General features: G+C 61.9%; 52 protein-coding genes, 1 other RNA gene, 1 pseudogene and 1 riboswitch (2 of these 55 only partly in view). Of the genes and pseudogenes, 36 read left to right on the plus strand and 18 right to left on the minus strand.

What is annotated here, in order from left to right:
- The 3 genes from recR to CLV89_RS00565 all read right to left on the minus strand — a co-directional run.
- Positions 1-97, minus strand: partial view of a recombination mediator RecR gene (gene recR, locus CLV89_RS00555; RefSeq protein ID WP_106161489.1) — the 5' portion only. The gene continues 503 nt to the left of window position 1, outside the view; only the first 97 of its 600 coding nucleotides appear in the window; its start codon is at positions 95-97; its stop codon lies off the left edge, out of view.
- 150 nt (positions 98-247) lie between these two features.
- Complete coding sequence (locus CLV89_RS00560) at positions 248-592, minus strand: YbaB/EbfC family nucleoid-associated protein (protein ID WP_106161491.1); 345 nt, start codon at positions 590-592, stop codon at positions 248-250.
- Positions 593-702: 110 nt separating this feature from the next.
- A complete protein-coding gene (locus CLV89_RS00565) occupies positions 703-1,626 on the minus strand; it encodes a GlxA family transcriptional regulator (protein WP_243394899.1) in 924 nt (307 codons plus the stop codon).
- An 82-nt stretch (positions 1,627-1,708) separates the two neighbouring features.
- Between CLV89_RS00565 and CLV89_RS00570 the strand changes: the two genes are divergently transcribed.
- On the plus strand, positions 1,709-2,254 hold the full coding sequence (locus tag CLV89_RS00570) for a cysteine hydrolase family protein (RefSeq protein ID WP_106162290.1): 546 nt from the start codon (positions 1,709-1,711) through the stop codon (positions 2,252-2,254).
- Between the two features lie 67 nt (positions 2,255-2,321).
- On the opposite strand, the gene CLV89_RS00575 is transcribed toward CLV89_RS00570, so the two are convergent.
- Positions 2,322-4,145, minus strand: coding sequence for a DNA polymerase III subunit gamma/tau (locus CLV89_RS00575; protein ID WP_106161495.1), 1,824 nt, complete (start codon positions 4,143-4,145; stop codon positions 2,322-2,324).
- A gap of 252 nt (positions 4,146-4,397) precedes the next feature.
- Between CLV89_RS00575 and CLV89_RS00580 the strand changes: the two genes are divergently transcribed.
- Positions 4,398-4,928, plus strand: coding sequence for a protein-tyrosine phosphatase family protein (locus CLV89_RS00580; RefSeq protein WP_106161497.1), 531 nt, complete (start codon positions 4,398-4,400; stop codon positions 4,926-4,928).
- 81 nt (positions 4,929-5,009) lie between these two features.
- Here the strand turns inward: CLV89_RS00580 and CLV89_RS00585 are convergent, their stop codons facing one another.
- From CLV89_RS00585 to CLV89_RS00595, 3 genes are all read right to left on the minus strand, one after another.
- The gene (locus CLV89_RS00585; protein WP_106161499.1) at positions 5,010-5,408 is read right to left on the minus strand and encodes a hypothetical protein; all 399 of its coding nucleotides are present in this window, start codon (positions 5,406-5,408) and stop codon (positions 5,010-5,012) included.
- A 122-nt stretch (positions 5,409-5,530) separates the two neighbouring features.
- Positions 5,531-5,771, minus strand: a riboswitch (cobalamin riboswitch).
- Between the two features lie 122 nt (positions 5,772-5,893).
- An RNA gene (gene ffs / locus CLV89_RS00590) (signal recognition particle sRNA small type) lies at positions 5,894-5,992 on the minus strand.
- Between the two features lie 75 nt (positions 5,993-6,067).
- Complete coding sequence (locus CLV89_RS00595; RefSeq protein WP_243394900.1) at positions 6,068-7,966, minus strand: 5'-nucleotidase C-terminal domain-containing protein; 1,899 nt, start codon at positions 7,964-7,966, stop codon at positions 6,068-6,070.
- A gap of 272 nt (positions 7,967-8,238) precedes the next feature.
- Here CLV89_RS00595 and nudC point away from each other — a divergent pair, with 272 nt between their 5' ends.
- The 3 genes from nudC to CLV89_RS00610 all read left to right on the plus strand — a co-directional run bounded on the left by nudC (position 8,239) and on the right by CLV89_RS00610 (position 12,044).
- A complete protein-coding gene (gene nudC, locus CLV89_RS00600) occupies positions 8,239-9,222 on the plus strand; it encodes an NAD(+) diphosphatase (protein ID WP_106161501.1) in 984 nt (327 codons plus the stop codon).
- 70 nt (positions 9,223-9,292) lie between these two features.
- Positions 9,293-9,760: an SRPBCC family protein gene (locus tag CLV89_RS00605; RefSeq protein WP_106161503.1), complete on the plus strand. Its 468-nt coding sequence runs from the start codon at positions 9,293-9,295 to the stop codon at positions 9,758-9,760.
- A 220-nt stretch (positions 9,761-9,980) separates the two neighbouring features.
- Positions 9,981-12,044, plus strand: coding sequence for a putative bifunctional diguanylate cyclase/phosphodiesterase (locus tag CLV89_RS00610; protein WP_106161505.1), 2,064 nt, complete (start codon positions 9,981-9,983; stop codon positions 12,042-12,044).
- Between the two features lie 191 nt (positions 12,045-12,235).
- Here the strand turns inward: CLV89_RS00610 and CLV89_RS00615 are convergent, their stop codons facing one another.
- Positions 12,236-12,919, minus strand: coding sequence for a pentapeptide repeat-containing protein (locus CLV89_RS00615; protein ID WP_106161507.1), 684 nt, complete (start codon positions 12,917-12,919; stop codon positions 12,236-12,238).
- Between the two features lie 63 nt (positions 12,920-12,982).
- The gene (locus CLV89_RS00620; RefSeq protein ID WP_106161508.1) at positions 12,983-13,813 is read right to left on the minus strand and encodes a prephenate dehydratase; all 831 of its coding nucleotides are present in this window, start codon (positions 13,811-13,813) and stop codon (positions 12,983-12,985) included.
- A gap of 120 nt (positions 13,814-13,933) precedes the next feature.
- On the opposite strand from CLV89_RS00620, the gene CLV89_RS00625 reads away from it, so the two are divergent.
- The 5 genes from CLV89_RS00625 to CLV89_RS00645 all read left to right on the plus strand — a co-directional run bounded on the left by CLV89_RS00625 (position 13,934) and on the right by CLV89_RS00645 (position 20,683).
- Positions 13,934-14,434 (plus strand): c-type cytochrome, encoded by a 501-nt coding sequence (locus tag CLV89_RS00625; protein ID WP_106161510.1) that lies wholly within the window; start codon positions 13,934-13,936, stop codon positions 14,432-14,434.
- A gap of 321 nt (positions 14,435-14,755) precedes the next feature.
- Positions 14,756-16,696 carry an extracellular solute-binding protein gene (locus CLV89_RS00630; RefSeq protein ID WP_106161512.1) on the plus strand — a complete coding sequence of 647 codons (1,941 nt, stop codon included), beginning with the start codon at positions 14,756-14,758 and terminating at the stop codon, positions 16,694-16,696.
- 7 nt (positions 16,697-16,703) lie between these two features.
- Entirely contained in the window at positions 16,704-17,792 is a 1,089-nt protein-coding gene (locus CLV89_RS00635; RefSeq protein WP_106161514.1) for a microcin C ABC transporter permease YejB, read from the plus strand.
- Between the two features lie 130 nt (positions 17,793-17,922).
- Positions 17,923-19,029 (plus strand): ABC transporter permease, encoded by a 1,107-nt coding sequence (locus CLV89_RS00640; RefSeq protein WP_106161515.1) that lies wholly within the window; start codon positions 17,923-17,925, stop codon positions 19,027-19,029.
- A gap of 58 nt (positions 19,030-19,087) precedes the next feature.
- Positions 19,088-20,683 carry an ABC transporter ATP-binding protein gene (locus CLV89_RS00645; RefSeq protein WP_106161517.1) on the plus strand — a complete coding sequence of 532 codons (1,596 nt, stop codon included), beginning with the start codon at positions 19,088-19,090 and terminating at the stop codon, positions 20,681-20,683.
- Between the two features lie 172 nt (positions 20,684-20,855).
- On the opposite strand, the gene hemN is transcribed toward CLV89_RS00645, so the two are convergent.
- Positions 20,856-22,211 (minus strand): oxygen-independent coproporphyrinogen III oxidase, encoded by a 1,356-nt coding sequence (gene hemN, locus CLV89_RS00650; protein ID WP_106162292.1) that lies wholly within the window; start codon positions 22,209-22,211, stop codon positions 20,856-20,858.
- 60 nt (positions 22,212-22,271) lie between these two features.
- Here hemN and fnrL point away from each other — a divergent pair, with 60 nt between their 5' ends.
- On the plus strand, positions 22,272-23,012 hold the full coding sequence (gene fnrL, locus CLV89_RS00655; RefSeq protein WP_106161519.1) for a transcriptional regulator FnrL: 741 nt from the start codon (positions 22,272-22,274) through the stop codon (positions 23,010-23,012).
- Positions 23,013-23,322: 310 nt separating this feature from the next.
- Here fnrL and CLV89_RS00660 read toward each other — a convergent pair whose 3' ends face one another.
- A complete protein-coding gene (locus tag CLV89_RS00660) occupies positions 23,323-24,162 on the minus strand; it encodes a universal stress protein (protein WP_106161521.1) in 840 nt (279 codons plus the stop codon).
- Positions 24,163-24,390: 228 nt separating this feature from the next.
- On the opposite strand from CLV89_RS00660, the gene ccoN reads away from it, so the two are divergent.
- From ccoN to ccoS, 9 genes are all read left to right on the plus strand, one after another.
- Positions 24,391-25,995, plus strand: a complete 1,605-nt coding sequence (gene ccoN / locus CLV89_RS00665; RefSeq protein ID WP_106161523.1) for a cytochrome-c oxidase, cbb3-type subunit I — start codon at positions 24,391-24,393, stop codon at positions 25,993-25,995.
- A 14-nt stretch (positions 25,996-26,009) separates the two neighbouring features.
- Positions 26,010-26,738, plus strand: a complete 729-nt coding sequence (ccoO, locus tag CLV89_RS00670) for a cytochrome-c oxidase, cbb3-type subunit II (protein ID WP_106161525.1) — start codon at positions 26,010-26,012, stop codon at positions 26,736-26,738.
- A gap of 15 nt (positions 26,739-26,753) precedes the next feature.
- Positions 26,754-26,951, plus strand: a complete 198-nt coding sequence (locus CLV89_RS00675) for a cbb3-type cytochrome c oxidase subunit 3 (RefSeq protein WP_106161527.1) — start codon at positions 26,754-26,756, stop codon at positions 26,949-26,951.
- Positions 26,948-27,832 (plus strand): cytochrome-c oxidase, cbb3-type subunit III, encoded by an 885-nt coding sequence (gene ccoP, locus CLV89_RS00680; protein ID WP_106161529.1) that lies wholly within the window; start codon positions 26,948-26,950, stop codon positions 27,830-27,832. The genes CLV89_RS00675 and ccoP overlap by 4 nt, the downstream gene beginning before the upstream one ends.
- Positions 27,833-28,459: 627 nt before the next feature.
- Entirely contained in the window at positions 28,460-29,344 is an 885-nt protein-coding gene (locus tag CLV89_RS00690; RefSeq protein WP_106161533.1) for a LysR substrate-binding domain-containing protein, read from the plus strand.
- A 147-nt stretch (positions 29,345-29,491) separates the two neighbouring features.
- Positions 29,492-30,922, plus strand: coding sequence for a cytochrome c oxidase accessory protein CcoG (ccoG, locus tag CLV89_RS00695; protein ID WP_106161535.1), 1,431 nt, complete (start codon positions 29,492-29,494; stop codon positions 30,920-30,922).
- 3 nt (positions 30,923-30,925) lie between these two features.
- Positions 30,926-31,402, plus strand: coding sequence for a FixH family protein (locus tag CLV89_RS00700; protein WP_106161537.1), 477 nt, complete (start codon positions 30,926-30,928; stop codon positions 31,400-31,402).
- A gap of 88 nt (positions 31,403-31,490) precedes the next feature.
- Positions 31,491-33,677, plus strand: coding sequence for a heavy metal translocating P-type ATPase (locus tag CLV89_RS00705; RefSeq protein WP_106161539.1), 2,187 nt, complete (start codon positions 31,491-31,493; stop codon positions 33,675-33,677).
- Positions 33,678-33,695: 18 nt separating this feature from the next.
- Positions 33,696-33,854, plus strand: coding sequence for a cbb3-type cytochrome oxidase assembly protein CcoS (ccoS, locus tag CLV89_RS00710; protein ID WP_106161540.1), 159 nt, complete (start codon positions 33,696-33,698; stop codon positions 33,852-33,854).
- A gap of 183 nt (positions 33,855-34,037) precedes the next feature.
- Here ccoS and CLV89_RS00715 read toward each other — a convergent pair whose 3' ends face one another.
- Both CLV89_RS00715 and CLV89_RS00720 read right to left on the minus strand, forming a co-directional pair.
- Positions 34,038-35,741 carry a D-alanyl-D-alanine carboxypeptidase family protein gene (locus CLV89_RS00715; RefSeq protein ID WP_106161542.1) on the minus strand — a complete coding sequence of 568 codons (1,704 nt, stop codon included), beginning with the start codon at positions 35,739-35,741 and terminating at the stop codon, positions 34,038-34,040.
- Between the two features lie 329 nt (positions 35,742-36,070).
- Positions 36,071-36,784, minus strand: a complete 714-nt coding sequence (locus CLV89_RS00720; RefSeq protein ID WP_106161544.1) for an HAD family hydrolase — start codon at positions 36,782-36,784, stop codon at positions 36,071-36,073.
- A 90-nt stretch (positions 36,785-36,874) separates the two neighbouring features.
- Here CLV89_RS00720 and clpS point away from each other — a divergent pair, with 90 nt between their 5' ends.
- The 5 genes from clpS (at position 36,875) to CLV89_RS00745 (ending at position 41,171) form a co-directional block, all read left to right on the plus strand.
- Complete coding sequence (clpS, locus tag CLV89_RS00725) at positions 36,875-37,216, plus strand: ATP-dependent Clp protease adapter ClpS (RefSeq protein WP_172599694.1); 342 nt, start codon at positions 36,875-36,877, stop codon at positions 37,214-37,216.
- 40 nt (positions 37,217-37,256) lie between these two features.
- On the plus strand, positions 37,257-38,243 hold the full coding sequence (locus CLV89_RS00730; RefSeq protein ID WP_106161546.1) for a class I SAM-dependent methyltransferase: 987 nt from the start codon (positions 37,257-37,259) through the stop codon (positions 38,241-38,243).
- Positions 38,244-38,405: 162 nt separating this feature from the next.
- On the plus strand, positions 38,406-39,209 hold the full coding sequence (locus tag CLV89_RS00735; protein WP_106161548.1) for an SDR family NAD(P)-dependent oxidoreductase: 804 nt from the start codon (positions 38,406-38,408) through the stop codon (positions 39,207-39,209).
- A 39-nt stretch (positions 39,210-39,248) separates the two neighbouring features.
- Complete coding sequence (gene hemF / locus CLV89_RS00740) at positions 39,249-40,151, plus strand: oxygen-dependent coproporphyrinogen oxidase (RefSeq protein WP_106161550.1); 903 nt, start codon at positions 39,249-39,251, stop codon at positions 40,149-40,151.
- A 123-nt stretch (positions 40,152-40,274) separates the two neighbouring features.
- Complete coding sequence (locus tag CLV89_RS00745; RefSeq protein ID WP_106161552.1) at positions 40,275-41,171, plus strand: glycoside hydrolase family 25 protein; 897 nt, start codon at positions 40,275-40,277, stop codon at positions 41,169-41,171.
- Between the two features lie 610 nt (positions 41,172-41,781).
- Here CLV89_RS00745 and hemC read toward each other — a convergent pair.
- Positions 41,782-42,738, minus strand: a complete 957-nt coding sequence (gene hemC / locus CLV89_RS00755; RefSeq protein ID WP_106161556.1) for a hydroxymethylbilane synthase — start codon at positions 42,736-42,738, stop codon at positions 41,782-41,784.
- Positions 42,739-42,859: 121 nt separating this feature from the next.
- On the opposite strand from hemC, the gene hemE reads away from it, so the two are divergent.
- On the plus strand, positions 42,860-43,903 hold the full coding sequence (gene hemE / locus CLV89_RS00760) for a uroporphyrinogen decarboxylase (RefSeq protein WP_106161558.1): 1,044 nt from the start codon (positions 42,860-42,862) through the stop codon (positions 43,901-43,903).
- 125 nt (positions 43,904-44,028) lie between these two features.
- Here the strand turns inward: hemE and CLV89_RS00765 are convergent, their stop codons facing one another.
- Positions 44,029-45,126 (minus strand): CaiB/BaiF CoA transferase family protein, encoded by a 1,098-nt coding sequence (locus CLV89_RS00765; protein WP_106161560.1) that lies wholly within the window; start codon positions 45,124-45,126, stop codon positions 44,029-44,031.
- Between the two features lie 223 nt (positions 45,127-45,349).
- Between CLV89_RS00765 and CLV89_RS00770 the strand changes: the two genes are divergently transcribed.
- The 10 genes and pseudogenes from CLV89_RS00770 to CLV89_RS00820 all read left to right on the plus strand — a co-directional run bounded on the left by CLV89_RS00770 (position 45,350) and on the right by CLV89_RS00820 (position 54,457).
- The gene (locus CLV89_RS00770) at positions 45,350-45,889 is read left to right on the plus strand and encodes an SRPBCC family protein (protein WP_106161561.1); all 540 of its coding nucleotides are present in this window, start codon (positions 45,350-45,352) and stop codon (positions 45,887-45,889) included.
- 181 nt (positions 45,890-46,070) lie between these two features.
- A complete protein-coding gene (locus tag CLV89_RS00775) occupies positions 46,071-47,000 on the plus strand; it encodes an ABC transporter ATP-binding protein (protein ID WP_106161563.1) in 930 nt (309 codons plus the stop codon).
- Positions 46,997-47,758 (plus strand): ABC transporter permease, encoded by a 762-nt coding sequence (locus CLV89_RS00780; protein WP_106161565.1) that lies wholly within the window; start codon positions 46,997-46,999, stop codon positions 47,756-47,758. The genes CLV89_RS00775 and CLV89_RS00780 overlap by 4 nt, the downstream gene beginning before the upstream one ends.
- 265 nt (positions 47,759-48,023) lie before the next feature.
- A complete protein-coding gene (locus CLV89_RS00785; protein ID WP_106161567.1) occupies positions 48,024-48,821 on the plus strand; it encodes a S49 family peptidase in 798 nt (265 codons plus the stop codon).
- A gap of 171 nt (positions 48,822-48,992) precedes the next feature.
- On the plus strand, positions 48,993-49,937 hold the full coding sequence (locus CLV89_RS00795; protein WP_106161571.1) for a calcium/sodium antiporter: 945 nt from the start codon (positions 48,993-48,995) through the stop codon (positions 49,935-49,937).
- A gap of 30 nt (positions 49,938-49,967) precedes the next feature.
- Positions 49,968-50,750, plus strand: a pseudogene (locus CLV89_RS00800) (SDR family oxidoreductase); the annotation flags it as partial.
- A 324-nt stretch (positions 50,751-51,074) separates the two neighbouring features.
- Positions 51,075-52,955 carry an excinuclease ABC subunit UvrC gene (gene uvrC / locus CLV89_RS00805; RefSeq protein WP_106162293.1) on the plus strand — a complete coding sequence of 627 codons (1,881 nt, stop codon included), beginning with the start codon at positions 51,075-51,077 and terminating at the stop codon, positions 52,953-52,955.
- 134 nt (positions 52,956-53,089) lie between these two features.
- The gene (gene pgsA / locus CLV89_RS00810) at positions 53,090-53,761 is read left to right on the plus strand and encodes a CDP-diacylglycerol--glycerol-3-phosphate 3-phosphatidyltransferase (RefSeq protein WP_106161574.1); all 672 of its coding nucleotides are present in this window, start codon (positions 53,090-53,092) and stop codon (positions 53,759-53,761) included.
- Positions 53,761-54,006, plus strand: a complete 246-nt coding sequence (gene moaD, locus CLV89_RS00815) for a molybdopterin converting factor subunit 1 (protein ID WP_106161576.1) — start codon at positions 53,761-53,763, stop codon at positions 54,004-54,006. Before pgsA ends, moaD begins: the two co-directional genes overlap by 1 nt.
- 4 nt (positions 54,007-54,010) lie before the next feature.
- Entirely contained in the window at positions 54,011-54,457 is a 447-nt protein-coding gene (locus tag CLV89_RS00820; protein ID WP_106161578.1) for a molybdenum cofactor biosynthesis protein MoaE, read from the plus strand.
- A gap of 333 nt (positions 54,458-54,790) precedes the next feature.
- Here the strand turns inward: CLV89_RS00820 and CLV89_RS00825 are convergent, their stop codons facing one another.
- The 3 genes in view from CLV89_RS00825 to CLV89_RS00835 are tightly spaced (at most 29 nt apart) and all read right to left on the minus strand, a layout consistent with a single transcriptional unit that may run on beyond the window.
- The gene (locus CLV89_RS00825) at positions 54,791-55,198 is read right to left on the minus strand and encodes a nuclear transport factor 2 family protein (RefSeq protein ID WP_106161580.1); all 408 of its coding nucleotides are present in this window, start codon (positions 55,196-55,198) and stop codon (positions 54,791-54,793) included.
- 29 nt (positions 55,199-55,227) lie between these two features.
- On the minus strand, positions 55,228-55,548 hold the full coding sequence (locus CLV89_RS00830; RefSeq protein ID WP_106161581.1) for a hypothetical protein: 321 nt from the start codon (positions 55,546-55,548) through the stop codon (positions 55,228-55,230).
- On the minus strand, positions 55,548-55,956 hold the 3' end of the coding sequence (locus tag CLV89_RS00835; RefSeq protein ID WP_106161583.1) for an OmpA family protein. The gene runs 1,514 nt beyond the window's last position; only the last 409 of its 1,923 coding nucleotides appear in the window; its start codon lies beyond the right edge, outside the window; the stop codon is at positions 55,548-55,550. The genes CLV89_RS00830 and CLV89_RS00835 overlap by 1 nt, the downstream gene beginning before the upstream one ends.

Raw genomic sequence — 55,956 nt, forward strand, 5'->3', positions numbered from 1 at the left:
GCAGCACCGCGCGCCGGGCGGAACGCGGTCCCAGCCCCGGCATCTTTGCCATCAGGGCGATCAACGCCTCGATATCACTCACGTCATGCTCGGCCATGGAATTGTCCTGTTCTTCTTATGTTCGAGTAGGGTGCATCATCGGCCAAAGTGCAAGCTCCATGTCGCATGCGCCCCGCGGATCACATGGGTCTATCACATGAAAAAAGGCGACCCAAAGGCCGCCTTTCGTTCGTCTGAGCGCAGCGGATCAGAACGGCAGCTTCATGTCCTTGGGCAGGCCGAGGCCTTCGGACAGCTTGGTCATCTCATCCTGCGCGCGTTCGGCCGCCTTGGCCTGCGCGTCCTTCACCGCGGCGAGGATCAGGTCCTCGACCACTTCCTTGTCGTCGCCGTTGAAGATCGACGGGTCGATGTCGAGCGATTTCAGATCGCCCTTCGCGGATGCGGTTGCCTTCACAAGGCCCGCGCCCGCTTCGCCCACCACCATGATGTTATGCAGCTCGTCTTGCATTTCACCCATCTTGGATTGCATTTCCTGGGCTTTTTTCATCATCCCGGCCATATCGCCGAGGCCACCTAGGCCTTTGAACATATCCTATCACTCCTGATGTCAGGTCTGCCCTGTTAGATACGTGCGCCACCCCGCGCAGGCAAGGGCAAAGCCCAAATGCAGGCTGCAAACCGCAGTCCAATTGGGCCGGTTCAGCTCATGGGCGTGCGAAACCGGCTGCGATACGCCCCGGGGGTGAGGCCGGTGATGGATCTGAAGGCGCGGGCAAAGGCCGGCACATCGCGGTAGCCCACGTCCCAGGCGATCTGGGCGATGCTGGCCTGGCTGCGCTCCAGCGCGCCGCGTGCCTTCTCCACGCGCAACGCTTGCAGGTAGCTCGCGGGCGGGGTGCCGGTGGCGGCAGTGAACCGCCGCACGAAGGAGCGTTCCGACAGGCCGGCCACAGTCGCCAGCACTGGTACCGTGAGCGCGATGCCAAACTGTTGATCCATATGCCGCTGCGCCAGCAGCACCGCCGCGTCCCCGTGCTGACGGGGTGGGGCGAAGGTGGAATAGGCCCGTTGTTCCCGCCCGCCGGGGTCGACCAGCAGATGCCGCGCCAGACGCGAGACCATCTCGGCCCCGTACCAGCGTCCGGTCAGATGCAGGCCGAGGTCGGTCCAGGCCATCAATCCGCCAGCGGTGATCACGTCGTGGTCGTCCACGAGGATATGCTCCGGTGCGAGGCGCACATCCGGGAAGCATTGGCGAAACTCCTCCTCCAGCGCCCAATGGGTGGTCGTGGGGCGCTGGGACAGAAGCCCCGCCTGACCCAGCCAGAATGCCCCCGCGCAGACCGAACAGGCCAGCGCCCCCTGCGCGTGCTGGTGCACGGCCCAGGCGACCAGCGGATGATCGGGCACGGGCCGTGTGCCTTCGATGGAGGGGGCGAATACGAAAGCCGCCACTGGCGCCTGCGGCAGCGCGTCCGGTCCAAGAACGCGCACATCCAGCGGTGTGCATGTGGGATCCAGTCTTGGAACCAGCGCAAAGAGATCCTGCAGTCCCCAGAGCGCCGCGCGCTGCGCACCGGGCGCGTCCAGCAGGATGATCGGCAGGTTTGGCGTATTCTGCATAGTGTTAGGCATATGCGCCAAGTGCAGCGGCAGTCAACCTGCGCCAATCTCGCCGGGACAGATCAGACAAAGGAGTATGACCATGCCAAGGACGGCACTGATCCTGGTGGATATCCAGAACGATTATTTCCCCGGTGGCGACTGGGAGCTGCACAAGATGGACGCGGCCAGCGCCAATGCGGCGCGCCTGCTGGAGGCGGCACGGGTGAACGGTGACCCTGTGGTGCACATCCGGCACGAGAACCCATCGTCCGAGGCGCCGTTTTTCCGTCCTGGCACGCCGGGCGCTGAAATCCATGCCTCAGTTGCGCCCATCGAGGGCGAATTGGTGCTGACCAAGCACCGGCCCAACAGCTTTTATGAGACGGGTCTGCTGGAGCTGCTCCGCGAGGCCGGGGTGGAGGCCGTTACCCTCTGCGGTGCGATGAGCCAGATGTGCATCGACGCCACCGCCCGGGCAGCGGCGGATCTTGGATTTTCGGTGACCGTGGTCGAGGATGCCTGCGCCGCTCGCGCCATGGAGTTTGGTGGTGTGGCGGTTCCGGCAGAACAGGTGCATGCCGCGTTCATGGCTCCCCTGGCGATGAGCTATGCGACGGTCACGCAGACAGCCGCCCACCTCGCATAGGGCGAGCAGACCGCGGCTGCCCGTTCAGCCCCGCGAAATCTAAGCCGGAGCCTTCGCGGGGCTGATCTCATTCCTCAAACGGGTCCCATTCGTCCTCGACCTCGGGCAGGGCCTCGGCCTGCACTTCGGCCTCCAGCTCCTCAGGCGTGCGGATCTTGGTGATCTTGGCGCTGGGAAAATTCTTCAGCACTGCCTGCACCAGCGGATGGGCCGAGGCCTCCTCGCGCAGGGCGTTTTCGGCTGCATCCCGCAGCTCCGCAATGGTCGGCGCGTCGCCGTCCGAGGCGATGGAGACCACCCAGCGGCTGCCGGTCCAGTTCTGCAGCGCCGTGCCGAGGCGGGCTGCCAGATCTTGCGGAGCCTTCGCAGCAGGGGTGAATTCGATCCGCCCGGGTTGGTAGGACACCAGCCGCACGCCGCCTTCGACCTCGACAAGCAGTTTCACGTCGCGGTGTTTGCGGATCAGCTCGATCACATGTTCAAAACTCGGATACCGCGCCAATGCACTGTCGAGGCGCGGGGCCACTGCGGCGGCCTGCCCGCCCCCTGCCGACATGGTATGCCCGCCATTGGGTCCACCGCCGGGGGCGCCCTGCGGCGGGGCGGAGGCGTAAGCCGGAGCCCCGCCCCCCCCGCCCGCTGCAGGCGACCCCATGCCCTGCATGGGGTGTCCGCCGCCTGGACCCGGCGGCGGAGGCGGCGGTGTATCCTGCAGCTTGCGCACGAGTTCTTCGGGCGAGGGCAGGTCGGCGACATGGGTCAGGCGGATGATCGCCATCTCTGCCGCCATCATCGCATTGGGTGCGGCGGCGACTTCTTCCAGCGCCTTCAAGAGCATCTGCCACATGCGCGTCAGTACCCGCATCGGCAGTCGGCTGGCCATGTCCTGACCGCGCGACCGCTCATCCGGGCTTATGGTTGGATCGTCGGCGGCATCGGGCGTGATCTTCACCACCGAAACCCAATGGGTGATCTCGGCCAGGTCGCGCAGGACCGCCATCGGGTCGGCGCCCTCGGCATATTGCCCGGACAGCTCCGTCAGCGCCGCCGCCGCGTCGCCGCGCAGGATCATGTCCATCAGATCCAGCACCCGGCCCCGGTCGGCCAGCCCCAACATCGCCCGGACCTGCTCCGCCGTCGTCTCACCCGCACCATGGCTGATCGCCTGATCCAGAAGCGAGGTCGCATCGCGGGCCGAGCCTTCGGCGGCGCGGGTGATCAGCGCCAGCGCATCCTCGGCGATTTCGGCACTCTCGGCCCCGGCGATCTTGCGCAGCAGCGCGATCATCACCTCCGGCTCGATCCGGCGCAGGTCAAACCGCTGACAGCGCGACAGCACCGTCACCGGCACCTTGCGGATCTCGGTGGTGGCAAAGATGAATTTCACATGCGCCGGTGGCTCCTCCAGCGTCTTCAACAGCGCGTTGAAGGCGGAGGTCGACAGCATGTGCACCTCATCGATGATGTAGATCTTGTAGCGCGCCGAGGCGGCGCGATAGGCCACACTGTCAATGATCTCGCGGATGTCGCCAACCCCGGTGCGCGATGCGGCGTCCATCTCCATCACGTCCACATGGCGCCCCTCCATGATCGCCAGGCAATGCTCACATTTGCCGCATGGCTCCGTGGTGGGGCCGCCGGTACCGTCCGCGCCGATGCAGTTCATGCCTTTGGCGATGATCCGCGCGGTGGTGGTTTTGCCGGTGCCGCGAATGCCGGTCATGATGAAGGCCTGAGCGATGCGATCCGCGGCAAAGGCGTTCTTCAGCGTGCGCACCATGGCGTCCTGACCAACCAGATCGGCAAAGGTCTCGGGCCGGTACTTGCGTGCCAGAACCTGATATTGTCCGCCTTGCGGGGCGGGGGCGGTCTCGGGGCTATGCTCGCTCATGAGGGCCTTTCGGATGGTCTTTGAGGGGCGCAGCCCGGATTCGTGGACGGCGCCGAAATGATCCCGTGCAAACTAAGCGGCACCGCGCGCTTCGTCCACCGCTGTTGCGCGGCCTGCGTGTTACAAGGCGCACACTCAGCAGGGTGAATCCGGCCGCGTGCAAAAAAGGCTACCGATCAGCTGCTTGCCGAGGCTATGGTATCTTGTACTGTATCGCGGGTTTAGGGTCGCGCCTCCCGGGGGGGAGATTAAATGGTGAGTGCTTCCGAACTGCAGCCGCACCCGGCTGCGCAACCTCTTGTGCTTCATGCGCTGTCGATTGGTGACGGCATTCTTGCGCTCAGCCAGGCACCTGGGGCTGGGGGCGATTACGCTGGTGATCTTCGACTGATCGGAGAATGGAAACCCTCGATCGTAATCTCGATGACCACCCGCGTGGAGCACGTCATCCTGGGGGTCGAGAATATCGGCAGCGATCTTCAGGGGCTCGGCAGTCGTTGGTTCCACTTGCCTGTGGACGATTTTCAAACCCCTGGCGACGACATGCAGGATCGCTGGGCCGATGTCAGCGCGTTGGCGCGTCAGGCGATGTCAGGTGGCGGTCGAGTGCTGGTGCATTGCAGGGGCGGCTGCGGGCGCTCCGGTATGGTTGCCCTGCGATTGATGATCGAGAGCGGGGAGCGCCCGGATGCCGCATTGGCGCGATTGCGGGCGCAGCGCCCCTGCGCTGTGGAAACCGATGCGCAGTTGATCTGGGCCCAAGAGCTGCGTAGCGCCCCTTAGTCGCGCGATGGCAGCTGTAGCTGATCGGCAGGGCTAGATGTTCGCGTGGAGCGGCAGGCGCTCTGGCCGGGTCGCGGGAGGCTACATCGGTACAATGGTTTCGGCGCGTGTCAGGCTGAGGGGCCGGGCTTCACCAAAGGCGCGCGGCACCTCTGCCGCACTGCGGGCCGGCAGATCGGCCATGTCCGGCGACAGCATGGCATCGGCAAACCGGTCCAGTGTTTCGGTCTCGGTGCTCGCCGAGACATCACAGAACACCCGGATGCGATCATGACTGGCGGCGAACCGCGCCGGACAGGCTTTTTCACAGCCGTCGAGCTGGCTATCGCCCGAAATCTCAAAATCGTCACGGGTGACGGCCCGTGCGCGGTCAAGCGCTCCGGCAAGGGCACGCAACATACGCTCTGCCGCCGGGCAGGGGCGGCCCAGATGCATACAGGTTGTCGCCACAAAATCATGTGTCTGTTCGGGATTTTCCATCAAAGTGCCCTCCGCACAAAGTATCATGTCGGGGCGGTGCGGCAGGAGAGACCGTTGGCAGCGGGGATGCAGTGAACCTGCGGCGTGCCATCAGACCTCATCCAGGACACCCCGCCCGGTTTCAGGTTCTTTCGGTGATGGCAGGTCTCCTGACTTGCGGGTCGCTGCGTGCCGGTCCTTCCCGGTCCAACTGGCCGCCTTGGCCTCTGGAACCAGTGGTCATACCGGGTTGCTCGCCGCTTACAGTTGCGGGGGCAGTCATGGACTTGGGTCTGGGTCTGTTACCCGTCGCCTCACCATGTTCCCTTTTCATTCCAAACAGCCAAAGCGGGCCGGTTGGAAACCATCACCAATATGGGTAGCGAGCTGCCCGCCGAGTCGTCAACGATGTTATCGCTGCAGCTGCATAATACTCGCACGCAGGCGGGCGAGAGATACGGCGGGGTCTTCTAAACACAAAACCCCGCCAATGGCGGGGTTTTGTGAAGTGAGAGGTTGGACATCGACCCAAGCGGGGCTCGTTGTGGCTGCTTCCTTCCGGACCTGACCAGGTTGGCGAGGCGCTTGCCCGCGCCAACCCCTCGAATCTCGATATAGGGAAATGATGGAATGATGACAACCCGGCGCCGTGGGATTCCTGACAGGTCTGCCGTGTCCGTTCAGAGATCCAGGGTCAGCGATAGGAAGCCGCTTTCCATCGCCGTGGCGCTGGCGGCGACGTGGTCCGGCAACTCGTAGAGGAAACTGCGTGCGCCGGGGCCGGTGATTGCGACCGCCTGCACCCCTAGGTCAGGACGGAGCTGCCAGGGGTAGGAAAGTGTTGCCAGCGGGTCCTTTTGCACTGCACCGGTCACATAGGCCGTGACCGCATCCCGGATCATCATCGGCGCAAGTTGCAAGGTCGGAGCGTCCTCCAGCATGCGAAAGTTGCCCCCGCCACTGCTGCGATAGCTGTTGTAGGCAACGGCAAACAGTTGGTCCTGTCGCAGGGGTGCCCCATTCCAGCGCAGGTCCCTGACACGTCCCGGCGCATCGCTGACCGGTCGCCCGTCCGCATCAAAACGCGTGGGGGCGGTTGGGTCGATCTCATACTCCAGCCCAAAAATCACATCGAAATTATGTCCCGCACGATCCGGGTTGGCCAGCAGGGCCCCTGGCATATCCGGGGTGAGCTGATTGAACAGCCCGGCTGACATTTCCAGCCAGTCCGTCAGCTGGGCACCGCTGACAATCACGCAGCGCAGCTCGTTCGGGTAGATATAAATGTCGGCGACATGGCGTCGGGACACCTTGCCAGCTGGCACATGCGTGTAGTTAAGCGGCCCGGCCCGCCCGCCGAATTTCGCCGGTGCCACAGCGGAAAGAAGCGGCAGCTCAGCATGCGGTGAAGCTTCGAGAAATGGGCGAACCGCAGCGGCCTGCGCTTGTGCCGTCAACGCCAGAGCCCGATCCTCTCCAAAGAAGGTGAAGTAGGAATGATGCGGCTTTGACAAGGTGCCAACCGGGGTTGCCATATCGGCGCGGGTGCGGGTGTGCGCCGTGGCAAGGCCTGCGACCATCTCTGGCGCTTCGGGCACGAGCGGCTGCAGACCTTTTGACGAACGGGTGCTCACCGCGCGCAGGTCACAGGTCGCATGCTGCACCTGCCAGCCGTCCGCGGTCTGCTCCAGAAACAGATCCACCACGCCGAGGTGAGAGCCGCTGGAGCCGGGCATCACAACAGGCACGCCCAAGCCGTCCTCGGAACCATTGGCCGAAGGCAGCAGCAGATGCGTGTGCCCGCCGACCGCAGCATCGAGGCCTGGCAAGTGCGAGAGCGGGCGCAGGGCGTTCTCCATCCCGGGCGCGGCCTGGGCTGCCGCAAGCCCGGTATGCGCCAAGGCGATCACCACGTCAGCGCCCGCTGAACGAAGCGTTGCGATGGCAGCCCGGGCGCTGTCGACCATATCGTCGATGCGCACACGCCCTGCGAGGTGGTCGGCATCCCACAACAGGGTTTGCGGCGGCAGGACGGAGAACAGGCCGACGCGCACCTCGGGCGCATCCGCGGCTGCGCCCGGAATACGGCGCGACAGGATCAGGTGCTGTTCCACATGCAATGCAACGTCAGGCGCGCAGGGGTGTACGTTGCTGCAAATCGCAGGGCACGGCAGCGCGCGCAATGCGCGGTTCAGCGTGTCCAGGCCAAAATTGAACTCGTGATTTCCCAGTCCGACTGCATCATAGCGCAATATATCAAATGCGTGGATGGCAGGCGGAGGTGCGTCGGGGTTTGCGGCATCAGTTTCCGCCAGTGGTGAGCCCTGAAGCCAATCGCCATTGTCAACAAGCAAGTCGATGCCGCCTTCTGCCGCCACTTCGGCACGCGCCTGGGCGATCAGACTTCCAGTCCGGCTCAGACCGATGCCCGGATGAGGGGTGTCCGCATAATAATCATGGCCAAGGAGGTGACTGTGTACATCAGACGTCGCAAGCAATCGGAGGCGCGCTGGCACCTCTGTCACGTCTTCATCGGCCCCATTCGTCCCTGTGGGGCCTTGGTCGGATCCAGTCATCATGCGCCATTCATCGCCAGTCGTCGGCACCGTTTGCCACCATGTCCGGGGCGTTCCGGGGCTTCTCGAATTAGTTAACGCCGAGAAGAGCAGGCTTATGCGTTGCGCGGAACCCTCACGTCGCGCTTTTTTCGAGTTTTTGTGAAGCGTGGCATTTTTGCTTGAGTCGCTTCGGGGAATGCGGCATCGCCTGTGTAAAACACCGTGTTGTCGCCGTCGCCCGCATCGAGGCAGGGCGCGAGAACCCGGTGTGACATGCAAACAGCGAGGCAGGTATGAAACGGGCAGAGCAAGTCACATTCGGCGGTAGCGGCCTGGATCGCGCAGCCCATCTGCGGACCGTTCCCGAAGAGCTGGATCGGATATGGTCGACAGCGGAGGCGTTGGTTGTACTCCTGTGGCGGGGCAAGCCGCTTTGTCTGCATGATACGGGACAGGATCATGCGGCGGGGTTAGCGTTTCTGCCGACCAGCCACCCGCTGGTGGCGCAGCGGCGGGCAGAGGCGATCTTTCTCGGACGCGGTGCGCAGGCCGCGGGGTATTTTGCCCTCGATCTGGGAGAATGGGAGCCGGAAGAAACCGACCTGTCTACGCTTGATACGTTTCTCGACCCCAGCGAACAGCGTCACCCTGATCTGCCATCGACCCATGTTTTTGCAGAGCTGCGGGCCGTGATGACACGGCTTACACCGCGAGAGGCGGAGCTGGCGGCGACCGCGAAGGCCTTGCTGGGTTGGCATGCAACACACGGGTTTTGCGCCTGCTGCGGTGCGGCCAGCCGGATCGAGCAAGCCGGGTGGCAGCGTCGGTGCCCAAGTTGTGGCGCCGCCCATTTCCCGCGCACTGATCCCGTGGTGATCATGCTGATCACGCGGGGGGATCGCGTGTTGCTGGGCCGTTCACCTGGCTGGCCAGAAGGGATGTATTCGCTTCTGGCAGGTTTCGTCGAGCCGGGGGAGACGCTGGAGGCCGCCGTGCGGCGCGAGGTTCTGGAAGAATCCGGCATTCAGGTTGGCGACGTCGGGTATCTCGCAAGCCAGCCGTGGGCATTTCCAATGTCATTGATGTTCGGCTGTCACGGCGTTGCCCTGAATGATGAAATCGCCATTGATCCGTCAGAGATCGAAGATGCGATCTGGTTGACCCGTCAGGAGGTCATGGATGCGATCGCCGGCGACCATCCAAAAGTGCGCGCGCCACGCAAAGGTGCAATTGCGGGATTTCTATTGGAAAACTGGGTTGCGGACACACTCGGGTAACCGACATAGTTTAGGAATGTCCGGCGGTCGCACTTGCGGCTGGTTGTAACGTTACGGAGCTCCATCGCTTATGCATTTCGAAACCAAAGAAGACACAGATTGCCCGATCCAGGATCTGTTCGTGGCAATTTCGGATTTTGAAAGCTTCGAACGCTCCGCGATTCGGCGTGGTGTTGATGTGCAACGCCATGGCGACACTGCGGCGCCACGCGACGGGTTGTACTGGGATGTCACTTTTAACTTTCGCGGGTCAGAACGCCGGGTACGGATTGATGTCGCCGACTACGACGTTCCAAACACGATTTCCTTTGCAGCGGTCGGGAACGGCATGAGCGGTGATCTGAAGGTGGACTTGATGGCGCTGTCTGCGCAACGGACGCGGATGACCGTCCGGGTGGATCTTAAGCCCAAGACCCTGGCGGCACGTCTGCTGCTGCAATCGCTAAAACTGGCGCGTAATAAGCTGAACCGCAAATTCCGCACGCGCGTGGCCGAATTTGCAAGGCAGACCGAAGAGCGTCTGACCCGATCTGCTTGATGTGCAAAAGAAAACACCTGGACCAGCAGGGCCGCCTGCGCTTGGACCGATCAGTATATTTGTGAGAGCAAACCTCGGGGCTCTGACCCTAGGCAAGTTTGGGGCAGAAAAAGACTATATTTGTATGCATTTTTTACGCCTTTCCACAACCGATTAGAACATTTGTTAAGGAGCGTACCTCAGGGTCGGAGCATGGACGGCACGGCCTGAGGAAATACAAATGTACCGCTTGTTGGACTGCATCACGCAGGAACACCACTATGGTCTTGTCGCGGTCGCGGCCCTGATCTGTATCGTCGGCTCGGCCCTGTCCGCGCATATGTCAACACGGTTGACCCAATGGACCGGAAAACGGCGTCTGGTGCAGCTGCCCTTGGCCGGTTTGGTCACTGGTGCCACAATCTGGTCGACCCACTTCATCGCGATGCTGGCCTATGAGCCCGGCTATGACCACGCATATGAGCCGGTACTGACCGGGGTGTCGCTTCTGGTCGGAGTGCTTGGCTCGCTAGCCGCCAACGCGGGGCTCGCCTTCGCGCGCGGTGCGGTTGGACCGATCTTGGCGGGCGCGATTTTCGGGCTGACAGTCTCGGCGATGCACTACGTGGGGATGCAGGCCTATCAGCTGCCCGGCACCATCGACTGGCGCTTGGGAACCGTCGTGGTGTCAGTGCTTCTGGGCATCGGGTTCGGGGCGGCGTCCTATTGGGGGATCGCCAGACAGCGGAGCGGACTGCGCGGGCGGATTTTGCCTGCGCTGCTGATGTGCGTTGCGATCTGCCTCATGCATTTCACCGGCATGAGCGCGATCGAAATACGCCTGGATTCTGCTGTCGAGGTGCCGCCAAAGGCCATGTCTGAAGCGGCAATGGCGATGCTTATCTTCGGGGTCACCGGGATCATCCTGCTAATTGCGGTCGCCTCCGCCAGCATCGAGGTGAATATGGAGGACGAGACCCGCAATCAGCTGCAACTTGCGGCGATGCATGATCCGCTGACCGGCTTGCGCAATCGCATGTGGCTTACCCGCAGGCTGGAAGCCCTCAAACTCCGGCTGAACGAGAACGAAGTCGCACGGGTTGCCATCATGACCATCGATCTCGACCTCTTTAAGGAGGTGAATGATGTCTATGGCCATGCTGTTGGCGATACCGTGCTGATGCAGGTCTCGCAACGCCTGACCCGGCAGCTGAGCGAGGGGGAATATCTTACCCGAATTGGGGGCGACGAGTTTGTGGCCATAAAAGAGGGCTTTCGCCGTATCGAAGAGGTGCTGAGCTTTGCCGAGCGTCTGCATGCTGAGATCATCGAGCCGATTGATCTTGAGGAGGTCTCGCTGCGGGTTGGTGCGTCCATCGGAATCGCCACGACGCTGGAGGATGGCCGCGATCCCGAAGGTTTGCTGTATAAGTCCGATGTCGCCATGTATCGGGCCAAATCAGAACCGGACACGCCCATCTGCACGTTCAACGCAGAGATGGATCGCAGTAGTCGTGAAAAGACCCAGATGGTGCATGATCTACGTCTGGCACTTCAGGGGGATGAATTCGAGCTGGTCTATCAGCTGCAGAATGCGCTTGAGACGTTGGCGCCCGTTGGGTTCGAGGTGCTGCTGCGCTGGAACCACCCGGTGCGTGGTCGGATTTCGCCGGATGAGTTTATTCCGGTCGCAGAAGAAACCGGGCTTATTCGCGATATCGGCCGATGGGTGCTGCGCGAAGCCTGCCGTGAAGCCGCCAATTGGAGTCGCCCCTTCAGCGTTGCCGTGAACGTGGCGCCACAACAATTGGTGCAGCCGTCCTTCATCGAGGACGTGATGGATATCCTGATGGAAACCGGCGTCAGCGCAGAGCGGCTGGAACTGGAGATCACGGAGGCCAGTATCATCGACGATCAGGCGCATACCCTAAAGGTCATGCACAAGCTCAAGGCGCTTGGTATCCGTATCGCCATGGATGATTTCGGCACAGGGTATTCATCGCTTGCCACGTTGCAGGCCTTCCCGTTCGACAAGATCAAAATCGACCGCAGCTTTGTGCAGGATGTGCACAAGGATGCCCAGCGGGCCGCTATCGTACGCTCAACCCTGCTTCTTGGCGCGGCGCTGGACATTCCGGTGCTCGCCGAAGGGGTCGAGGTCGAAGACGAGCTGCACTTCTTGCGCGGCGAAAGCTGCGCCTCTGTGCAGGGCTTTTACTTTGGTCAGCCGATGACACGTGATGATATGCGTTTGATCGCCTGCGAGCAGAATGAGGATACTGAGACGGCGACGCATGTGGCCTGACGCCTTTGTTTAAGAGGAAATCGGGCCTGATCTGAATGTGGCTTGGTCTTCACATCCTGTCCACATCCGGCATGCGCGGTTGCGCCAGGCTGGCGGGAGACCTGCGCTCTGAAATTGGGCCGCGCGCGGGCCTCCTGCGTCGTTGCAGATCGCACTCACAAGAGCCGATGTCACTGAGGGTGCGGCGCGCGCTACAGGACCGTCAGTCCAAGTTGGCCCAGCAGATCAGCGGCCTGTCGCTTTGAGATCACGGCCCCTGCGAAACGTCGGGCATCCGTGAGCTTTACACCACCCAGATCGGCGCCGCGCAGGTCGGCACCCTCGAACCGGCACTCAGGCAGATGGGCATCGCGCAGCGAACTTGCCTCGAAAACAGCATCACGGAAGTCACAGCCTCTCAGGTCGGCCTCCGTGAAATCCACGTCCTTCAAGGTTGTTTTCCGAAAGGACAGCTTCGGCAGGATCGCAAATCGCAATAGCACCGCTTCCAGCTGAAGCCCGAGCGTACGTGCATCGGTGAAGTCCGCGCCTGTCATCTTGCATTGGCGCAGTCCGGCAGAGGTCAGCGTCGCTCCTCTGAAGTCCGTGTTGCTGAAATCTCCGCCTTCGATTTCGGCCTCCTGCAGGGAAGCGTCGATAAAGCTGCTGCCACCAGCCCGGCAGTTGACGAAACCGGCCTCCTCAAGCTGTGCGCCATTGAAGGACGCTCGGCTTAGGTTGCATCGCACGAACTGCCAGCCGGAGCATTCAAGCCGCGCCAGATCAAGTTCGGAGAGATCACAGTCTTCGAGACGCGCGACCTCGCCGGTCTCTACGATGCGCTCCAGGTCGGACCGTCGGAGATTCTGATTGGAGACTGTCGTTTCGGTTACCATGTCATGCCTAACAGCTCTACCGCGCCGATTGGATTTGCCGCCCCATATCTGGAGGCAATCCGGTCAACGGATCTGATCGGCAGGGTAGACGCCAAGAACCTCTATGTTGGTGGTGAAATAGGCCAGTTCATCCATCGCACGCTTGACGTTCTCGTCCTCTGGATGGCCGTCAATGTCGGCGTAGAACTGTGTCGCTGTGAAAGAGCCGCCGACCATATAGCTTTCCAGCTTGGTCATGTTGACGCCATTTGTCGCAAAACCGCCCATGGCCTTGTACAGAGCGGCGGGAATGTTGCGGACCTGAAAGACAAAGCTGGTGATCATGCCCTTGTCGCCACGTCGACTGAGATCAGCTGTGCGGGACATTGTCAGAAAGCGCGTGGTGTTGTTGCCCTGATCCTCGATGTGGCGCGCCAACACGTTGAGGCCGTAGATTTCGCCCGCCAACTCCGAAGCCAGCGCGGCATGGGTCACATCGGCGCGTTCAGAGACTTCGCGCGCGGCACGGGCGTTGTCGGGACTGACCCGACCGCGAATGTCATGCTCGCGCAAGAAACCCGCGCATTGCGGTAGCAGGACCAGATGGGAATGGGCTTCCTTGATATCCTCCAGCGTCGCACCGGGCACGCCAAGCAGGTTGATGTGAACCCGCACGAAAGCCTCATCAATGATCCTCAACCCGGAATGCGGCAACAGCCGGTGAATATCCGCAACCCGCCCATATGTGGTGTTTTCCACCGGAAGCATCGCAAGTTCCGCTTCGCCGGAGCGGACAGCATTTATCGCATCCTCGAAACCACGGCAGGGCAGCACCTCCATATCGGGGCGCTTGTTGCGGCAGGCTTCGTGGCTATAGGAACCAAGTTCGCCTTGGATCGCGATTTTCTGTCTCATGGTTGCGTCATCTTTGCAAAAACTTGAGGAAATGGTCGTTTAGTCGCGGTGTCTATACCTTGCCAGTTGTCAGGGGAACCCTTACACAGCCTGCAAGACAGCTGAAATGGACTCGCTATCATGTTTGACACGATGACACTCACCAAAGCGACTGCAGGCTTTTGCGGCGCGTTCCTTGTGTTCCTCTTGGGCAAATGGGTTGCCGAGGAGCTTTACCACGTTGAAGCACACGGCGAGGCGTCCTACGTCATCGAAGTGGCCGATGCTGGCGCTGCGAGCGACGAACCCGAAGTGGACTTTGCAACGCTGATGGCTGAGGCAGATGTCGACAAGGGTTCCAAAGTGTTCCGCAAGTGCTCGGCGTGCCACAAGGTTGATGGCACCGACGCAACGGGTCCGCATCTTGACGGAGTCGTCGGCCGCGACATCGCGTCGATCGGTGGATTTAGCTATTCTGGCGCTCTGGCCGGGCTCGAGGGAGCTTGGACTCCAGAAGAGCTGAACGAATTCCTGACCAAGCCTTCGGCCTATGCCTCCGGCACAACCATGTCCTTTGCAGGCCTGAAGAAAGTTGGTGATCGGGTAGACCTGATTGCTTACCTTGAAAGCCTGGGGAACTGATCGGATCAGTCTCTAACCCAGTCAGAATATTCCGATATTCTCAAAAGGCCGCAGCTTCTGCTGTGGCCTTTTTGCATTCGGATGTGGCGCACGAATTGCACCACCCAAGTCGCGCCGGATTCCAAGGCCATTGGGTGGTGGTGGTATTGAAATGCTTCGTTGCTGCGCCACATCGGCGGTGATCTGCTTTCAAATCAATGCGAGCGCGCATTCTCGGCTTGAAAACAACAGGTCCGGACATTTAGCTTCGACGATAACAGAACAAGGCACCGGGACCACAGAGCCCCGATGAAGAGGTGCCGCATAGGAAGGGTTAGGCAGATGACGATCAGACGCGTGCATGTGACGACAACAGTGACTGCGAAATCCCGCGACCGATCATGGATCAAGCCTCTGGCCAGTGCGGCGCTCCTGTCTGCCGCGGCGCTCCTGACCTCCGCGGTGACCGCCCGCAGCGCTGACGAGGCGGATGTGATCACCAGTCATGGCTATTCCTTCTATGGTGACCTCGACTACCCGGCAGATTTCACCCATTTCGACTATGTGAACCCGGAGGCCCCGAAGGGCGGCGAGCTGGCGATTTCCTTCATCGGCACGCTTGACAGCATGAACCCCTATTCGGGCAAGGGGCGGGCGCACGCATTTTCCGTCTACCCTTACGAGAGCCTGCTGGCCGATGCCGCGCCTGCGGATAAATACGGCCAGTCCTACTGCCTGCTGTGCAAAAGCGTGGAGTACCCGGAGGACAAATCCTGGGTGATCTTCCACATGCGCCCGGAGGCAAAGTTTTCTGATGGCACGCCGGTCACCGCCCATGACATCGCCTTCAGTCATAACCTTCTGTTGGATCAGGGGCTGAAATCCTATGCCGACGCGGTGCGCAAACGTATCCCGAAGGTGGAGGTGATCGACGATCACACCATCAAGTTCTACTTCGCCGACGGCATCTCCCGGCGCAGCTTGATCGAGCAGGTGGGCGGGGTGCCGGCCTGGTCGAAGAAATGGTTTGATGAAACCGGCCAGAAGTTGAGCGAGAACTGGATTGAAGGCCCGCCGGGCTCCGGCCCCTACGTCATTGACGAAATCGACCTGTCCCGCCGTCTCGTGCTGAAACGCAATCCGGACTACTGGGGTAAGGATCTGCCGGTGAACCAAGGGCGGCACAACTTTGACACGCTGCGGGTGGAGATCTTTGCCGATGACACCGCCGCATTTGAGGCGTTCAAGGCGGGCGAATATACCTTCCGCGCCGAGGGCGACAGTAAGAAATGGGCCAGCGGTTATGACTTTCCCAAGGTCGACAGCGGTGCGGTGAAGCTGGAGGAACTGCCCAATGGCGCGCCGCCCAGCCCCTCAGGCATCATCTTCAATCTCGCGTCGCCGGATTTCCAGGATAGGCGCGTGCGCGAAGCACTGGCGTTGGCCTTCAATTTTGAATGGTCCAATGAAAGCCTGCTCTATGGCCTGTTTGAACGCCGTGCCTCCTTCACCCAGAATTCGCCATTGATGGCCACAGGGGTGCCGGAGGGCGCGGAGCGCGCGTTTCTCGACAGCCTCGGCGATCTGGTGCCGTCGGAGATGCTGGAGGAAGAAGTCTATGTGCCCGTGACCTCCGAGCCGTCCCGCCTGTTCGACCGCCGCAACGCCCGCAAGGCCGCCGCGCTGCTGGAAAAGGCCGGATATCCCGTTGGTAGCGATGGCAAGCGGGTGACGCCGGAAGGCGCGCCGTTTGAACTGGACTTCCTGTTCTCCTCGTCGTCCTCGCCAACCACGCGCGGGGTGATGGAGAATTTCGTCAACAACCTCGAAAGCCTTGGCGTCGCTGTGAACTTCGAGGTGGTGGACACCGCCCAATACACCAGCCGCGAGCGTGCGCGGGATTATGATCTGGTGGTGGACTCCTATACCTCCTTCCTTGGTACCGGCACCGGGTTGGCGCAGCGTTTCGGCTCTGAGGCGGCGGAATACTCGCTGTTCAATCCCGCCGGGTTGGCCTCGCCGCTGATCGACAGCATCATCGAGGAATCCCTCCGGGCGGAGACCCGCGAAGAGGAGGTCGCCATCATGACCGCGCTCGACCGGGCGCTGCGGCACGAATTCATCATGATCCCGCTGTGGTACAATCCGGATCATTGGGTGGCCTATTACGACCAGTTCGAGCACCCGGCGGAAATCCCGCCCTACAGCCTCGGGTATCTGGACTTCTGGTGGTATAACGAGGACAAGGCCAAAGCGCTGCGCGATGCTGGCGCGCTGAGGTAACTCCCTGATGCTCAACTATATCCTGCGGCGCCTTCTGCTGGTGATCCCGACGCTGATCGGGATCATGGTGGTGAACTTTGCGCTGGTGCAATTCGTCCCCGGTGGTCCGGTCGAACAGATGATCGCGCGGCTTGAAGGCGGCGGCGATGTCTTCAGCGGCTTTTCCGGGGCGTCCAATGACGCGGGCGCCGAAACCGTCGGTCAGGCCGAAAGCCAATATGCCGGGGCCCGTGGCCTGCCGCCGGAATTCATCGAGGAACTGGAGCGTGAATTCGGCTTTGACAAGCCGCCGCTGGAACGCTTCCTCAATATGCTGTGGAGCTACGTGCAGTTTGATTTTGGTGAGAGTTATTTCCGCAATATCAGCGTTATAGATTTGGTGCTGGAAAAGATGCCGGTGTCTATCTCGCTGGGCCTGTGGTCGACGCTGATCGCCTACATGATCTCAATCCCGCTGGGCGTGAAAAAGGCGCTGCGCGATGGCAGCCGCTTTGACAGCTGGACCAGCGGCGTCATCATCGCGGCCTATGCGATTCCGGGCTTTCTGTTTGCGATCCTGCTGCTGGTGCTGCTGGCGGGGGGCTCCTACTGGCAGATCTTCCCACTGCGGGGGCTGACCTCGGAAAACTGGGAGAGCCTCAGCCTGATGGGCAAAATCGGTGACTACTTCTGGCACATCGCCCTGCCGGTGCTGGCCTCCACCATCTCGGCCTTTGCAACGCTGACGCTGTTGACGAAGAATTCCTTCCTCGACGAGATCAAGAAGCAATATGTGATGACCGCCCGCGCCAAGGGTCTCACCGAGAACCGGGTGCTTTATGGGCATGTGTTCCGCAACGCGATGCTGATCGTGATCGCGGGGTTTCCGGGCGTGTTCATCTCGATCTTCTTTTCCGGCAGCCTGATCATCGAGACGATCTTCTCGCTCGACGGGCTGGGCCGTCTCGGCTTCGAGGCCGCAGTGGCGCGGGATTACCCGATCGTCTTTGGCACGCTGTTCATCTTTGGCCTTATGGGGCTGGTTGTGGGGATCCTGTCGGACATCATGTATGTACTGGTCGATCCGCGCATCGACTTTGAAAAGCGGGAGGGTTGAGGTGTGATCGTTGACCGACCTCTTTTGAACTGGAACCCGACCGCGACGGCGGGGGGCGCGCGCGGGATGTCCCGTCTCGCGCCCGGACACGGCCCACTTCGGACACAAACCCAGAGGGAAACCTGACGCCATGGCTCTCTCTCCCCTCAACCAACGCCGCTGGAACAACTTCCGTCGCAATCGCCGCGCGCTCTGGTCGCTGCGAATCTTTGTGGTCCTGTTTGGCCTGTCGCTGCTGGCCGACGTGCTGGCCAACGACAAGCCGATCCTGGTGAATTACCGCAGCGACTACTTTACCCCGATCTGGAACTTCTACCCGGAGACCGACTTCGGCGGTGATTTCCAGACCGAGGCGGTCTATCGCGATCCAGAAGTGCAATGCCTGATCGCTTCGGGTGGCAGTCTTGATTGTTTTGATGCCCCCGAGGACATCCTTGCGCAGATCGACGCCGGGGCCTACGCGGGCGAGGATTTCGTCGAGGGCTGGTCGCTCTGGCCGCCAATCCCCTACAGCTTTGACACGCCGGTGAACCGTTCTGGTGCGGCGCCGCTGCCGCCCAACTCCCAGAACTGGCTGGGCACTGATGATACAAAGCGTGACGTGCTGGCGCGGGTGATTTACGGATTTCGTCTGTCGATCGTCTTCACCCTGATCGTCACGGCGGCGGCCAGCCTCATCGGCGTTGTAGCCGGTGCGGTGCAGGGCTTTTTCGGCGGCTGGCTGGACCTGATCTTCCAGCGCCTGATCGAGATCTGGTCGGCGACGCCCTCGCTGTACGTCATCATCATCATGTTCGCGATCTTGGGGCGCGGTTTCTGGCTTCTGGTGTTCCTGATGATCCTGTTCAGCTGGACCGCGCTTGTGGGCGTGGTACGGGCTGAATTCCTGCGCGCCCGCAACCTGGAATATGTCCGCGCGGCCAAGGCATTGGGCGTGGGCAACATGACCATCATGTTCCGCCACATGCTGCCCAACGCGATGGTGGCGACGCTGACCATGCTGCCCTTCATCGTGACCGGCACCATTGGCACGCTGGCCAGTCTCGATTTCCTCGGTTTCGGTCTGCCGTCCTCGGCTCCGTCGTTGGGCGAGATGACCTTGCAGGCCAAGCAGAACCTGCAGGCGCCCTGGCTTGCCTTTACCGCCTTCTTCACCTTTGCCATCATGCTCTCGCTTCTGGTCTTCATCTTTGAGGGCGTGCGGGATGCGTTTGATCCGAGAAAGACCTTTTCATGACGTGTGTAGACATGAGGTTTGAGAACCGTTCGGCAACCGGCCGGGGCAGGCAAGGCCAATGACGCAGTCCCCCATCCTTCAGGTCAAGGGCCTGCGCGTTGCCTTCAGTCAGGACGGCCAGTTGACCGAGGCGGTCAAGGGCGTCTCCTTCTCGCTGTCACGCGGTGAGACCGTGGCGCTGGTGGGCGAATCCGGCTCCGGAAAATCCGTCTCGGCGCTCTCCACCGTACAGCTCTTGGGCGACAGTGCGCATGTGTCCGGATCAGTTACTTACGACGGGCAGGAGATGATCGGTGCAAATGAACGCACCCTGCGGCAGGTGCGGGGCAATGACATCTCCTTTATCTTTCAGGAGCCGATGACCTCGCTCAACCCGCTGCATACTATCGAAAAACAGCTGGGAGAGGCGCTGGCGCTGCATCAGGGCGTGATGGGCGAGGGCGCCCGTGGCCGCATTCTCGACCTGCTGAACAAGGTTGGCATCCGCGACGCCGAAAGCCGCCTTGGCGCCTATCCGCACCAGCTGTCCGGCGGGCAGCGCCAGCGGGTGATGATCGCCATGGCCTTGGCCAACAAACCCGACGTTCTTATCGCGGACGAGCCCACAACGGCGCTTGATGTGACCATCCAGGCGCAGATCCTGGACCTGTTGGCCGAGCTGAAGGAAAGCGAGGGCATGGGGCTCTTGTTCATCACCCATGACCTGTCCATCGTGCGCCGCATCGCGGATCGGGTCTGCGTGATGAAATCTGGCGAGATCGTCGAAGAAGGCCCTACGGCGGAGCTGTTTGCCAATCCCAAGCATGCCTACACGCAAAAGCTGCTCGCCGCTGAACCCTCGGGGCGACCGGGGCCGGTGCCGCAGGACGCGCAGGAGCTGGTCTCGACCAAGGATCTCAAGGTCTGGTTCCCGATCCAGCGCGGTTTCCTGAAACGCACGGTGGGACATGTGAAGGCGGTGAACCCGATGTCGCTCTCGGTGCGGGCGGGAGAAACGCTTGGGATCGTGGGGGAATCCGGGTCCGGCAAGACCACGATGGCGCTGGCGATCATGCGGTTGATCGCGTCCGAAGGTGAGGTGCGCTTTCAGGGGCAGGATCTGCGCCAATGGTCGACGCGCGACCTGCGCCGTCTGCGCAAGGACATGCAGATCGTTTTTCAGGATCCCTTCGGCTCGCTCTCGCCCCGGATGACCTGCCAGCAGATCATCTCCGAAGGGCTGGCGATTCACGAGGTGGACCAGCACCGCAAACCGCGTGAACTGGTGGCAGAGGTGATGGAGGAGGTCGGGCTGGATCCGGCGGCCATGGACCGCTACCCGCATGAGTTTTCCGGCGGCCAGCGCCAGCGCATCGCGATCGCCCGCGCCATGGTGCTGCGCCCCAAACTGGTTGTGCTGGATGAGCCCACCTCGGCGCTCGACATGACGGTGCAGGTGCAGATCGTCGACCTTCTGCGTGACCTGCAGACGCGCTACGGGCTGGCCTATCTGTTCATCAGCCACGACCTCAACGTTGTGCGTGCCATGTCGCATGAGATCCTGGTGATGAAGGCCGGGGATGTGGTGGAGCAGGGCCCATCGGAAGAGGTCTTTGCCAACCCGCAACAGGAATACACGCGGCATCTGTTGTCGGCGGTGACGGGGACGCCTTAGAACGCGGGTCGCCCTCGGCTGAGCTATGATGTGTCGTACGGTCTCGCAGCTGCGCCTTCGACACGGCGCCAAGGGCAGGGGGGAGGCTCCCGCCCGTCCACGCTGCATTGAAAATGCAGCCCGTCCCGTTGGGCCGGGCGCCGCTGACGCGGCGCGGGACCGGCTGCAGGCGTCAGATGGCCGAGCTGTGGCCCGCCTTGCTGAGATCGTAGGCGTCGAAATGGCGCGCGATCATTCGGGTCAAAGGCTTTCCCTCTGATCGGATGCGCAGGCCATCCGCCGACACGTCCAGCATGTCCGGGAAGGCGGCGGCGACATCGCGATACATCGCGCTCAGTTCGGCTTGGGTAATCGCAAACCGGGACAAGATGTCGTCGGATGAGATCGCGAAATCACACATCAACGCCTCGATCAGGCGGCCACGCAGCCGATCCGTGGCGCTGAACATATGACCGCGCGTGGTTGCGAACTGCCCGTCGCGCACTGCCTTTGTATAGGCGGAGGTGGACGGCGCGTTCTGTGCGTAGCCCTGCGGAAAGCGGGAGATGGACGATGCGCCAAGCCCGACCAGCACGTCGGCCCGGTCGTCTGTGTAGCCCTGAAAGTTGCGCCGCAGGTTGCCGGTGCGCTCTGCCATTGCCAGCCCGTCATGCGGGGCAGCAAAGTGATCGATCCCGATCTCGCGATAGCCATCCCAGAGAAACAACCGCCGCGCGGTTTCGAACAGCTTCAGGCGGTCCTGTGGCGTGGGCAGGCTGTCCGTCGGGATCATGTTCTGCCGCCGCGCCATCCACGGCACATGAGCGTAACCATAAAGAGCCACCCGGTCCGGCGAGAGCGACAGAAGTTTCTGCACGCTTTCGGTCATCGACATGACGGACTGATGCGGCAGTCCGAAGAGGATATCGGCGTTAAGGCTGGCAATGCCGCGCGCGCGGATCATCTCGACCGCGTCATGTGTCAGATCGAAGGACTGAATGCGGCCAATGGTCTCCTGAATGTCCGGATCAAAGTCCTGAACGCCAATGGAGGCGCGGGTCATCCCTGCTGTCGCCAGCGCATCGAGACGCGCGGCGTCGATCTCGTTCGGGTCGATCTCCACTGAAAATTCGCCACCCTTGGCCATTGGCACCACGGCAAAGATCGCCTCGGCCAACTCTGTCATCAGGTCCGGCGTCAGCAGTGTCGGCGTACCGCCGCCCCAGTGCAGGCGCGACAGGGTCACCCCCTCGGGCAGATGTTGCGCCAGCAGGGAAAGTTCTTGCTTCAGCACCTCAACATAGGCCCGAACGGGAGAAGCCGATTGCGTGCCCTGCGTGCGGCAGGCGCAGAACCAGCACAGCCTCCGGCAGAACGGCACATGCACGTAGAGGGAGATCTCCGACCCGGGCGTGATCGAACCGATCCAGGATGCAAAGCGGTCGGCGCTCACGTCATTGTTGAAGTGAGGCGCGGTGGGATAGCTTGTGTAGCGGGGCACCTTTGCGTCGAATAGTCCGAGCTGGGCCAATTGAGATTCCTGTGTCATGCGCATAAGGTAGGGGCGACCGAAAGTTTCGGCTTTGACACAGATCAACCAGAGGCGCGCATGACCCTTGCAGAGTACAAATTGACCGACTGCGCGGATTGTCCGATTCGCCATCGGGCTGTCTGCGCCCGGTGCGAGAGCGACGAATTGGAAGCTTTGGATGCGATCAAATACTATCGCAGCTATGAAGCTGGCCAGGCCGTGATCTGGTCAGGCGACCAGATGAATTTTGTCGGATCCGTCGTCTCTGGCATCGCAACTTTGACCCAGACGATGGAGGACGGGCGCACCCAGATGGTGGGGCTGTTGTTGCCCAGCGATTTTGTGGGGCGACCGGGGCGCGCGGGGGCGGCGTATAACGTCGTCGCCACGACAGATGTGGTCATGTGCTGCTTTAGAAAGAAACCTTTCGAAGACCTGCTGGCGAAGACACCGCATATCGCGCATCGCCTGCTGGAAATGACGCTGGACGAGCTGGATGCGGCGCGTGAGTGGATGCTGGTGTTGGGTCGTAAGACTGCGCGCGAAAAGATCGCCAGCCTGTTGTCGATCATCGCGCGGAGAGATGCGTCTCTCAGCACCGATCCATCCTCCGGCGCCGTGAGCTTTGACCTCAAGCTGACGCGGGAGGCGATGGCGGATTATCTCGGCCTGACGCTGGAAACGGTCAGTCGGCAGATTTCGGCGCTGAAGAAGGCTGGCGTGATCTCGCTGGAGGGCAAGCGGCATGTGACAGTGCCAGATATGCGCCGCCTGATCGAGGAAGCGGGTGATGACAGTGATGGTGGGTTGGTCGGCTAAACGTCCGCTGCCCGCTCGGCGACCTTTCGGACCTGTTTTGTTGAGGGCGGCTTAGTCGAGGGCGGCCAGGTTCTGGAATCCCGCTGAACAATGGAGGTTCTGCTCTCGTTCGTGAGGCCAGCGCACTGACTGCACTGTTTCGCAGCGGCGCAGATCCAGCACCTACGCGATGCTGGATTAAGTGCCCGCCGAACCGCTGCGGGATGGCAACGGTTCGGTCAGCCGAGGGGCGAAAGGCCACCCCAACGAGATGGAGCGCCTCAAAAGCACGGGGATGCAGCCGCAAGCCACGCAGGCCCGGCTATCGCGGTCAATGTGCCATCAGTACCGGCAGCTGCGCGTGCTCCAGCATATTACGGGTGGTCCCGCCCAAGATCGACTCGCGGAACCGAGAGTGGCCATAGGCCCCCATCACGATCAGCTCTGCCTCGGTGTCGGTCGCGTGACGGCTGAGCACATCCGAGACCCGCGGCAAGGTCTTGCTGAGCACATCAATCTCGCAGGCCACGCCGTGGCGCGCCAGCATCTGGCACAGCAGACCACCCGGATCAGACCGTTCCGTGCCATGTTGCGGCGGGTCAATCACCGCGATCCGCACCAGATCTGCCGCCTGCAGGACAGGCAAGGCCTTGCGCACGGCAACCAACGCTTCAATGCTTTCGTCCCAGGCCACGACCACGGTCTTGGGAGACGCCGGCAAGCTGCTGTTTTCCGGGAGTACGAGGACCGGCGTGCGGGCATCGAACAGCGCCGCTTCGACGATCGGTTCCACTTCCGGTCCCTGACCCTCACCGTAGGGCAGCTCCATCACCACAAGATCGCTGAAGCGTGCGTGATGTGCCATGACGCGGGTAATGTCGCCGAGCGGAGTGATCGCGTTGGAGATTGTGTAAGGCACATCGGTGGCTTGCAAATGTCGGGTGGCGGCTGCTTCGGTGGCCTGCATATCCTCGCGCGCGCGCTCGATCATTGTGTTGATTGCAATCGCATTTGCGCCACCGTCGTAATAACCGACTCTGGTGCGGTCGACGCCGAGGCACAGCACATCGAGATGCCCGTCGTTGCGGCGCACCATAGCTTCGGCCTGATCCAATGCGGTTGTGGTGCCATCGGGCGTGGTGCGGACGGTGAGAATTGTTTTGTATGTCATGGACTGACCCTTTCCCAAATCAAATGGTTCCGGCGAAGGAGTGTGGCATTGCAACAGCCGCGTGCCAGGTTTTCCCCATGAGGTGACATGACACATCCCATAGGAGAGCATCTTGATGCAGATCAATGTTTTAGAGTGATGGCTCTGGCATCAGAGTCTTAGAAAACAACGCCCGACCTCTGCCTGCATGGGATGTGAAAACGGGTGAACCATTCAAAGGGGCATGAAATGTCTAATTATCTCAAGCTGTTAGTGCTTGGCGTATTGACGATCTTCTTCATGGTCGCCGCCGGCTACGCCAGAGATCTGGCCTATCAGGTGCATGCTGTGATTCTGATGTGCGTCGCAGCGGGGCTGTTTCTGGCAACCCTGCGCAAGACGGATGAACCGGTTCCAGTTCCGGTAACTGGAGAATATCTCGACGGAGTTGTGCGTGCGGGTGTTGTCGCAACCGCATTCTGGGGTGTGGTCGGGTTCCTCGTGGGGACCTTTATCGCGTTTCAGCTCGCCTTTCCGGTATTGAATTTCGACTGGTCCGAAGGGTTTGCGAACTTCGGTCGCCTGCGGCCACTTCACACCTCGGCGGTGATTTTCGCCTTCGGTGGCAACGCGCTGATCGCGACGTCCTTCTACATCGTGCAGCGGACGTCCGCGGCGCGGCTCTGGGGCGGTAATCTGGCGTGGTTTGTGTTCTGGGGGTATCAGCTGTTCATCGTGCTGGCAGCCACCGGCTACCTGCTGGGCGGCACGCAATCAAAGGAATATGCGGAGCCTGAATGGTATACCGACTTGTGGCTCACTGTGGTCTGGGTTGCATATCTGGCGGTCTTCCTGGGCACGATTATTCGCCGCAAGGAGCCGCATATCTATGTGGCGAACTGGTTCTTCCTGGCGTTCATCGTGACCGTGGCCATGCTGCATGTGGTCAACAACCTGACCATTCCGGTGTCGATCTGGGGCTCCAAGTCGGTGATCGTCTGGCCGGGTGTGCAGGATGCCATGGTACAATGGTGGTATGGCCACAACGCGGTGGGCTTCTTCCTGACGGCGGGCTTCCTCGGCATGATGTACTACTTCATCCCGAAGCAGGCCAATCGTCCGGTCTACAGTTACAAACTGTCGATCATCCACTTCTGGGCGCTGATCTTCCTTTATATCTGGGCCGGTCCGCACCACCTGCATTACACGGCCCTGCCTGACTGGGCTTCGACCCTTGGCATGGTGTTCTCGATCGTGCTGTGGATGCCCAGCTGGGGCGGCATGATCAACGGCCTGATGACTCTGTCGGGCGCCTGGGACAAGCTGCGCACCGACCCCGTTCTGCGGATGCTGGTGATTTCGGTCGGCTTCTATGGCATGTCCACGTTTGAGGGTCCGATGATGTCGATCCGCGCCGTGAACTCGCTGAGCCACTACACCGACTGGACCATTGGTCACGTGCACTCTGGTGCGTTGGGCTGGAACGGTATGATCACCTTTGGTGCGCTTTATTACCTGACCCCGGTTCTGTGGAAGCGCGAGCGCCTCTACTCCCTGAGCCTGGTCAGCTGGCACTTCTGGCTCGCCACCATCGGCATCGTGCTCTACGCGGCGTCCATGTGGGTGACTGGTATCATGGAAGGCCTGATGTGGCGTGAAGTGGATGCAAACGGCTTCCTCGTGTGGTCCTTTGCCGACACCGTTGCTGCGAAGCTTCCAATGTATGTGATGCGTGGTTTGGGCGGGGTTCTGTTCCTCTCCGGGTCGCTGGTCATGTGCTACAACCTCTGGATGACCGTTCGTCGGGCGCCGGCCAAAGAGGCCAGCCTGTCCGTCGCGGTCCCGGCTGAATAAGGAGGGCCGGAGAGATGGCAATTCTCGACAAGCATAAAATCCTCGAGACCAACGCGACGCTTCTGCTGATCTGTTCCTTTCTCGTTGTCACCATCGGTGGCCTGGTTCAGATCACCCCGCTGTTCTATCTGGAAAACACCATCGAGGAGGTGGAGGGCATGCGTCCCTACACCCCTCTCGAACTGGCGGGGCGTGACATCTACATCCGTGAAGGGTGCTACGTCTGTCACAGTCAGATGATCCGCCCGATGCGCGATGAGGTCGAACGCTACGGTCACTATTCGCTGGCGGCGGAGTCGATGTATGACCACCCGTTCCAGTGGGGGTCCAAGCGGACCGGGCCAGATCTGGCCCGCGTCGGCGGTCGCTACTCTGATGACTGGCATGTTGATCACCTGCGTGACCCGCAGTCGGTGGTGCCGGAATCGGTGATGCCGAAGTATGACTTCCTCGAACGCACCCGCGTTGACGGAAAGTACATCGGCGATCTGCTCGCCACAAATGCCATCGTCGGCGTGCCGTATACGGACGACATGGTAGAGCAGGCTCAGCGTGACTTCCTGGCACAAGCGGACCCTGATCGTGACTATGACGGGCTGCTGGAACGCTATGGGGAGAACGTCAATGTGCGTAACTTCGACGGTCAGCCCGGTGTCTCGGAGGCAGATGCGCTGATCGCCTATTTGCAGATGCTCGGTACGTTGGTCGATTTCTCGACCTTCACGCCGGACGCAAACCGTTAAGCGGAGGATAGAGCCATGGAAACATATTCCCTGCTGCGCCAGTTCGCTGACAGCTGGATGCTGCTGTTCCTCTTCCTGTTTTTCGTGGGTGTCATCATCTGGGCCTTTCGGCCCGGATCGACCAAGGCCTACGAGGATACAGCCAATATCCCCTTCCGCAATGCGGACAAGCCGGCGACCGAGAGCGCCGCTCAATCGGAGGCCCAGAAATGAGTGATACGGGCAAAGACAACAAAGTCGAAATCCAAGAAGGTGATCCCAACACCACCGGCCACGAGTGGGATGGCATCACGGAGTTCGACAACCCTATGCCGCGCTGGTGGCTCCTGGTTTTCTACGCCACCATCGTCTGGGCGGTTGGCTATACCATCGCCTACCCCGCGTGGCCGATGGTCAGCGAAGCAACCTCTGGCATGCTGGGCTGGTCCTCGCGCGCCAAGGTCGAAGCAGAGATCGCCGCGGTTGAAACCGCGAACGCGCCCATCAACGCAGAGCTGGAAGCGCTGGAACTGGCCGCGATCCCGGGGCATCCAGAGCTTGAGGGCTACGCCGTTTCTGCTGGCTCTGCTGTGTTCAAGACATGGTGCGCCCAGTGCCACGGCTCCGGCGCGGCGGGGGCCAAGGGCTATCCGAACCTGCTGGATGATGATTGGCTTTGGGGTGGTACCATGGAGGATATCCACACCACCATCTCCTACGGTATTCGCAACGAGGAAAGCGACGACGCGCGCTACTCTGCGATGCCGGCCTTTGGTCGCGATGAGCTGCTGGAGAAAGAGCAAGTCAGCCAGGTGGTCAACTACGTGATGTCGCTGTCGGGCACGCCTGATGATGCCTCCGAAGTACAGGCCGGTGCAGTGGTGTTTGAGGAAAACTGCACTGCGTGTCACGGCGAGGATGCGTCCGGCGACATCTATCAGGGCGCGCCGAATCTGAAGGACGCGATCTGGCTCTATGGCGGTGACTACGACACTCTCTATGAGACGGTGTGGAACTCCCGCTTTGGCGTGATGCCGAACTGGGACACACGCCTGAGCGAGGCGGAAATTCGCGCGGTCAGCGCCTATGTGCACCAATTGGGCGGCGGCGAGTAATCGCGCGAGATTGTCCAAACGTAAATGACCGGCCGCTCCCATCGGGGGGCGGCCTTTTTCGTTGCTGTCGACGCCGGTGATCGCGTCGAAAACGCGCCTGGATTGATTTGCATCAAGGCGACGGGACCCGACTGCTGGCAAATTTGACCTAAGACGGGGTCAGGCCATGGTTGGGAAGACTATCGTGTCAGGTCTGAACCCCGCTTCGTCTCGCCCCCAATTTGAGGGCGGGCGCGTCTGGCACCGATCCCCCGCTTGTTTGTGCGTTTCCCGGGAGATCGGTGCCAATACGTCTCTCAATATCATCGTGTCTCTATTTGCAGGGCGCTGGCATGGGCTCGCAAGGCTTGGGCGGTGTGACCAGAGGGGACCGAAGCGCCGTCAGCCGGCACCACACACGCCGCAGCAGGCCGGGGGCCGCGGGCGGAGTGCTGTAGGCCTCGGGCAGTGGGCGTTGTGGCAGATCGCTGTGACGGGTCGCGTTCAGCATTGTACGAGCATAAATATCAACTAACATGGTCGCTCTCCTTTTCGGCGGATCCATACGCTGGATCTGCGCTCATACTTGCCTGATGGCCTTGGTTATGCGAGTCAGGAAGAAAACCAACATGTAAGGATAGCTTACACATGCAATGGCGTGACATGCCCTCGCTTTCCGCTCTGCGCGCTTTCGCGGTCTTTGCCGAAAGCGGCACGCTGCAACAGGCCGGCGTGGCTTTGAACGTCAGCCACGCTGCGATCAGCCAGCAATTGCGGCAGCTGGAGGCGCATATGGGCGTGCCTCTGCTGGATCGCTCTGGACGGGCGCTGCGTCTGACGGTCGAAGGCGAGCAGCTTGCACAGGCATTGACGCTGGGGTTCGGTGCCATTCGGGTCGCGGTGCAGGATCTGACAACGCGCGGGGCGGGGCAGCCGCTGCATGTCACCTGCACACCGATGTTTGCGACCCATTGGTTGATGCCGCGACTGGCTGGTTTCCGACAGGCCTACCCGGCAGTGGATCTGGTCATCGACCCCACTGGCGAGGTGGTGCAATTGACGCCGGGCGGGATCGACGTGGCGCTGCGCTACGGGCATGGCAACTGGCCGGGCCTTGAGGCCGAGATGCTGCTGCCCTCGCCAATGGCGGTGGTTGCTGCGCCCGGGCTGCTGGACCAGCGGCGCGTGAACCGGCCTGAAGATTTGCTCGATCTGCCCTGGCTCGAGGAGATTGGGACCAACGAGGCCTCCGTCTGGCTGCGTTCACGCGGGGTTGAGGACGGGCTGAAGGCGGGACGAGTCGTGTTGCCGGGAAACCTTCTGATGGAGGCGCTGCGAGGCGGGCAAGGGGTCGCCGTCTCGGTGCGCGATTTCGTCGCGCCGGACGTCAAGGCAGGCCGGCTGATCGAGCTTTTCCAAGAAGAACAAGGGCGTGGCTACCATATCGTGCACCGTCCCGGCGTGTTGCGCCCCGGTGCGCGGCATTTCGTCAACTGGTTGCGCCGAGAGCGGGCATCTACCGCTTTGAGCTGACTGCACAAACCGAGTGCGGTCTCCCGGCGGGCCGCGCGATTTGTGCGAAATGCACATTTGGGATGCGATTTTTGATCCACGTCAAAGTCTCGACCCGCGGCCTCTGGGAGAACACAATCAGACCTGTCACAGGATCGGAGCCAGAAGTTGAGCGATTCGAGCCAAACCCCCAGCCTCTATGCCGCGCGGGAGCCTATCTTTCCTCGCCGGGTGTCGGGAAAGTTCCGCACTCTCAAATGGGTGATCATGGCGGTCACCCTGGGTATCTACTATCTGCTGCCATGGATACGCTGGGATCGCGGCCCTGAGTTGTCGGATCAGGCGGTGTTGCTGGATCTGGCCGGGCGGCGGTTCTATTTTTTCTGGATCGAGATCTGGCCGCATGAATTCTACTTCGTTGCCGGCCTGCTCATCATGGCGGGCCTTGGGTTGTTTCTGTTCACCTCGGCACTGGGCCGGGTCTGGTGTGGCTATGCCTGCCCACAGACGGTCTGGACTGACCTCTTTATCTTGGTGGAGCGCTGGATCGAGGGCGACCGAAACGCCCGACTGCGCTTGCACCGGCAGAAAAAACTGGACTTCAAGAAGATACGCCTGCGGCTGACAAAATGGGTGGCCTGGCTGTTTATTGGTCTCGCCACGGGCGGGGCCTGGGTCTTCTACTTTGCCGACGCGCCGACCTTGCTGCAGGATCTGGTGACCGGGCAGGCGCACCCCGCAGCCTATACCACCATGGCAATCCTGACCTTCACCACGTTTTTCTTTGGCGGGTTTGCCCGCGAGCAGATCTGCATCTATGCCTGCCCCTGGCCCCGTATCCAGGCGGCGATGATGGACGAAGACACGCTGACCGTTGGCTACCGCGACTGGCGGGGTGAGCCACGCGGCAAACACCGCAAGTCGGAAGAGGCGGAAAACCTGGGCGATTGCATCGATTGCATGGCCTGCGTCAATGTCTGCCCGATGGGCATCGACATCCGCAAGGGTCAGCAGATGGAGTGCATCACCTGCGCGCTCTGCATTGATGCCTGCGACGACATCATGGACAAGGTGGGCAAGCCGCGCGGTCTGATCGACTACATGGCACTGTCGGATGAGACAAACGAACGTGCGGGCAAGACACCGCGCCCTGTTTGGAAGCATGTCCTGCGCCCCCGCACCGTGATGTACACTTTGCTTTGGGGCGGCGTGGGGTTGGCGCTGGTATTTGCGCTGTTCATCCGCGCTGACATCAACATGACCGTGGCTCCGGTTCGCAATCCGACCTTTGTGACCTTGTCGGACGGCACCATCCGCAACACATATGACGTGCGTCTGTCGAACAAGAATGGCGAGGCCCGGATGTTCGAGCTGTCATTGGTGGGCGATCAGTCGTTGGCGGTATCGCTCGAGGGCGAAGAGGGTGTTACGGTTGAGGTGCCCGCCGATACCGCCAGCCTGCAGCGGGTCTACGTCACTGCACCGCGGGGCACGGCACCTGCTGAGGCGGATACGACCGGTTTGCGGCTTTGGGTCGAGGACCTGAGTTCGGGCGAGCGCGCCTATCGCGATACCACATTCAACGGGCGGGGGAACTGACCCATGACCACTGAGACACCGGCGAAGCAGCGTGAATTTACCGGCAAGCACATGCTCGCTCTCTGCGTCGGCTGCTTTGGGATCATCATCGCTGTGAATATCTACATGGCGGTGAGCGCGGTGCGGACATTTCCGGGGCTGGAAGTGAAGAACTCCTATGTCGCCAGCCAGGAATTCGATATCCGCCGCGCGGCACAGGAGGCGCTGGGCTGGTCGGTCTACGCCTCCGCCGTCGGGGATCGGGTGAAGCTGGAGATCACGGATCGCAACGGCGCACCGGTGGAGGCGGCCTCCCTGACCGCAACGCTGGGGCGCGCGACCCATGTCAAAGACGACCAGACACCTGCGTTCGTCTTTGACGGTGATGCCTATGTTGCCCCGGCGAAACTGGCGCCGGGCAACTGGAACATCCGCATGGTTGCGCGGGCCGAGGACGGCACTGAATTTTCCCAGCGCGTGATCCTGCATGTGCAGAAATGAAACCAATGCTGATGCTGAAGGCTGACGAGCGGGTGCGTCCCCTGTTTGAATGGGGTGTCTTCAGCGACCTGCCATGTGAGAGGGTGTTATGACCACCGTGCTGCGCCATCAGACTGCCGTGTGCCCCGGCTGCGTGGCGGCCCCGTCCGAGGCGGTTGAGACTGCCCCGACCGAGGCGCGCCTCGCCATTTCCCTGCCCACGATCCATTGTCAGGCCTGTATCTCTACGGTCGAGCGCGGCCTGTCCCAGACGCCCGGAGTGCGCTCCGCGCGCGTCAATCTGACACTGAAGCGGGCATTGGTGGAGGCCGAGCCGGAGATGTGCGCCAGCGACCTGATCCCGGTCTGTGAGGGCTTGGGCTTTGAAGCGCACGAGCTTGACCTCGCCGCCCTTGCCGCGACAGAGACCAATCGCGCTGGACGAGAACTGCTGTTGCGGCTGGCGGTCGCGGGCTTTGCCTCGATGAATGTGATGCTGCTGTCGATCTCGGTCTGGTCCGGGGCGTCGGATGCCACCCGCGATATGTTCCACTGGATCTCGGCCACGATCACCTTTCCCGCGATCCTCTATTGTGGTCAGCCGTTTTTCCGCAGCGCCTGGAGTGCGCTCCGAGCACGGCGCCTAAATATGGATGTGCCGATTGTTCTGGCACTGTTGCTGGCGTTGGTGACTTCGCTGTGGGAAACCTCGCTGTCGGGAGAGCACGCTTATTTTGACGCGGCGCTGACGTTGACCTTCTTCCTGTTGGCGGGCCGCTATCTCGATCACCGCACGCGTGCGGCGGCGCGGTCTGCCGCCGAAGAGCTGTCCGCGCTGGAGGTGCCCCGCGCCTGGCGCCTGAACGCTCAGGGGCAGGAGGAAGAAGTCTCGGTTGCGGATCTGGCCATCGGTGATCTGATCCGCGTGCGACCGGGCGGCCGCATGCCGGTGGATGGCGAGATCGTGGAGGGGCGCTCTGAACTGGATCGGTCTTTACTGACCGGGGAAACCCTGCCGGTTCTGGGGGAACCCGGCGCGCAGGTTTCGGCAGGGGAGGTCAACCTGACCGGCCCGCTCACCATTCGCGCCTTGGCGGTCGGAGAGGAGACCTCGCTGCATCGCATGGCCGATCTGGTGGCCATCGCCGAGTCGGGCCGTTCGCGCTATACCTCACTGGCCGACAGCGCCGCAAAACTCTATGCGCCGGGGGTGCATATCCTCTCCGCACTCGCGTTTGTGGGCTGGTATCTTTACACGTTCGACATGCGCACGGCGCTGAACATCGCCGCGGCGGTGCTGATCATCACCTGTCCCTGTGCGCTGGGGCTGGCGGTGCCAGCGGTGACCACGGCGGCCTCCGGGCGGCTTTTCCGCGCCGGGCTGCTGGTCAAACATTCCACCGCATTGGAACGGCTGGCACAGGTCGACACGGTGGTGTTCGACAAGACCGGCACCCTGACTGCAGGCACGCCCGAGGTGGTGAACCTTGGCGATCTTGACCCCGATCAACTGTCTGCGGCGCTGGCACTGGCCGAAGGGTCTTCGCATCCGCTGGCACTGGCGCTGAGTCGTGCGGCGCGTGAGGCAGGCGTAGCAGCCGCCCCAGTGCAGGATCTGCAAGAGGTGCCCGGCTACGGCACCGAGGCGACGCTGGCGGGCGTGCGCGTGCGTCTGGGCCGCGCGGCCTGGGTCGGGGCAGAGGCGCAGCTGACGCAAACCGCGACCTGGCTGGATCTGGGCGCGGGCGTGCCGCCGGTGGCTATCCGCTTTGCCGACGCCCTGCGCCCCGGTGCCGCAGAGGTGGTGAGCGCCCTGCAGGACAGCGGCAAGAAGGTGATCCTGCTATCTGGTGACACAACGCCGGCGGTGGAAGACATGGCCAATCGCCTCGGTATTCAAAACTGGGTGGCGGACGCGCTGCCCGAAGACAAGGCCGCGCGGGTGGCGCAACTGACCGAGGGGGGCCGCAAGGTTCTGATGGTCGGTGACGGGCTCAATGATACGGCCGCACTGGCCGGCGCGCATGTGTCGATCTCTCCCGCCTCGGCGCTGGACGCGGCGCGGGTGGCCTCCGATATCGTTCTGCTGGGCAAGGATCTGACCCCGATCGCCGAGGCTTGCGGCGTGGCGGAACGTGCCACCCGGCGCATCCGTGAGAACTTTCGCATCGCCACGCTTTACAATATCATCGCGGTGCCGCTGGCGATTGCTGGTCTGGCGACCCCGCTGATTGCGGCGCTGGCGATGTCTACCTCTTCGATCACTGTGTCTCTCAACGCGTTGCGCCTGCGCTGAGGGGCAAAGGAGCTCCACATGACCGTCCTGTCCTATCTCATCCCGATCTCCCTGATCCTTGGCGGGGCAGGGCTGATCGCGTTTATCTATACCGTGCGCTCTGATCAGTATGACGACCCGGAAGGGGACGCGCGGCGGATCCTGAGCGACGAATGGGATGATCACCCCAAGCCGTGACAAGCGGGCGGGCGACTGCCCTGCCGCAACAAGCGCAACGCGTTCGAGGGTTATCTTCAGCACCAAGACACAAAAAGGGCCCGATGCCGTGATCGCGGCACCGGGCCCAATTGTCGTTACGCATCATGAGCGCGCTCGCAACCACCGAAACAGGCGCTCCGGTGGGCTGCGCATTCCGTCAGGTCACGATGCCGGACCCAGAGTTTCACAGGTCACATTGCGCGAGTTCAGGCGACGGCAGGCAAGCGCTGCACCCTCCTTGGTCATGCCGAGGAAGTTGGCGTCAAATCCACGCGGGTTCTGTACGACCTTGCGCAGGGACCCATCGAGCGTTTCCATCTCTGCCAATGCGGTGCGCAGCAGGACCTTTTCCGCCTGGAAACGGTTGGGGTAGCGACCGACGTTGATGCCCCAATAGCGCCCTCCGGAGGTCGAGAGGCGTGTCACGACAACGGGCTCTTCCTCGACGGAGGCGACCTGTGTTTCCAGCGACGAGGGGCGGATTTGTGGACGCGGGCCGGTGTAGCGACGTTGGGTTGGCGTTGGTGCGGACACAGCCTTGGCAACAGCGGTGCTGATCTCGGCTTTGAGGGCGTCCTCACCCTCGATGTCCGACTGCCGACTGTCAGGGCGGGCAACCGGCTGAATGGCGGAAACCTCCGAGACTTCGGTAACCTCAAGAAGCGCGCTGTTGATCCCGGATTGCAACGCGTCCGTGTCCAGTGCTGCCACTTGGATGTCTTCGACCTCCTCGGTGGCGTCCTGTTCGGGCACGACGGCTTCAGCCACCAACATTGCAGGATCAACCTCCGGAACGGGGCGGGCCCGAGGACGCAGGGTTTCCGAAATTACACCACTGACGCGAATGGTCTTGCCTGCAAGGCCATGGCTGTCTTCCTCTGCAAGACGGACCCCCAGGCCACTGTTGCCCGTGTAAGGCGGCAGCGACGGTTTCTGCAGTTTCGCGTAGGCCGGGGCCCGGCGGAAGCCGAGGTCGAGAAGTTCAGCGATCTTGGCGTTGCGTGCTGCAGTCGAGGTGCCGCCAAAGACGGTGGCTATGATGCGTTCGTCGCCGCGTTTGGCCGAGGACACGAGGTTGAACCCAGCGGCGCGGGTGTAGCCGGTCTTGATCCCGTCAGCCCCTCTGTAGGCAGCCAGAAAGCGCCGGTTGGTGTTGTAGACCACCTTCATTCCCGCATTGGTCGATCTGCGCGAGAAGAGGTTATAATATTCGGGATAATCATAGAGCATATGGCGCCCCAGAAGCGACATGTCCCGGGCCGTTGACAGATGCCCGCTGGCGGTGAGGCCATGGGCGTTTTTGAAGGTGGTGCGCGTCATGCCCAGTGCCTTGGCCGTGCGGTTCATGCGGCGGGCAAAGGCGGCTTCGGAACCTGAGATCGATTCGCCGATGGCGGTGGCCGCGTCGTTGGCGGACTTTACCGCTGCGGCACGGATCAGGTAACGCAGTGCGATCTTCTGCCCCCGGCGCAGGCCCAGCTCTGAGGGCGGCTCTGCCTCGGCGTTGCGAGAGACGGTGATCATCGTGTCGAGGTCGATCTCGCCGTTCCGTACCGCCTCAAAGGCGATGTAGAGCGTCATCATCTTGGTCAGAGAGGCGGGATGCAGCCTGGTGTCGGCGTTGCGCGAATGCAGCACCTCGCCGGTGCGCGCGTCCATCACCATCGCCGCATAGGGCGCGGCCCGCGCCACATCGGGCTGCAGGGCCACCATGCCGACGGCAAGCGCCAGTCCCTGAGCGGCCCGTCTGCACGCACGCGTCGCGGTTTTGAGAATCGTTTGTCCTGCGTTTCGACGTTTCACGCGATCAAAACCCGCCCAAAAGGAGGAGGGACGACCGCCATCGACCTGAAAAATCACTGCCATGTCTGCCTCGTGCCGCCGGTTTTCCGGCTGACCTTTTGTCTGCTCTGATAAGCGTATCATAGCTGGTATGCTGACGAAACCAGTTGTGAAGGAACAAAAAACGCCACGCGTCGTTCTGCTATATGCAGAAGTTTTTGTGTGACGAGATGTAGTGGTTTGCAGCAGCTCGTTCGCTATATTCAGAGGCGCGACATCGCGGAGGGCGCGTAATTTTCTGTCACAGGCTACCGTGCTCGGCAGCAGTCTAGGCCATGTTTTCCTAACAGATGAGGCCTTCTGACCACAGTAATGAACAAACGGTTAACGTGAATCGCCCGGATCGGCGGGAGTTAGCCGAGGCGCGCGACAAGCGAGGGCAACGCGCCCAGATTCGGAATTTCGTGAAACCTGGCGCTGTGAGCGGGGGCTTCGGCGTGTTCGACTTCCCACACCAGACCGTGAGGCACATATACGCCATGACCGCCGGCCTCGACCACGGGGACCACGTCCGAGCGCATGGAGTTCCCGGCCATCAGCGCATGTTCCACCCCGTTGCCGTGTCGATTGAAGATGTCGACATAAACCTGCGGCGTCTTTTCCGAAACCACTTCGACGGCGTCGAACAAATCACCCAACCCCGATTGCGCCAGCTTGCGCTCTTGATCCAGCAGATCGCCCTTGGTGACCAGCACCACGCGGTAGTCCTCGGCCACGGCCTCGACCGCAGTACGGGCATGGGGCAGCAGCTCGATCGGGAAGGACAACATCATCTGCCCGGCTTCCAGAAGTTCCTTGATCACCGCGGCAGGCACGCGCCCCTCGGTGACGTCGATCGCGGTTTCGATCATCGACAGGGTAAAGCCCTTGACCCCATACCCATAGGAGCCAAGGTTGCGTTTTTCTGCGTCCAGCAGCTTGCGCTCCAGGGTGTCGGGACCCATGTCATCAGGGGTGTGATCCATCAGCAGTTCGGCAAAGCGGTCCTGAGTGACGCGAAAAAAGCGTTCATTGTGCCAAAGTGTGTCGTCAGCATCAAAACCGATAGTGGTGAGCGCGCGTGACATTATCCTGACCTCAATCTCTTTTCCTTACTGTCTCTTCCTCTATATAAGCCGGTGAAGAACGCAGATGCACGACTGGAAACTTACGATCCCATGCTAAAGCACCCCGTGATGATGTCGGACAATCCGGATGACGAGAGCGACCTTGGTGTTCTGACCAAGACCCGCCCGCGGACACAGCGGCCGCCGCGCTACAAGGTGCTGCTGCTCAATGACGACTACACGCCGATGGAATTCGTTGTCATCGTGCTGGAGCGGTTCTTTGGCCTCAATCACGCGCAAGCCTTTGAAATCATGCTGACTGTGCATAAAAAGGGTCTCGCCGTTGTAGGTGTGTTCAGCCATGAAGTGGCGGAAACCAAGGTCGCGCAGGTGATGGATTACGCCCGGCGCCACCAGCACCCTCTGCAGTGCACAATGGAAAAAGACGACTGATCGCGCCCCCTGCGGAACAGTCCATGAAAGGTCCAAACCGATGTCCCAACGCCTGAGCCTTGCGGTTCAATCGGGCGATTTCGCCGTTCCTGAAACGGGGCGAATCGCCGTTTTCCATCCGCGTGAAGGCCATGACCTTTCTGCGTTGCCACAGGCGCAGGTCGAGATCATCCAACCGTTGAAGCCAGAGTTCGACAGCTGGACCAGTCGCGGTTTCGCGTGCAGTGCCGAGGGAGATGCGGATGCACGCTACGCGGCGGCGGTGGTGTTCATTCCACGTGCCAAGCCGCAGGCGCGACAGTTGGTGGCTCAAGCGGCGGCTGCGACGGACGGGCCGGTTCTGATCGATGGGCTGAAGACAGACGGCATCGATTCCATGTTCAAAGAATTGAAAAAGCACACCACGCCCTCGGCTGCGCTCTCCAAGGCGCACGGCAAGGCGTTCTGCATCGACGGTGGGCTGGACCTGTCAGACTGGATCATGGGCGCGCAAGAGATTGCTGAGGGGTATGTCACCGCACCCGGTGTGTTCTCGGCAGATGCGGTTGATCCGGCCTCACGCCTGCTGGCGCAGGCGTTGCCCGCCAAACTGGGCAAGGAGATCGCCGATCTTGGCGCCGGATGGGGGTATCTGGCAGCACAGATCCTGACCCGTGACAGCGTCGCAACGTTGCATCTGGTGGAGGCCGACCATGTTGCGCTGGCCTGTGCGCGACGCAACATCGATGATGCGCGCGCACAGAACCACTGGGCGGATGCCCGTGATTGGGGCGCCAAGGGCAGTCTCGATGCGGTGGTGATGAACCCGCCGTTCCATACCGGTCGCGCGGCAGAGCCAGCGCTGGGGCAGGCATTCATTGCCAATGCGGCGCGGCTGCTGAAACCGTCGGGGCAGCTGTGGTTGGTGGCCAATCGGCATTTGCCATATGAGACCACAATGGATGAGCTCTTTGCCACCGTCGAGGAGGTCACGGGCGACAACCGCTTCAAGATTCTGCGTGCAGCGCGCCCCCGCCGAAGCCGCTAAATATCGGGATCCCGCCGCCGCTCTATGCGCCGTGCAAAACCTGTTCTATTCTCCGTTTCTTCCGGCTATCGTCGCCGGGACGCGTGGCCCTGACCGGGCCGCCGATCTGCAACCTGGCCCAAGGAACAGGCGCGACACCTGACGCAAGCAAGGATCTTTCCCATGAGTTTTTCCATCTCCGGCAAAACCGCCATTGTGACCGGCGCGGCCAACGGCATCGGTCTGGCGATCGGGCGGCAATTTGCGCGCGAAGGCGCCAATGTTATGTTTGTGGATCATGACGAGTCTGCGCTGTTGCAGGAACTCGGCAGCGATGTGGAGGACAGCAACATCCGGCACTTTGCCGGGGATTTGCGCGAACGCCTGACCATCGCCAATCTGCTGTCGGCGACGATCGACGCTTTCGACCGGATCGACATATTGGTCAACGGGGCCCGCAGGGTCGTCCCGAGTGACCCGCTCAACCCCGATGATGACAGTCTGGACTTCCTGCTGAATCAGAACCTGATGTCCACACTGCGCCTATCGCAACATGTGGCGAAGCGGATGATCCGTCAGGGCGAAGAGCGCGACGACGAAGGCGCCAACGGGGCGATCATAAACCTGTCGTCGATCGCCGCCCGCCGCACCCACCCGGACCTGATGGGCTATTCCGTGACCTCTGCTGCGCTGGACCAGATGACCCGCTCGCTGGCGGTTTCGCTGGCACCGCACAAGATCCGGGTGAACTCCATCGCCTTCGGGTCGGTGATGAGTGCCTCGATGCAGCTCACACTGAAGGGCAACAGGTCGCTGCGTCAGGACATCGAGGAGCACACGCCCCTGAACCGCATCGCGCCGCCGACCGAGTTGACCGAGACGGCGCAGTTCCTGGCCTCCGAGGCCTCTGGCTTCATGACCGGACAGGTGCTGACGCTGGATGGTGGCCGCACCCTGCTTGATCCCGTCACCGCGCCGGTGCATTGAGGGCGCGACCCGAATTTCGATCCCATTCAGGAGGCCCAGATGGCGGAGAACACGACAGAGATGCGTGCGGAAAAAGCGCGCGCGGCGGCCTGGTTCCGCGAGTTGCGTGACCAGATTGTCGCCAGTTTCGAGGGGCTGGAGGACAGCCACGCCGAGGGCCCTTTCACAGAGATGGACGCGGGCCGGTTTGATGTGTCCGAAACCAAACGCACAGCCGAAGATGGATCGGACGCGGGCGGCGGTTTGATGAGCGTGATGCGCGGCGGTCGCGTGTTTGAAAAGGTCGGGGTCAATATCTCCGAGGTGTACGGCACCCTTGGGGAACGTGCGCAGAATGCGATGGCCGCACGTAAGGGTCTGCCGGGCATGAAGGATGATCCACGCTTCTGGGCGTCGGGGATTTCGCTGGTGGCCCATATGCGCAACCCGCATGTGCCTGCGGTCCATATGAACACCCGGATGTTCTGGACGCCGCATGGCTGGTGGTTCGGCGGTGGTTCTGACCTCAATCCCTGTATCGAATATGCCGAGGACACCGCGCATTTTCATGGCGTGCAGCAGGCGCATCTCGATCCGCATGGCGGCGATCTCTACCCGCGACTGAAGGCCTGGGCGGACGAGTATTTCTACATCCCGCATCGGGCCCGTGCGCGCGGTGTCGGTGGCATTTTCCTCGACGATCACAACACTGGTGACTGGCAGGCGGATTTTGCGCTGATCCAGGACATCGGCCGCGCCTTCCTGCCAGCCTATGTACCGCTGGTGGAGGCGCGTCGCGGCATGGCGTGTGATGATGCGGACAAGGATGCGCAGCTGATCCACCGGGGGCTCTATGCGGAGTATAATCTGGTCTATGATCGCGGCACCAAATTTGGTCTGGAGACCGGTCATGACGCCAACGCGGTGCTGATGAGCCTGCCACCCCTGGCAAAGTGGGTTTGATCGCCGCATCGGTGTAATCCCGCGCATTCTGCCCGGTTGGGGCGTGTCGGCCTCATTCTTCGTTGAAGAAACTGCCTGCCTGCGGCTCTATGAAGGCAGGCAGTGTTCTTTGGCAGGTATAAGATGACATTCCGTCGCATTATTGGATTCGGACTTTTGGCTGTACTCACGGCCTGTGGCAGCACAACGCGCGAACCGGTGCCGCCACCGCCGTTGGAGGGGCAGGTCGAGCGGGCGATCGACCCGGTGTTCTCCCGAGCCTATGCGGCGCTGGCGACCTATCCGAAATACGGCGACAATGCCCCCCACGATTGGGATATGCGAGAGCCCTGGGCCTATCCGATCCATGGTATCGACGTGGCCCGCTATCAGGGTGATATCGACTGGAGTGCAGTGCGCGGAGCGGGCGTGTCCTTCGCCTGGATCAAGGCGACCGAGGGCGGCGATCATCTGGACCCGGAGTTCAAATCGAACTGGCGCGGCGCCCGTCGCGCGGGGATGCGGCGCGGGGCCTATCACTTCTACTACTTCTGCCGCACGCCGGAGGAGCAGGCGCGCTGGTTCATCCGCAACGTGCCCAAGGAGGCGAGCAGCCTGCCGCCGGTGCTGGACATCGAGTGGAACCATGCCTCGCCCAGCTGCAAACGGCGTCCTTCCGGCGCCGAAGCCCGGCATGAGGCGGAGCGGTTCATCAAGAAAATCACCGCCCACTATGGCCGCCGCCCGGTGGTCTACACCACGGTGGATTTCTACCGCGACACTGACATCGGTCGGCTGAAGGGGGTGGATTTCTGGCTGCGCTCGGTGGCCGGGCACCCGGAGCAGGTCTATCCGGGTGCGCATTGGGCGTTCTGGCAATATACCGGCACTGGGTCGGTGCCGGGGATCAAGGGCAATGTGGACCTGAACGTCTTCGGGGGCGGTGCCGAGAACTGGCTGCAATGGCTGGGCTATCGCAAGTATCTGCCACTTGAGGCGCCCGCAGGCGGCGAGGCGCAAACGGTGACGGTGTCGAACTAGGCTGCAAGGACACCAGGAGGTTTTGCGCTCCGCTTGCGCGGATCGCCGGGGGCAGGGGCGGCGCCTTCGGCGCCGCCCCTGCCGGGCCCAACGCTTTTGGGGGGAGCCTCTGGCTCATCCACAAAGGGGCGGGAGCGCGCCCGCCAGCCGAAACCGGACGGCACTGAAGGCGGATAGGCGTTGTCGCGGTATGGTCGGCCTCGATCCGGGGTCAAGTCGAGCCCGTTGCGATTCGCAGGCGGTTGGTCTCCCGGCTGTTCAGCCTCCGCGCGCGAACTTTGGGAGCTGCCAGCTGGACACATGATTGACCATGTGATGTGCGAAAAATCCTTCACCTGATTTTATGCCAGCACTGCCCGCGCGAAGCGGCACCGACGCCGCGCAAGCTCTGAGGCTGTTTTTGATGGTTTCGCCGCGCCATGTTTGGCGAAAATGCACCAGCGGAAGACGCACAGTGGCCGGGTCGGGCCAGGCCGCGGTTGGAAGGTCAGCGATCATTTGACTGCCAGCTTCAGTACATTGAATTCAATCACCGCATGCCGTCGCAGGGGTGTGCCTCGGCCGTGCTGGCAGGTCAGTCTCGCCGGCGTCGGACGCGCGGGCCCCGGCGTCAGTGGCTGAAAAAACCGTCGCCCGCCCGCGTCCGCAGCGCCTCGCCCATGCCGCGACCGAGGTCAGCGCCATCCTCTATGGCACAGCTCTGGTCATCCGCCAAAGCCTCGGACCCATCGGGGCGCAGGATTTGGCCGCGAAGACGCAAGGTGCCGCCGGACAACTCTGCCAGCGCCGCGATCGGGGTTTCGCAAGACCCATCAAGCGCGGCGAGGAAGGCCCGTTCGGCAGCCAGCCGCAGGCTGGTCTCGGCGTGGTGGATCGCCTCCAGCATGGTGGCGGCTGTCATATCGTCGCTACGCCGTTCGATGCCGATGGCGCCCTGTGCCACTGCGGGGAGCATGTCTTCGATCTCGATGGGGGTCGCTGGGACCTCCTCGGCCATGTTCAGGCGGCGCAAACCGGCCATGGCGAGAAACGTGGCGCTGGCAACGCCGTTGTGGAGCTTTTGCAGGCGGGTCTGCACATTGCCGCGAAACTCCACAACCTGCAGGTCCGGACGACGGTTCAGCAGCTGCGCACGGCGCCGCAGGGAGGACGTGCCCACTACCGCGCCGGTCGGCAAATCGCCAATGCTGCGGATCCCGGGTGAAACAAAGGCATCGCGCATGTCCTCGCGCGGCAGATAGCAGTCCAGCATCAGCCCCTCGGGCTGCTCTGTCGGCATGTCCTTCATCGAATGCACGGCCAGGTCGATGGCGCCGGAGGTCAGCGCCTCTTCGATCTCCTTGGTGAACAGACCCTTGTTTCCGATCTCCTTCAGCGGCCGGTCCGCGTCGATCATGGCGCGGTTGTCGCCGGTGGTCTTGATCACCACGATGTCAAAGGCTGCGGGCTCCAGCTCAAAGGCACGGGCCAGCCGGTCGCGGGTCTCATAGGCCTGGGCCAGCGCCAGCGGCGAGCCGCGAGTGCCGATCTTCAGGGGCGAAGCGGGAGAGGGCAGGGTCAGGTTCATGGGCACAGGATTAATCGCGACATTATGCCGTGGCAAGCACTCGACGCGCGAAGAGGGGCGAGCCTTGACAATTTGCCGCTGAGGCTAGACCTCAGGGGGACCGCAATGAAAGGGGCAGAGCATGGGCCAACAGAAGACGATCCTGCGCGCATTGGCAGGCGAAACACAGGATGTGCCGCCAATCTGGATGATGCGTCAGGCGGGCCGCTACCTGCCCGAGTACCGTGCGACGCGGGCGCAGGCCGGTGATTTCCTGAGCCTGTGCTACAATCCGGAACTGGCCGCCGAGGTGACGCTGCAACCGATCCGCCGATACGGATTCGACGCGGCGATCCTGTTCGCGGATATCCTTCTGGTGCCGCAGGCGCTGGGCGCGGATCTGTGGTTCGTGACCGGCGAGGGCCCGCGGCTGTCCACCATCACTTCGGAAGCGGATTTTGCCAAGCTTGGTCCCGCCAGCGATGTGCACGAGACCTTGAACCCGATCTACGAGACCGTACGCATCCTGTCGCGGGCGCTGCCGTCTGAGACTACGCTGATCGGCTTTGCCGGCGCGCCCTGGACCGTGGCCACCTATATGATCGCCGGGCGCGGCACCCCGGATCAGGGGCCTGCGCACGCGCTGAGAATGGAGAATACCGCCCTGTTCGAGGCACTTCTGTCGCGCATCACGCAAGCCACCATCGCCTATCTGTCCGCCCAGATTGAAGCGGGCGCTGAGGTGGTGAAGATATTCGACAGCTGGGCTGGGTCGCTGAAGGGCGACGCGTTTGAAAAATACGCGCTGGAGCCTGCCCGCGAAATCACCGCGGCTCTGAAGGCGCGCCATCCCGGCATTCCGATCATCGGTTTCCCACGCGAGGCGGGCGAGAAATATGTAGGCTTCCACGCCGCCAGCGGTGTGGATTGCGTGGCGCTTGATAACTCCGTGGACCCGGAATGGGCAGCGGCACATGTGCAGGTGGATGGCTGTGTGCAGGGCAATCTTGCGTCGCGTCACATGGTCACTGGGGGTGACGAGCTGGTGACGGATACGCGCCGGATCGTGAAAGCGTTTTCCAAGGGGCCGCATATCTTCAACCTCGGTCACGGGATCACGCCTGATGCGGATCCCGAGAACGTGCAGCTGATGATAGACACCGTGCGCGAAGGCGCGGTCGGGTAGGTCTGGCAACCCATTTGGCGTAATCCAGCGGAGCGCGGGCCTGTCGGCCCGCGCGCAGATGTTTGGGGGAGTTCGACGGGGCGATGCCCCCTCAAACTCCCCCCGAGCGGTTGCGCCACGATGCCTCAATCATACGACGGAAAACGCTGGGCGAGATCTTCGAGGATCTCGGCGCGATTCTGATCACGGGCGGGCACCGGCCCGGGCGTGGAGGTTTTCCTGTCAAAACGTGGTGCCGGGGCAGCCTGCAGATGACCGCCTTGGCTGATCCAGGTGTTGCGGTCATTCATCGGGTCTAGCGCAGCCTCTGATGGGGACAGCACCGGTGCGACACAGGCATCCGAACCTTCAAAAAGCGCCGTCCAGTGATCGCGCGGGTGTTCAGCAAAGCGCCCCGCAAGGCGGGCGGTCAGTTCGGGCCAGAGAGGTCTTGCGAACTGTTGGGCAAAATCCGTGTCCTGCGAAAGGCCCATCCTGTCGAGGAAGATTGCGTAGAACTTCGGCTCCAGACACTGCACCGAAATGTGCCCGCCGCCGCGGCAGGCGTAGGTGCGGCTCCAATGTGGGCCGTCGAGCAGGTTCTCGCCGCGCCTGTCGCCAAAACCGCCCGCCTGACGGATCGCCATCAGCAGGTTCATCATATGCGCAGAGCCATCGTAGATCGCCGCGTCGACCTCGGCGCCCACGCCGGTACGCGCGGCGCGCAGGAGACCGGCCAGCATCCCGGCGACAAGGTAGAGCGCGCCGCCCCCGATATCGCCCACCAGTGTGGGCGGCGTCAGGGGCACATCGCCCGGCGCTGAGGCGGACCAGAGCGCGCCCGACAGCGCGATGTAATTGAGATCATGGCCCGCCTGTGCAGACCGCGCACTCTCCTGCCCCCAGCCTGTCATGCGGCCATAGACCAGGCGCGGGTTCAGCGCCTGCATCTCCTCCGGCCCAAGGCCGAGCCGTTCCATCACGCCGGGGCGGAAGCCTTCGATCAGCCCATCGGCGGTGGCGATCAACGCGCGGGCGGTGCGGGCATCATCGGCGTCCTTGAGGTCCAGCTCAATGGAGGATTTGCCGCGATCCAGCAGCGAATGCTCCGGCATCCCGGGGGCCACATCGCCGCCCTTGCGGTGGATGCAGATCACCTCCGCGCCCAGATCGGCGAGCATCATGGCCGCAAAGGGCGCCGGTCCCAGCGCCTCGATTTCAATGATGCGGATACCGTCGAGCATGGCTGTTCTCCTTATGGAGCCTGGGGGTAAGGACGCCGTCCATTCGCGCAATTTGAGGGCCGGTCTGTCAATCGCGCCTGGTCTCGTTGACGCGGCGTTACTGCGTCTGCTGCGGCAGCGCGATGTCCGCGCTTAGTCGCGGATGCCCTCCATGGTCCTTGGCAGTTGCTGCCAAATGGGGCTAGGTGTGAACAACCCAGAGTGAGACAGAGGGAGATGCGCCATGCAGATGAGTGATCAGAAGGAAATTGCGGCGGATCCCGCCCGTGTGTACGCGGCTCTTCTGACCGCGGACGTGTTGCAGGCCTGTGTGCCGGGCGCGCAAGACGTGACCGGCTCGCCCGAGGAGGGATACGAGGCCAAGGTGACCCAGAAGGTTGGGCCCGTAAAGGCGACGTTCACGGGCAAGGTGACGCTGTCGGACATGGTTGAGAACGAAAAACTCACCATCACCGGTGAGGGCAAGGGCGGTGCGGCTGGTTTTGCCAAGGGGGGCGCTGTGGTCACGCTGACGCCGAGTGAGACCGGGACGCTTCTTTCCTATGATGTGGATGCAAAGGTGGGCGGCAAGCTGGCGCAGCTTGGCAGTCGGATCATCGACGGGTTTGCCAAAAAGATGGCGGATCAGTTCTTTACCAACCTGCAGGACACACTGGCCCCCGAGACAGCCGAGGCTGCGGATGAGGAGGGCGCTGACGCGGGTGCCGAAAAGCAGGGCTGGTTCAAATCGCTCACGGGCAAAAAGTCCAGCGACGACGGATAACCTGCGGCGACTGCAGGGAATTGCTGCGGGTGAGTTCAAGACTGCACCCATGCACATGGGCCTGCGCGGGGATTGGGGGTGGTCCCGCTACCCTTGCGCCGTTACCACTAACATAATGCGTGAACTGTTTTGTTCACCCGTCATCTGTCCCTATACGCGCACTATCCGAACCGGAGGCCGCATGAGCACCATCCTGTCCATTTCCGATCTGCGAAAGTCCTACGCAGGTGGGTTCGAGGCGCTGAAAGGCGTGAACCTCGAGATCGAGGAAGGCGAAATTCTTGCGCTCCTTGGTCCCAACGGCGCTGGCAAAACCACTTTGATTTCAACCATTTGTGGCATCACCACGGCGACCTCCGGCAGTGTGACGGTTGGGGGGCACTGCATCGAGACGGAGTATCGCGCGGCGCGCGCCATGATCGGTCTGGTGCCGCAGGAAATCAATCTTGAGCCCTTTGAGACCGTGTTGAACACCGTCAGGTTTTCGCGCGGCCTGTTCGGCAAGCCAAAAAATGAGGCGCTGATCGAGGACATCCTCAAGAAACTGTCGCTCTGGGACAAGCGCAGCAGTCAGATCAAGGAACTCTCCGGCGGTATGAAGCGCCGGGTCTTGATCGCCAAGGCGCTGAGCCACGAGCCGCGGGTTCTGTTCCTCGACGAGCCGACAGCGGGTGTTGATGTGGAGCTGCGCAAGGACATGTGGGAGGTGGTGCGAGAGCTGCGCGAGAGCGGCGTCACCATCATTCTCACCACCCATTACATCGAGGAAGCGGAGGCCATGGCCGACCGCGTCGGTGTCATTGCGGGGGGAGAAATCCTGCTGGTGGAGGAGAAATCCGACCTGATGGCCCGCATGGGCAAGAAGGAGCTGCAGGTGATGCTGACCGAGCCGATCAGCACAGTGCCGGCGGCGCTTGCGGAACACGACTTGAGGTTGGGCGCCGATGGGCAGTCGCTGGTTTACACATATGACGTGACGGCCGAACGCACCGGCATCACTGCGCTGTTGAACGACGTGGCGGCGGCGGGGCTGGTGCTGTCGGATGTGGCGACGCGACAGTCGAGCCTCGAAGACATATTTGTCGATCTTGTTTCGGGAGAAGACGCATGAACTGGACAGCTGTTGCCTCAATCTACAAGTTTGAAATGGCGCGCTTCTTCCGCACGTTGGCACAGAGTTTCCTGTCGCCAGTGCTGTCAACTTCGCTTTATTTCGTGGTCTTCGGTGCCGCCATCGGCAGCCGGATCGATCACGTCGAAGGCGTGTCCTACGGGGCCTTCATCGTGCCGGGGCTCATCATGCTGAGCGTGATCACCCAAGGCATCTCCAACGCGTCCTTCGGGATCTATTTTCCAAAGTTCATCGGCACAGTCTACGAGTTGCTGTCGGCGCCGGTGAACTTCCTCGAAATCGTGTTGGGCTATGTGGGGGCGGCGGCCACCAAGGCGCTGTTCATCGGGGTGGTGATCCTGGCCACGGCGCATCTATTTGTCGACATCACCATCCTGCATCCGCTGGCGATGGTGTTGTTCCTGGTGCTGACCTGCGTGAGTTTTTCGCTGCTGGGGTTCATCATCGGGATCTGGGCGAAGAACTTTGAACAATTGCAGCTGGTGCCGCTGTTGATCATCACGCCGCTGATCTTTCTGGGGGGCTCGTTTTATTCGATCTCGATGCTGCCGCCGGTGTGGCAGACGATCACCCTGTTCAACCCGGTAGTCTATCTGATTTCGGGGTTCCGCTGGGCCTTCTTTGGGGTATCGGATGTGCCCGTGGGCTTCAGCCTCTTGGCGATCGCTCTGTTCACTGGCCTGTGCCTTGCAGTGATCGGCTGGATCTTCCGCACCGGCTGGCGTCTGCGGTCGTGATCTTACGCGGGCGGGGTGGCTCCCGCCCGGCGCGTCAGCATTGAAATGCATCCCCGCCCGTTGGGCCCGGCGCCGCCCCCTCGCTGAGGGGGCGGCGCGGTTGCGTTCGGACGCAGGACGGGCGTCATGCCCTCAGCCGGAAATACGCGGGGCGCGTCGCCAGACGTTGCATAATTACCCGCCGTATGCCGCCAAAGGTAACATCGCAAGAATTCCTCAGTGCCGATACCTTGTTTCCGGGGGGTGGGCATTCTACATCGGCGCCATGAGTATCAGATTGCCCTTCAAGAAACGCCCGCCCACCGTGGCGGTTGTGCGCCTCTCCGGAGCCATCGGCATGACCGGCCGTGGCAGCCTCAATGACACCACATTGGCGCCGGTGCTGGAGCGCGCGTTCAAGAAGGGCAAGCCCAAAGCCGTGGCACTTGAGATCAACTCTCCGGGTGGAAGCCCTGTGCAAAGCGCGCTGATCGGGGCCCGCATTCGCCGTTTGGCCGAAGAGCACGACGTCCCGGTTATCGCTTTTGTCGAGGATGTGGCGGCGTCGGGCGGCTATTGGCTGGCGGCAGCGGCGGACGAGATATTCGCCGATGCCAGCTCTGTCGTGGGATCCATCGGAGTGATCTCTTCCGGATTTGGCGCGCATGTGTTCCTGGATCGTCAGGGATTGGAGCGACGGGTTCACACGGCAGGTGAGAGCAAGAGCATGCTCGACCCATTCCGACCGGAAAACGAAGAGGATGTGGCGCGCCTGAAGGTGCTGCTGAATGACATCCATACGAATTTCATCGACCACGTGACCGAACGGCGCGGGCAGAAACTGTCGGGTGAGGAAAAGCTCTTTACCGGCGAAGTCTGGCTGGCGCGACGCGCTGAGGCGCTGGGTCTGATCGATGGGATCGGTCACTTGAACCCCGTGCTGGAGGCGCGCTTCGGCAAGAAGGTTCGCCTGCGCCGCTATGGTGTCAAAAAACCGTTCCTGAGCCGCTTTGGCCTTTCGCTGGCCAATGATGCGCTTGGGGCGGTCGAGGAACGCGCGCAGTTCGCGCGGTTTGGCCTCTGAGGTGATTTTCAAGATTGTATCCTTGTTTCTAGTGGCCATGGCCGTCCTGGCCATGTTCGGACGTTTGCGTTTCCCGGGACAAAAGAAACTCAAATCAGCCCGCTGCCCGTCCTGTGGACGTTTCAGGATCGGCAAAAGCGGCTGTGACTGTGGACGAGGAGGTCCCAAGACATGATGCCCTGGCTGTTTTCTGCCCTAGGCCTGGTAATCCTGTTGCTGGCGGGTGATGCGCTGGTGCGTGGTGCCGTGAACCTGAGCCTGCGGATTGGTATCCCCGCGCTGATCGTCAGCCTGACCATCGTTGCTCTTGGCACATCTGCGCCGGAACTGCTGATTGCGGTGCAGGCGGTACATGAGAACGCCGATGGCATCGCACTGGGCAACGTGGTGGGCTCGAACACCGCGAATATCCTGTTGGTGCTGGGGTTGCCTGCAATGATGCGCGCCCTGCACACCAGCGAGTGCAACACGCGCAAGAACTACATCTTCATGATTGCCGCGACGGTGCTGTTCATCGCGCTGGCCTTCTTTGGCACATTTACCTGGGTGTCCGGTGTGATCCTGCTGCTGGCCCTGTTTGCGGTGTTGTTTGTCGCCTTTCGCGAGGCACGAGCCCATCGCGCCGCGGGGGTCGAGGACGACCTCGAGGACATCGAGGAAGCCGATCCCAACATGCCCTACTGGCGCATCGGGATCTATCTCGTGCTCGGCCTGGCCGGGCTGCCGCTCGGGGCGGAGCTGCTGGTCGAAAACGCGACCATCATCGCCCGCATGTATGGTCTGAGCGAGACTGTGATCGGGCTGACGCTGGTGGCCATTGGCACCTCCTTGCCGGAGTTGGCAACCACGGTGATGGCGGCCCTGCGTCGTCAGGCCGATGTGGCGCTTGGCAATGTGATCGGGTCGAATATGTTCAACCTGCTGGCGATTATTGGCCTTACCACATTTATCGGGCCAATTTCCGTCGACCCTGCATTCTTGGAGTTCGATCTGTGGGTGATGCTGGCGTCCTCGCTGATCATCATCCCCTTTGTGTTCCTGCGACAGGACATCACGCGCCTCTGGGGTTTCGTTCTGACGGCGCTTTATGTGGTCTACATGTGGTTGCTGCTCTAAGTCTGGTTCAAAGCAAAACGGACTAAGGGGACGGACATGCGAGCACTGGTGACTGGCGCAGGGAAACGTCTGGGAAAGGCAATCGCGCTTGCCCTGGCCGACGACGGGTACGATGTTGCGGTGCACTATGCGTCCTCCGAGCAGGCGGCGGTGAATGTCGTCGCTGAGATCGAGGCGCGCGGCCGGCGGGCCGTTGCCCTACAGGCCGACCTGTTGCATGACGCGCAGACCGAAATGCTCCTGCCCCGCGCGGCGGAGATGTTGGGTGGGCCGATCACATGTCTCGTGAACAATGCGTCGATCTTTGAAGCCGATGATTTGGCAGGCATGACCCGTAGCAGCTGGGATCGCCACATGCAGAGCAATCTGCGCGCCCCTGCGCTGCTGTTGCAGGCGCTTGCGGCTCAGGACCTGCCAGACCTCAGGGATGCAGCCGGAGAGCCGCTGTCGGCGGCCGTCGCCATCAACATGGTGGATCAGCGCGTGCGCAAGCTGACGCCGCAATTCATGAGCTACACACTTGCGAAATCCGCGCTTTGGACACTGACTCAGACTGCGGCCCAAGCGTTGGCGCCCAGGATCCGTGTCAATGCCATCGGGCCGGGTCCGACACTGGCTGGCCCCCGTCAGACGCCGCAGGACTTCGCTGCGCAGCGTGGCGCCACGCCGTTGCAGCGCGGAGCGGGAGAGGCGGATATCGCGGCGGCCCTGCGATATCTGGTGACGTCTCCTGCCATTACCGGCCAATTGATCTGTGTCGACGGGGGGCAACATCTGGCCTGGCAGACCCCGGATGCGCTGCTGCCGGAATAGTTCAAAATTCCGGGGTGCAGAGCGGCAATCGTGCTGAAGTCGTCCCAACTTATGCACGAGAGGTGGGACCGTCACACAAGCGTTACAGAAACTCTAATACTTTCAATCATTTGCAAGGTGCATATGGAAATATTGAAAAAAATCAGCCCCTTGACGGTTCGCTTAAAATTTAGGCAATTCGGCGAAGTCGCCAAATCTAAAAGGAAATTCCAAACAAGCCCAAAGTTATCAGAGCAGTTATCCACAGGAACGGTGGATTCATCACAGCTTGAAATCCACGCCCGAAGATTGCAGCGGTGACGCCAGAATCATATGTCAGATACCATGGATGAACCCAGCGCAGAATCGCCCGGCCCTGCCGAGGTCCCCCGTACTGGCTACGGGGTAATTCAGGACTACCTGCGGACGCTCGACTCCTCGCCGGGGGTCTATCGGATGCTGGATAGCGAAAGCCGCGTTCTTTATGTCGGCAAGGCCCGCAACCTGCGCGCCCGGGTGTCGAACTATTCCCGTCCCGGTCACAGCCCGCGCATCGAAAAGATGATCTCGCTGACCGCGACGATGATGTTCCTGACCACCCGGACGGAGACCGAGGCGCTGCTGCTGGAGCAGAACCTCATCAAGCAGCTCAAGCCGAAGTACAACGTGCTGCTGCGCGATGACAAAAGCTTTCCCAATATCCTTGTCGGCAAGACCCACGACTATCCGCAGATCAAGAAGCATCGCGGCGCGCGCAAGGAGAAGGGGAGCTATTTCGGACCCTTCGCCAGCGCCGGTGCGGTCAATCGAACGCTCAACCAGCTGCAGAAGGCGTTTCTCCTGCGCAACTGTTCCGACAGCATGTTCGAGGCCCGCTCACGTCCCTGCCTGCAATATCAGATCAAGCGCTGCTCCGGCCCTTGCGTCGGGCTGATCTCGCGTGAGGAATACGCCGAAAGCGTGCGTGATGCCGAACGCTTCCTGTCGGGCCGCTCCACCAAGATCCAGGAGGAGCTGGGCGAACAGATGATGGCGGCCTCCGAAGCGATGGAGTTCGAGCGTGCCGCCGCCCTGCGGGATCGGATCAAGGCGCTGACACAGGTGCAGTCGGCGCAGGGCATCAACCCGCGCGGCGTCGCCGAGGCCGATGTGATCGGCCTGCATATGGAGGCCGGGCAAGCCTGCGTGCAGGTCTTCTTCATTCGTGCCAATCAGAACTGGGGCAATCAGGACTTCTATCCGCGCGTCTCGGCGGACATGTCCCCGGCCGAGGTCATGGAGGCCTTCATCGGCCAGTTCTACGACAACAAGGACGTGCCGCGGCAGTTGATCCTGTCCGACGACATCGAGAACACCGACCTGATGAGCGAGGCCCTGGGCAACAAGGCCGACCGCAAGGTGGAGATCGTGGTGCCGCAGCGGGGCGAAAAGACCGAGCTGGTCTCTAGCGCCGTGCGCAACGCCCGCGAAAGCCTCGCCCGTCGCATGGCCGAGAGCGCCACGCAGGCGAAACTGCTGCGCGGCCTTGCGGAGGCCTTTGGACTGGAGGGGCCGCCGCAGCGGATCGAGGTCTACGACAACTCTCACATTCAAGGCACCAACGCGGTGGGCGGCATGATCGTTATGGGGCCCGAGGGGCTGATGAAGAACGCCTATCGCAAGTTCAACATCAAGGGCGACGAGCTGGTCCCCGGCGATGACTTCGGCATGATGAAGGAGGTTCTGAACCGCCGCTTCTCACGCCTGCTGAAGGAAGACCCGGACCGCGACAAGGGCATGTGGCCCGACCTGCTGCTGATCGATGGCGGTGCAGGGCAGGTTTCGGCGGTGGCGGAGATCATGCAGGAGCATGGGGTGATGGACATACCCATGATCGGTGTGGCCAAAGGCGTGGATCGCGACCATGGCAAGGAGGAGTTCCACCGCCCCGGCGAGAATGCCTTTGCCCTGCAGCGCAATGATCCGGTGCTCTATTTCATCCAGCGGATGCGCGACGAGGCGCACCGGTTTGCGATTGGCACGCACCGCGCCAAACGGGCCAAATCCATGGCCGCCAACCCGCTGGACGAGATCCCTGGCGTTGGCGCCCGGCGCAAGAAGGCGCTCTTGACTCATTTTGGCAGTGCCAAGGCAGTGAGCCGGGCCAATCTGTCGGATCTGAAGGCGGTCGAGGGGGTCTCGGGGGCGCTGGCGGAAACCATCTATAACTATTTTCAGGACCGCTGATGAGACCGGTTCAGGATTGTGGGGCGCTGCCCCTCAAACTCCCCGAGATATTTGGCAAAAGGTGAAGGGCCAAGTGGCGGTTCGGGACGAATTGACCCTTCCCGACCCGCGCGGCAGCCTGTAGGTATGCGCTCATGATCTGGAATTTACCCAATGTCCTCACAGTCCTGCGGTTGCTGGCGGCGCCAGCACTGGCAGTGATGTTCCTGTTCTTCTCGCGCCCGCATGCGGATTGGTTTGCCTTGATCCTGTTTGTCAGCGCGGCGGTCACTGATTGGTTCGACGGCTATCTGGCGCGCAGCTGGAAGCAGGAGACCAAGATGGGGGCGATGCTCGACCCGATCGCCGACAAGGCGATGGTGGTGATCGCGTTGATGATCCTGGTGGGCTATGCCACCTCGCATTGGACGGCCTGGCTGGTGCTGCCTGCGACGGTCATCCTGTTCCGCGAGGTCTTTGTCTCGGGCTTGCGTGAGTTCTTGGGCGACACGGCGGGCACGCTGAAGGTGACCAAGCTTGCGAAGTGGAAGACCACGGCCCAGATGATTGCCATCGCGACCTTGTTCTCGCAGGGCATCTTTGAACATCATCTCGGCATGGGTGGCTTTGGCATGGATCGCCAGATGGTGCAGGATGTCCTGTCCGGCGCGGTCGAAGATACACAGGGGCTGCGGTTTTATTACGAGGGCATGGTCTGGTCCGGTCGGCTTGGGTTGTGGCTGTTGTGGATTGCCGCTGCGCTGACGCTGATCACCGGCTTTGACTACCTGAAGAAGGCCCTGCCACACCTGAAGGAGACGCGCTGATGGAGGTTCTGTATTTCGCCTGGGTGCGTGAGCGCATCGGACTGCCGAAAGAGCGGGTTGAAACGTCTGCCGTAACCGTTGCGGAATTGGTCGAGGAACTGAAGGCGCGCGAAGAGCGCTATGCTGCCGCCTTTGCCGACCTTTCCGCCCTGCGGGTGGCGCTGGACCAGGAGCTGGCGGAGTTTGATGCGCCGCTTGCGGGCGTACGTGAGGTGGCCTTTTTTCCACCAATGACCGGAGGCTGAGGCCATGCGGGTCGCTGTGCAGGAGGCGCCCTTCGATTTCGGTGCCGAAGCCGAGGCCTTTGCCCGCGGGGCGGAGGGCGCCGGGGCCGTTGTGACGTTTACTGGCGTGGTTCGAGAGGCCGACAGCGGCGCCATGGCGTGTATGGAAATCGAGCATTACCCCGGCATGACGCAAAAGGCGCTGGAACAGATCGCAACAGAGGCGATGAGCCGCTGGGATCTGACGGATGCGCTGGTGATCCACCGCTACGGGCGGCTTGCGCCCGGTGCGCAGATCATGATGGTCGCTACCGCCGCGCGCCACCGCGTCGCGGCCTTTGATGCGGCGGAATATCTGATGGACTACCTGAAGTCCCGCGCTCCGTTCTGGAAGAAGGAAATCCTTCAGGACGGCAGCGCCGACTGGGTTGCGGCAAAGGATGCCGACGAGGACGCGCTCCGTCGCTGGTAATAAGCCGTTGCAGGCCGACCGGTGGAGAGGCGCTATGAGCCGTGAAGCCCGGCCACTTTCTATCCCAAGTTTTATGTCGCTTCCTGATCCCGACGGGGGAGGCTCCCGCCCGTTGCAACTGCATTGAAAATGCAGCCGCGCCCGTTGGGCCGGGCGCCGCCCCTGCGGCGCGGCGGTGAACGACTGTGCCGAAGGGGCGTGCGCGTGCTGCGGTCCTGCAATGAGGGGGCGGAACGGCTGCAATTCTCGCCTGGGGCGAGGCCAGATTCAAGAGCTATGGGTGCGCAGCAAATCTGGCTCTATCATCATGGCACATTCGCGCCGATACTGAGCTTAGATTGGCGTCGGCTCTGAGGAAGCGCGCTGTATTCCATCGTGGGTCTCGGGCAGTGCGGGGGTGTCTTGGCTGAAAATGTTGATCCAGCCTGCGCCCCGGCGTTGCCAGATGGAGCTGACGAACATCACCTCCGGGCTCTGGCGGCCAGTCCGCTGAAACGACGCGCGATAGCTGAGCAGGCCGTGGCCCGCCCCCAGTGCCCGTGCCTGCAGCTCAGTAAGGTCGTAGGTCTCTACAGTGGGGCCGTGGTGTAGCTGTGCGCTGTGGTCGGCTCGATCTGCGAACCCGCTCGAATAGACCCCGAGAAAACTCTTGCAGAGCAGGGCGGCATCAGCATCGGCATCCCCCCGGACCAGCGCGTCCCAGACCGCCCGCTCACAGGCGGATAGGTCTTGCAGCAGCATATCGGGGTCCTGAAGAGCAACCACGCGGGTCAGCCCGCGCCATGCAGCTGATTGCGCAGCTCTTCCGCCTCGTGACGCGCCTCGCGCAGCCCATCCATGGCGGCGCGCAGCTCGGCTTCGGTCTGGCTCAGCTGGTTGGTCAGTTCGGCTTCGCGCTGCTGCAGGTAGGTGATCGCCTGATCGCGGGTCTCTTCCGCCTCGTGCAGCTCCTGACTCATGCGGTCCAGATCGGCCACGTCGCTCTGCCGCACACGGGTAAAGCGATGCATGAGCCAATTGGCAAACCATCCCATCGCAAAGGCGACAAAGAGGATGATGGCTGTCGTGAGGATGAACTCTGTTCTGTTCATTATCCGTCGGTCTCCTCGTTGGTGCCGGCGTCAGTGGAATCGGCTTCGGCGTCGTCAGGCTCCGCCGTATCGTCCGTATCTGGGGCTGCGTCGTCGCCGCTGGCCTCGGGCAGTTCGCTTTCGATCAGGCGGAACTCGATGCGGCGGTTTGCCTCGCGGCCCTCTTCGGTGTCATTTGTGGCGATAGGGGTGTCTTCGCCATAGCCTTTGGCGACAAAGCTACCGGTCAGAATGCGCCGGGCGCGCAGTGCGTTCAGCACCGATTGCGCCCGTGCCTGGCTGAGGTTCTGGTTCATTTCCTCGCGGCCCTGACTGTCGGTGTGGCCCTGGATTTCCAACGGGATTTCGCCACATTGCTGCAACAGCTTGGCGATCTTGTCGATCACGCGGGCGCTGTCGGCGGCGACG

Origin of the sequence: Tritonibacter scottomollicae (genome assembly GCF_003003215.1) — a bacterium.
In the GTDB taxonomy this organism is placed as follows: Bacteria; Pseudomonadota; Alphaproteobacteria; order Rhodobacterales; family Rhodobacteraceae; genus Epibacterium; species Epibacterium scottomollicae.

What these genes read in the sequence shown, in the direction of transcription:
- CLV89_RS00615 (WP_106161507.1), bottom strand. Translation starts at nt 12,919, where the DNA reads ATGGTAACCGAAACGACAGTCTCCAATCAGAATCTCCGACGGTCCGAC.
- CLV89_RS00785 (WP_106161567.1), top strand. Translation starts at nt 48,024, where the DNA reads ATGAGTATCAGATTGCCCTTCAAGAAACGCCCGCCCACCGTGGCGGTT.
- hemE (WP_106161558.1), top strand. Translation starts at nt 42,860, where the DNA reads ATGGGCCAACAGAAGACGATCCTGCGCGCATTGGCAGGCGAAACACAG.
- CLV89_RS00595 (WP_243394900.1), bottom strand. Translation starts at nt 7,966, where the DNA reads ATGATGACTGGATCCGACCAAGGCCCCACAGGGACGAATGGGGCCGAT.
- CLV89_RS00565 (WP_243394899.1), bottom strand. Translation starts at nt 1,626, where the DNA reads ATGCAGAATACGCCAAACCTGCCGATCATCCTGCTGGACGCGCCCGGT.
- CLV89_RS00735 (WP_106161548.1), top strand. Translation starts at nt 38,406, where the DNA reads ATGAGTTTTTCCATCTCCGGCAAAACCGCCATTGTGACCGGCGCGGCC.
- ccoN (WP_106161523.1), top strand. Translation starts at nt 24,391, where the DNA reads ATGTCTAATTATCTCAAGCTGTTAGTGCTTGGCGTATTGACGATCTTC.
- nudC (WP_106161501.1), top strand. Translation starts at nt 8,239, where the DNA reads ATGAAACGGGCAGAGCAAGTCACATTCGGCGGTAGCGGCCTGGATCGC.
- hemF (WP_106161550.1), top strand. Translation starts at nt 39,249, where the DNA reads ATGGCGGAGAACACGACAGAGATGCGTGCGGAAAAAGCGCGCGCGGCG.
- hemC (WP_106161556.1), bottom strand. Translation starts at nt 42,738, where the DNA reads ATGAACCTGACCCTGCCCTCTCCCGCTTCGCCCCTGAAGATCGGCACT.
- CLV89_RS00640 (WP_106161515.1), top strand. Translation starts at nt 17,923, where the DNA reads ATGGCTCTCTCTCCCCTCAACCAACGCCGCTGGAACAACTTCCGTCGC.
- CLV89_RS00675 (WP_106161527.1), top strand. Translation starts at nt 26,754, where the DNA reads ATGGAAACATATTCCCTGCTGCGCCAGTTCGCTGACAGCTGGATGCTG.
- CLV89_RS00580 (WP_106161497.1), top strand. Translation starts at nt 4,398, where the DNA reads ATGGTGAGTGCTTCCGAACTGCAGCCGCACCCGGCTGCGCAACCTCTT.
- CLV89_RS00575 (WP_106161495.1), bottom strand. Translation starts at nt 4,145, where the DNA reads ATGAGCGAGCATAGCCCCGAGACCGCCCCCGCCCCGCAAGGCGGACAA.
- clpS (WP_172599694.1), top strand. Translation starts at nt 36,875, where the DNA reads ATGCTAAAGCACCCCGTGATGATGTCGGACAATCCGGATGACGAGAGC.
- uvrC (WP_106162293.1), top strand. Translation starts at nt 51,075, where the DNA reads ATGGATGAACCCAGCGCAGAATCGCCCGGCCCTGCCGAGGTCCCCCGT.
- CLV89_RS00775 (WP_106161563.1), top strand. Translation starts at nt 46,071, where the DNA reads ATGAGCACCATCCTGTCCATTTCCGATCTGCGAAAGTCCTACGCAGGT.
- moaD (WP_106161576.1), top strand. Translation starts at nt 53,761, where the DNA reads ATGGAGGTTCTGTATTTCGCCTGGGTGCGTGAGCGCATCGGACTGCCG.
- CLV89_RS00570 (WP_106162290.1), top strand. Translation starts at nt 1,709, where the DNA reads ATGCCAAGGACGGCACTGATCCTGGTGGATATCCAGAACGATTATTTC.
- CLV89_RS00765 (WP_106161560.1), bottom strand. Translation starts at nt 45,126, where the DNA reads ATGCTCGACGGTATCCGCATCATTGAAATCGAGGCGCTGGGACCGGCG.
- CLV89_RS00770 (WP_106161561.1), top strand. Translation starts at nt 45,350, where the DNA reads ATGCAGATGAGTGATCAGAAGGAAATTGCGGCGGATCCCGCCCGTGTG.
- CLV89_RS00620 (WP_106161508.1), bottom strand. Translation starts at nt 13,813, where the DNA reads ATGAGACAGAAAATCGCGATCCAAGGCGAACTTGGTTCCTATAGCCAC.
- fnrL (WP_106161519.1), top strand. Translation starts at nt 22,272, where the DNA reads ATGACCCTTGCAGAGTACAAATTGACCGACTGCGCGGATTGTCCGATT.
- CLV89_RS00825 (WP_106161580.1), bottom strand. Translation starts at nt 55,198, where the DNA reads ATGCTGCTGCAAGACCTATCCGCCTGTGAGCGGGCGGTCTGGGACGCG.
- CLV89_RS00780 (WP_106161565.1), top strand. Translation starts at nt 46,997, where the DNA reads ATGAACTGGACAGCTGTTGCCTCAATCTACAAGTTTGAAATGGCGCGC.
- pgsA (WP_106161574.1), top strand. Translation starts at nt 53,090, where the DNA reads ATGATCTGGAATTTACCCAATGTCCTCACAGTCCTGCGGTTGCTGGCG.
- CLV89_RS00830 (WP_106161581.1), bottom strand. Translation starts at nt 55,548, where the DNA reads ATGAACAGAACAGAGTTCATCCTCACGACAGCCATCATCCTCTTTGTC.
- CLV89_RS00730 (WP_106161546.1), top strand. Translation starts at nt 37,257, where the DNA reads ATGTCCCAACGCCTGAGCCTTGCGGTTCAATCGGGCGATTTCGCCGTT.
- CLV89_RS00820 (WP_106161578.1), top strand. Translation starts at nt 54,011, where the DNA reads ATGCGGGTCGCTGTGCAGGAGGCGCCCTTCGATTTCGGTGCCGAAGCC.
- CLV89_RS00605 (WP_106161503.1), top strand. Translation starts at nt 9,293, where the DNA reads ATGCATTTCGAAACCAAAGAAGACACAGATTGCCCGATCCAGGATCTG.
- CLV89_RS00745 (WP_106161552.1), top strand. Translation starts at nt 40,275, where the DNA reads ATGACATTCCGTCGCATTATTGGATTCGGACTTTTGGCTGTACTCACG.
- CLV89_RS00560 (WP_106161491.1), bottom strand. Translation starts at nt 592, where the DNA reads ATGTTCAAAGGCCTAGGTGGCCTCGGCGATATGGCCGGGATGATGAAA.
- ccoO (WP_106161525.1), top strand. Translation starts at nt 26,010, where the DNA reads ATGGCAATTCTCGACAAGCATAAAATCCTCGAGACCAACGCGACGCTT.
- ccoP (WP_106161529.1), top strand. Translation starts at nt 26,948, where the DNA reads ATGAGTGATACGGGCAAAGACAACAAAGTCGAAATCCAAGAAGGTGAT.
- CLV89_RS00625 (WP_106161510.1), top strand. Translation starts at nt 13,934, where the DNA reads ATGTTTGACACGATGACACTCACCAAAGCGACTGCAGGCTTTTGCGGC.
- CLV89_RS00630 (WP_106161512.1), top strand. Translation starts at nt 14,756, where the DNA reads ATGACGATCAGACGCGTGCATGTGACGACAACAGTGACTGCGAAATCC.
- CLV89_RS00585 (WP_106161499.1), bottom strand. Translation starts at nt 5,408, where the DNA reads ATGGAAAATCCCGAACAGACACATGATTTTGTGGCGACAACCTGTATG.
- ccoS (WP_106161540.1), top strand. Translation starts at nt 33,696, where the DNA reads ATGACCGTCCTGTCCTATCTCATCCCGATCTCCCTGATCCTTGGCGGG.
- CLV89_RS00610 (WP_106161505.1), top strand. Translation starts at nt 9,981, where the DNA reads ATGTACCGCTTGTTGGACTGCATCACGCAGGAACACCACTATGGTCTT.
- CLV89_RS00795 (WP_106161571.1), top strand. Translation starts at nt 48,993, where the DNA reads ATGATGCCCTGGCTGTTTTCTGCCCTAGGCCTGGTAATCCTGTTGCTG.
- CLV89_RS00720 (WP_106161544.1), bottom strand. Translation starts at nt 36,784, where the DNA reads ATGTCACGCGCGCTCACCACTATCGGTTTTGATGCTGACGACACACTT.
- CLV89_RS00700 (WP_106161537.1), top strand. Translation starts at nt 30,926, where the DNA reads ATGACCACTGAGACACCGGCGAAGCAGCGTGAATTTACCGGCAAGCAC.
- CLV89_RS00660 (WP_106161521.1), bottom strand. Translation starts at nt 24,162, where the DNA reads ATGACATACAAAACAATTCTCACCGTCCGCACCACGCCCGATGGCACC.
- CLV89_RS00645 (WP_106161517.1), top strand. Translation starts at nt 19,088, where the DNA reads ATGACGCAGTCCCCCATCCTTCAGGTCAAGGGCCTGCGCGTTGCCTTC.
- CLV89_RS00715 (WP_106161542.1), bottom strand. Translation starts at nt 35,741, where the DNA reads ATGGCAGTGATTTTTCAGGTCGATGGCGGTCGTCCCTCCTCCTTTTGG.
- CLV89_RS00635 (WP_106161514.1), top strand. Translation starts at nt 16,704, where the DNA reads ATGCTCAACTATATCCTGCGGCGCCTTCTGCTGGTGATCCCGACGCTG.
- CLV89_RS00690 (WP_106161533.1), top strand. Translation starts at nt 28,460, where the DNA reads ATGCAATGGCGTGACATGCCCTCGCTTTCCGCTCTGCGCGCTTTCGCG.
- CLV89_RS00705 (WP_106161539.1), top strand. Translation starts at nt 31,491, where the DNA reads ATGACCACCGTGCTGCGCCATCAGACTGCCGTGTGCCCCGGCTGCGTG.
- hemN (WP_106162292.1), bottom strand. Translation starts at nt 22,211, where the DNA reads ATGACACAGGAATCTCAATTGGCCCAGCTCGGACTATTCGACGCAAAG.